Annotated in this window: 46 protein-coding genes, 1 riboswitch and 1 other annotated feature; of the genes, 34 read left to right on the top strand and 12 right to left on the bottom strand. The window is 39.8% G+C overall.

Translation table 11 applies throughout. The features are described from left to right. Positions 1 to 369: 369 nt before the first annotated feature. The 3 genes from uvsE to A33I_RS08390 all read left to right on the top strand — a co-directional run bounded on the left by uvsE (position 370) and on the right by A33I_RS08390 (position 3,190). Positions 370 to 1,248, top strand: a complete 879-nt coding sequence (gene uvsE, locus A33I_RS08400) for a UV DNA damage repair endonuclease UvsE (protein WP_022628025.1) — start codon at positions 370 to 372, stop codon at positions 1,246 to 1,248. 70 nt (positions 1,249 to 1,318) lie between these two features. Continuing rightward, entirely contained in the window at positions 1,319 to 1,849 is a 531-nt protein-coding gene (gene msrA, locus A33I_RS08395) for a peptide-methionine (S)-S-oxide reductase MsrA (protein ID WP_022628024.1), read from the top strand. A 171-nt stretch (positions 1,850 to 2,020) separates the two neighbouring features. Next, a complete protein-coding gene (locus A33I_RS08390; protein WP_022628023.1) occupies positions 2,021 to 3,190 on the top strand; it encodes an alpha/beta hydrolase in 1,170 nt (389 codons plus the stop codon). Between the two features lie 27 nt (positions 3,191 to 3,217). Here the strand turns inward: A33I_RS08390 and A33I_RS08385 are convergent, their stop codons facing one another. Further along, positions 3,218 to 3,457 (bottom strand): hypothetical protein, encoded by a 240-nt coding sequence (locus A33I_RS08385; RefSeq protein ID WP_022628022.1) that lies wholly within the window; start codon positions 3,455 to 3,457, stop codon positions 3,218 to 3,220. Between the two features lie 161 nt (positions 3,458 to 3,618). Here A33I_RS08385 and A33I_RS08380 point away from each other — a divergent pair, with 161 nt between their 5' ends. The 4 genes from A33I_RS08380 (at position 3,619) to A33I_RS08365 (ending at position 6,136) form a co-directional block, all read left to right on the top strand. Beyond that, entirely contained in the window at positions 3,619 to 4,203 is a 585-nt protein-coding gene (locus A33I_RS08380; protein WP_022628021.1) for a TetR/AcrR family transcriptional regulator, read from the top strand. A 70-nt stretch (positions 4,204 to 4,273) separates the two neighbouring features. Further along, entirely contained in the window at positions 4,274 to 5,170 is an 897-nt protein-coding gene (locus tag A33I_RS08375) for a cation diffusion facilitator family transporter (protein ID WP_022628020.1), read from the top strand. Between the two features lie 118 nt (positions 5,171 to 5,288). Next, on the top strand, positions 5,289 to 5,636 hold the full coding sequence (locus A33I_RS08370; protein ID WP_022628019.1) for a DUF5665 domain-containing protein: 348 nt from the start codon (positions 5,289 to 5,291) through the stop codon (positions 5,634 to 5,636). Between the two features lie 29 nt (positions 5,637 to 5,665). After that, on the top strand, positions 5,666 to 6,136 hold the full coding sequence (locus A33I_RS08365; RefSeq protein ID WP_022628018.1) for a DUF948 domain-containing protein: 471 nt from the start codon (positions 5,666 to 5,668) through the stop codon (positions 6,134 to 6,136). Between the two features lie 190 nt (positions 6,137 to 6,326). On the opposite strand, the gene A33I_RS08360 is transcribed toward A33I_RS08365, so the two are convergent. Continuing rightward, entirely contained in the window at positions 6,327 to 7,559 is a 1,233-nt protein-coding gene (locus A33I_RS08360) for an aminopeptidase (protein ID WP_022628017.1), read from the bottom strand. A 177-nt stretch (positions 7,560 to 7,736) separates the two neighbouring features. After that, positions 7,737 to 7,780: riboswitch (PreQ1 riboswitch) on the top strand. Between the two features lie 193 nt (positions 7,781 to 7,973). Here A33I_RS08360 and queC point away from each other — a divergent pair. From queC to A33I_RS08330, 6 genes are all read left to right on the top strand, one after another. Further along, positions 7,974 to 8,642 (top strand): 7-cyano-7-deazaguanine synthase QueC, encoded by a 669-nt coding sequence (queC, locus tag A33I_RS08355; protein ID WP_012959204.1) that lies wholly within the window; start codon positions 7,974 to 7,976, stop codon positions 8,640 to 8,642. Next, positions 8,639 to 9,064, top strand: coding sequence for a 6-carboxytetrahydropterin synthase QueD (gene queD / locus A33I_RS08350; RefSeq protein ID WP_022628016.1), 426 nt, complete (start codon positions 8,639 to 8,641; stop codon positions 9,062 to 9,064). Before queC ends, queD begins: the two co-directional genes overlap by 4 nt. After that, complete coding sequence (queE, locus tag A33I_RS08345) at positions 9,061 to 9,771, top strand: 7-carboxy-7-deazaguanine synthase QueE (RefSeq protein WP_022628015.1); 711 nt, start codon at positions 9,061 to 9,063, stop codon at positions 9,769 to 9,771. Before queD ends, queE begins: the two co-directional genes overlap by 4 nt. Positions 9,772 to 9,784: 13 nt before the next feature. Beyond that, positions 9,785 to 10,282 carry a preQ(1) synthase gene (queF, locus tag A33I_RS08340; protein WP_022628014.1) on the top strand — a complete coding sequence of 166 codons (498 nt, stop codon included), beginning with the start codon at positions 9,785 to 9,787 and terminating at the stop codon, positions 10,280 to 10,282. Between the two features lie 74 nt (positions 10,283 to 10,356). Next, positions 10,357 to 10,734, top strand: a complete 378-nt coding sequence (locus tag A33I_RS08335) for a PH domain-containing protein (RefSeq protein ID WP_012959200.1) — start codon at positions 10,357 to 10,359, stop codon at positions 10,732 to 10,734. A gap of 175 nt (positions 10,735 to 10,909) precedes the next feature. Next, positions 10,910 to 12,082, top strand: coding sequence for an MFS transporter (locus tag A33I_RS08330; RefSeq protein WP_022628013.1), 1,173 nt, complete (start codon positions 10,910 to 10,912; stop codon positions 12,080 to 12,082). A 47-nt stretch (positions 12,083 to 12,129) separates the two neighbouring features. Here the strand turns inward: A33I_RS08330 and A33I_RS08325 are convergent, their stop codons facing one another. Further along, positions 12,130 to 12,642 (bottom strand): MntP/YtaF family protein, encoded by a 513-nt coding sequence (locus A33I_RS08325; protein ID WP_022628012.1) that lies wholly within the window; start codon positions 12,640 to 12,642, stop codon positions 12,130 to 12,132. A gap of 117 nt (positions 12,643 to 12,759) precedes the next feature. Here A33I_RS08325 and A33I_RS08320 point away from each other — a divergent pair, with 117 nt between their 5' ends. Further along, a complete protein-coding gene (locus tag A33I_RS08320; RefSeq protein WP_022628011.1) occupies positions 12,760 to 13,482 on the top strand; it encodes a YusW family protein in 723 nt (240 codons plus the stop codon). Positions 13,483 to 13,530: 48 nt separating this feature from the next. Here A33I_RS08320 and A33I_RS08315 read toward each other — a convergent pair whose 3' ends face one another. After that, positions 13,531 to 14,148 (bottom strand): lytic transglycosylase domain-containing protein, encoded by a 618-nt coding sequence (locus tag A33I_RS08315; protein WP_022628010.1) that lies wholly within the window; start codon positions 14,146 to 14,148, stop codon positions 13,531 to 13,533. Positions 14,149 to 14,413: 265 nt separating this feature from the next. On the opposite strand from A33I_RS08315, the gene A33I_RS08310 reads away from it, so the two are divergent. Then, a complete protein-coding gene (locus A33I_RS08310) occupies positions 14,414 to 15,730 on the top strand; it encodes an FAD-dependent oxidoreductase (protein ID WP_022628009.1) in 1,317 nt (438 codons plus the stop codon). Positions 15,731 to 15,735: 5 nt separating this feature from the next. Continuing rightward, positions 15,736 to 16,719 carry a class I SAM-dependent methyltransferase gene (locus tag A33I_RS08305; RefSeq protein WP_012959192.1) on the top strand — a complete coding sequence of 328 codons (984 nt, stop codon included), beginning with the start codon at positions 15,736 to 15,738 and terminating at the stop codon, positions 16,717 to 16,719. A 9-nt stretch (positions 16,720 to 16,728) separates the two neighbouring features. Here the strand turns inward: A33I_RS08305 and A33I_RS08300 are convergent, their stop codons facing one another. Beyond that, positions 16,729 to 16,953, bottom strand: a complete 225-nt coding sequence (locus A33I_RS08300; protein WP_022628008.1) for a hypothetical protein — start codon at positions 16,951 to 16,953, stop codon at positions 16,729 to 16,731. A 332-nt stretch (positions 16,954 to 17,285) separates the two neighbouring features. On the opposite strand from A33I_RS08300, the gene A33I_RS08295 reads away from it, so the two are divergent. Both A33I_RS08295 and A33I_RS08290 read left to right on the top strand, forming a co-directional pair. Continuing rightward, positions 17,286 to 17,927, top strand: a complete 642-nt coding sequence (locus tag A33I_RS08295; RefSeq protein WP_022628007.1) for a nitroreductase family protein — start codon at positions 17,286 to 17,288, stop codon at positions 17,925 to 17,927. 106 nt (positions 17,928 to 18,033) lie between these two features. Beyond that, the gene (locus A33I_RS08290; RefSeq protein WP_022628006.1) at positions 18,034 to 18,318 is read left to right on the top strand and encodes a hypothetical protein; all 285 of its coding nucleotides are present in this window, start codon (positions 18,034 to 18,036) and stop codon (positions 18,316 to 18,318) included. A gap of 60 nt (positions 18,319 to 18,378) precedes the next feature. Here A33I_RS08290 and A33I_RS08285 read toward each other — a convergent pair whose 3' ends face one another. Then, entirely contained in the window at positions 18,379 to 19,626 is a 1,248-nt protein-coding gene (locus A33I_RS08285; protein ID WP_022628005.1) for a YeeE/YedE family protein, read from the bottom strand. Between the two features lie 111 nt (positions 19,627 to 19,737). Beyond that, positions 19,738 to 20,325, bottom strand: coding sequence for a hypothetical protein (locus A33I_RS08280; protein ID WP_022628004.1), 588 nt, complete (start codon positions 20,323 to 20,325; stop codon positions 19,738 to 19,740). 312 nt (positions 20,326 to 20,637) lie between these two features. Here A33I_RS08280 and A33I_RS08275 point away from each other — a divergent pair, with 312 nt between their 5' ends. From A33I_RS08275 to A33I_RS08260, 3 genes are all read left to right on the top strand, one after another. Further along, complete coding sequence (locus tag A33I_RS08275; protein ID WP_022628003.1) at positions 20,638 to 23,484, top strand: 2-oxoglutarate dehydrogenase E1 component; 2,847 nt, start codon at positions 20,638 to 20,640, stop codon at positions 23,482 to 23,484. A 16-nt stretch (positions 23,485 to 23,500) separates the two neighbouring features. Beyond that, positions 23,501 to 24,760, top strand: a complete 1,260-nt coding sequence (odhB, locus tag A33I_RS08270) for a 2-oxoglutarate dehydrogenase complex dihydrolipoyllysine-residue succinyltransferase (protein ID WP_022628002.1) — start codon at positions 23,501 to 23,503, stop codon at positions 24,758 to 24,760. Positions 24,761 to 24,900: 140 nt separating this feature from the next. Further along, positions 24,901 to 26,228 (top strand): IS3 family transposase gene (locus tag A33I_RS08260; protein ID WP_152976457.1). Its coding sequence is split into 2 segments (ribosomal slippage): positions 24,901 to 25,279 and positions 25,279 to 26,228, totalling 1,329 coding nucleotides; the frame shifts between segments, so codons are not numbered across the junction. 63 nt (positions 26,229 to 26,291) lie between these two features. Here the strand turns inward: A33I_RS08260 and A33I_RS08255 are convergent. After that, positions 26,292 to 27,806: a BCCT family transporter gene (locus tag A33I_RS08255; protein ID WP_022627999.1), complete on the bottom strand. Its 1,515-nt coding sequence runs from the start codon at positions 27,804 to 27,806 to the stop codon at positions 26,292 to 26,294. A gap of 248 nt (positions 27,807 to 28,054) precedes the next feature. On the opposite strand from A33I_RS08255, the gene A33I_RS08250 reads away from it, so the two are divergent. From A33I_RS08250 to A33I_RS08240, 3 genes are all read left to right on the top strand, one after another. Next, complete coding sequence (locus A33I_RS08250; RefSeq protein ID WP_022627998.1) at positions 28,055 to 28,255, top strand: DUF6501 family protein; 201 nt, start codon at positions 28,055 to 28,057, stop codon at positions 28,253 to 28,255. A gap of 122 nt (positions 28,256 to 28,377) precedes the next feature. Beyond that, complete coding sequence (locus A33I_RS08245; protein ID WP_022627997.1) at positions 28,378 to 28,998, top strand: DedA family protein; 621 nt, start codon at positions 28,378 to 28,380, stop codon at positions 28,996 to 28,998. 88 nt (positions 28,999 to 29,086) lie between these two features. After that, positions 29,087 to 29,269 carry a DUF3970 family protein gene (locus tag A33I_RS08240; RefSeq protein ID WP_022627996.1) on the top strand — a complete coding sequence of 61 codons (183 nt, stop codon included), beginning with the start codon at positions 29,087 to 29,089 and terminating at the stop codon, positions 29,267 to 29,269. Between the two features lie 16 nt (positions 29,270 to 29,285). On the opposite strand, the gene A33I_RS08235 is transcribed toward A33I_RS08240, so the two are convergent. Beyond that, entirely contained in the window at positions 29,286 to 30,200 is a 915-nt protein-coding gene (locus tag A33I_RS08235; RefSeq protein ID WP_022627995.1) for a DMT family transporter, read from the bottom strand. A 155-nt stretch (positions 30,201 to 30,355) separates the two neighbouring features. After that, positions 30,356 to 30,608 (top strand) — a binding site (T-box leader). A 112-nt stretch (positions 30,609 to 30,720) separates the two neighbouring features. Between A33I_RS08235 and trpS the strand changes: the two genes are divergently transcribed. Continuing rightward, positions 30,721 to 31,719, top strand: coding sequence for a tryptophan--tRNA ligase (gene trpS / locus A33I_RS08230; protein ID WP_022627994.1), 999 nt, complete (start codon positions 30,721 to 30,723; stop codon positions 31,717 to 31,719). Between the two features lie 74 nt (positions 31,720 to 31,793). Here trpS and A33I_RS08225 read toward each other — a convergent pair whose 3' ends face one another. After that, positions 31,794 to 33,383 carry an ABC-F family ATP-binding cassette domain-containing protein gene (locus A33I_RS08225; RefSeq protein ID WP_012959178.1) on the bottom strand — a complete coding sequence of 530 codons (1,590 nt, stop codon included), beginning with the start codon at positions 33,381 to 33,383 and terminating at the stop codon, positions 31,794 to 31,796. A 117-nt stretch (positions 33,384 to 33,500) separates the two neighbouring features. Further along, complete coding sequence (locus A33I_RS08220; RefSeq protein WP_012959177.1) at positions 33,501 to 33,767, bottom strand: hypothetical protein; 267 nt, start codon at positions 33,765 to 33,767, stop codon at positions 33,501 to 33,503. A gap of 89 nt (positions 33,768 to 33,856) precedes the next feature. Here A33I_RS08220 and recQ point away from each other — a divergent pair, with 89 nt between their 5' ends. The 4 genes from recQ to A33I_RS08200 all read left to right on the top strand — a co-directional run bounded on the left by recQ (position 33,857) and on the right by A33I_RS08200 (position 37,980). Then, complete coding sequence (recQ, locus tag A33I_RS08215) at positions 33,857 to 35,983, top strand: DNA helicase RecQ (protein WP_022627993.1); 2,127 nt, start codon at positions 33,857 to 33,859, stop codon at positions 35,981 to 35,983. A 152-nt stretch (positions 35,984 to 36,135) separates the two neighbouring features. Next, the gene (locus A33I_RS08210; protein WP_022627992.1) at positions 36,136 to 36,990 is read left to right on the top strand and encodes a DegV family protein; all 855 of its coding nucleotides are present in this window, start codon (positions 36,136 to 36,138) and stop codon (positions 36,988 to 36,990) included. A 17-nt stretch (positions 36,991 to 37,007) separates the two neighbouring features. Next, positions 37,008 to 37,337, top strand: coding sequence for a bacillithiol system redox-active protein YtxJ (gene ytxJ, locus A33I_RS08205; protein WP_022627991.1), 330 nt, complete (start codon positions 37,008 to 37,010; stop codon positions 37,335 to 37,337). 307 nt (positions 37,338 to 37,644) lie between these two features. Further along, a complete protein-coding gene (locus A33I_RS08200) occupies positions 37,645 to 37,980 on the top strand; it encodes an SCP2 sterol-binding domain-containing protein (protein ID WP_022627990.1) in 336 nt (111 codons plus the stop codon). A gap of 47 nt (positions 37,981 to 38,027) precedes the next feature. Here A33I_RS08200 and A33I_RS08195 read toward each other — a convergent pair whose 3' ends face one another. After that, a complete protein-coding gene (locus A33I_RS08195) occupies positions 38,028 to 39,566 on the bottom strand; it encodes a hypothetical protein (protein WP_022627989.1) in 1,539 nt (512 codons plus the stop codon). A 216-nt stretch (positions 39,567 to 39,782) separates the two neighbouring features. Between A33I_RS08195 and A33I_RS08190 the strand changes: the two genes are divergently transcribed. The 5 genes from A33I_RS08190 to A33I_RS08170 all read left to right on the top strand — a co-directional run bounded on the left by A33I_RS08190 (position 39,783) and on the right by A33I_RS08170 (position 43,972). Continuing rightward, complete coding sequence (locus A33I_RS08190; RefSeq protein WP_022627988.1) at positions 39,783 to 40,712, top strand: hypothetical protein; 930 nt, start codon at positions 39,783 to 39,785, stop codon at positions 40,710 to 40,712. An 8-nt stretch (positions 40,713 to 40,720) separates the two neighbouring features. After that, a complete protein-coding gene (locus tag A33I_RS08185) occupies positions 40,721 to 42,109 on the top strand; it encodes a hypothetical protein (RefSeq protein WP_022627987.1) in 1,389 nt (462 codons plus the stop codon). A 56-nt stretch (positions 42,110 to 42,165) separates the two neighbouring features. Beyond that, the gene (locus A33I_RS08180; protein WP_022627986.1) at positions 42,166 to 42,648 is read left to right on the top strand and encodes a divergent PAP2 family protein; all 483 of its coding nucleotides are present in this window, start codon (positions 42,166 to 42,168) and stop codon (positions 42,646 to 42,648) included. 99 nt (positions 42,649 to 42,747) lie between these two features. Next, the gene (locus A33I_RS08175) at positions 42,748 to 43,449 is read left to right on the top strand and encodes a hypothetical protein (protein WP_022627985.1); all 702 of its coding nucleotides are present in this window, start codon (positions 42,748 to 42,750) and stop codon (positions 43,447 to 43,449) included. Between the two features lie 199 nt (positions 43,450 to 43,648). After that, on the top strand, positions 43,649 to 43,972 hold the full coding sequence (locus A33I_RS08170; RefSeq protein WP_012959166.1) for a toprim domain-containing protein: 324 nt from the start codon (positions 43,649 to 43,651) through the stop codon (positions 43,970 to 43,972). Positions 43,973 to 44,507: the final 535 nt, after the last annotated feature.

Below are 44,507 nucleotides of genomic sequence, written 5' to 3'. Positions count from 1 at the left end.
CGACTCCTGCGGGATGTGCGTGGCCAGGGGAGACCCCACAGGGCGAAAGCCCGAGGAGGCTCCCGGACCGCCCGCGGAAAGCGAGTGCCTGTAGCGGAATTCAACAACTACTGCAGGAGGGCCTTTCTTCAGTATACTCATGAGCATTATGGTAAAGGGCTGACGAGGAGGCTTCTGGACCGCCCGCGGAAAACGAGTGTCTGCAGCGGAGATAAACAATTATGGCAGGTGGGATTTTTCCTTATGTGCGTGACCAGAGGCAAAGCTATGAGCATGCTCCCGGGCCACCTGTGCTATATCAGAAATCAACAACTACTGTAGAAGCTACTTTTTCAGTAGTCTCTAAAAAGGACATGAGAAGGTGATTAGATGAAAATGGGATATGCCTGCCAAAACTTAACATTACCTACTACATTTCGTACGTGCCGGCTTATAACGATGGAAAAAGAAGGTATGGAGAAAATTAAAGAATTAACCTTATCGAACGTTGAAATGTTAAAGAAAGTCATTACATGGAATATTGAACAAAATATTTACTTCTTTAGAGTAAGCAGTGATATGATTCCCTTTGCCACTCATCCCAAAATGACTTGGCGATGGCAAGAAGATACGGACCTGCGGGAGAAATTAGGTGAAATTCATCAATTAAAGCTAGCACATGATCTTCGTCTTTCTATGCATCCTGGACAATATACAGTCTTAAATTCACCTAAAGACCATGTCGTACATAATGCGATAAAAGATTTAGAGTATCACGCAGACTTTCTGCATTTTATCGGAGGAAGTGATATGATTTTGCATACTGGAGGTGCATACGGAGATAAGGAAAAGGCAAAAAAGACGTTTATTAAAGCCTATCATAACTTATCTGACAACGTTCGTACGTATCTTAGGTTAGAAAATGATGATAAGACCTTTCATACGGCCGATGTATTATCTATATCGAAAGAGTGCGGGGTACCCATTTGCTTTGATATTCATCATGAGCTGTGCTTTGAGCGCACTATGCCAGAACTAGAAAGGCTGATTGAAGAAGTCATTCAGACATGGGAGCATATATCACTCGTTCCAAAAATGCACTTAAGTTCAGGTAAGAGAAGCATAAAGGACCCAGCTCATGCAGACTTTATCAGACCGGAAGACTTTCAGAGGTTAATCGTTCTTACTGAACCGTATGAAGTGGACATTATGCTAGAAGCAAAAGCCAAAGAAAAAGCTCTGCTGCAATTTATGGGAAGAGGTAAGTGAGCATGAATAAGGCTGTAGTTATCGTCTGTGTGCTATACTACTAAAACAAAACATAAAGAGAGGTGCAGCTATGTCAAATAAAAGAGAGAAAGCCATGTTTGCTGGGGGATGTTTTTGGTGTATGGTACAGCCTTTTGACGAACAACCAGGAATTGGAGATGTATTATCAGGGTATAGCGGTGGAGAAATTAATCACCCTACATATGAACAAGTGAAATCAGGTGAATCAGGGCATTATGAAGTGGTTCAGATTACATATGACCCCGAACAATTTTCTTATGAAAAGCTGCTATCTTTATACTGGCCGCAAATTGATCCAACTGATGACGGAGGGCAGTTTCAAGATCGAGGTTCTCAATACCGTACAGCTATTTTTTACTATACCGAAAAGCAGCGCGAATTGGCACTGAAATCAAAAAAAGAAATCGAAGAAAGCGGCAGATTTAATAAACCCATTGTAACTGAGATACTCCCTGCAAAGGAATTTTATTTAGCTGAAGAAAAGCATCAAAAGTTTTATAAAACACATAAAGAAGAATATAAACAGGATCGCAAGCAATCTGGTCGGGATGAATTTATAGAAGCAAACTGGAAGATATAATGAGACGACCCTCGCTTTTAAAGCGGGGGGTTTTTTTTAAAATGTGTAATTGTGGTTTAAATATGTAAAATTCTATAATAAATATATAAAATTATATAACAAAATGACCTTTTTCTGATATAATAAAACAAAAGAATTAAAAAAGTCAGACAAAAGGGGGCGTGCCTTCTCGTGTTATCTATCCTTAAAAAATGTAAATATGGAGTGTTGATCTCCGTTTTAACGATAAATATGTTAGCCCTTATTGTAGTTCTCTCTGTTCACGCTTGGACTTATACGGAAGCGGGAAAAGTTCCTCCAAAAACCGCTGTTTTGCTGCATGCTGTACATCATAATTTAGTTCCTGCAGATATGAAACCGCCGAAATTTTTTGTGCAAGGCGGCAGTCCTTCATTTACTAGAGAAAACATTTCTATTCCAGTTGCAGACGGAAGTGAAATTCCAGCCAGAATGTATCGTCCGATTAAAGGAGAGGGTCATCCGATTATTCTCTATTATCACGGCGGTGCTTTTATGAAAGGCTATGGAGATATTAATACTCATGACAATATTGTCCGCTCACTTGCTGCTAGGACAAAAAGTATTGTCATTGCGGTGGGCTACAGAGTTGCGCCAGAACATCCTTTTCCTGCAGCAATTGAAGACAGCTATGATGCCTTTGTGTGGGCTGTTAGTGAGGCGGAAAACTTAGGAGGAGACCCTTCTAAAGTAGCTGTTGTAGGAGATAGTGCGGGCGGGAATTTAGCTACCGTTGTTTCGCTGATGGCTAGAGACCGCAATGGGCCTGATATTGCTGCGCAGGCACTTCTTTATCCGTTAACGACCTTTCAAGATGTTGAATTTGACTCAAGGGGAGTATATGACAGCGGGTATTATCTATTATCTAGAAACGTTATGTTAAGAGCTAGAGATACGTATACTCCTGAAAAGGAGATGTGGAAGCTTCCTTACACATCCCCGCTTGAGGCAGATGATTTATATAAAATGCCCCCAGCTTTAGTGATTACGGCTGAGTTTGACCCGCTTCGTGATGAAGGAGAAGCTTATGCGAAGCGGTTAGCTGAACATGGTGTCTCTGTTCGAACTCTAAGATACAACGGTGTAATGCATGGGTTTATTTCTTTTTATGAAGTCATGTACCGAGGGAATCATGGACTGAATCAGACGGCTGCCTTTCTTAACCAAGTTTTTGAGGAAGCTCCTCAATATGAACCCTATCACTTGCATGTGTACGAGGGTGTAGAACAAACAAATCAGTTCCGAGAAGAAGCAGAGGCGTATGCCATTGGAAGCTTTCTTTTAGGGAGGCAGGCACTATCAATGATGCCATTCACACAATAAAAAGGCGAAGCATAGGCTTCGCCTTTTTTACCTTTGAGCACGCTTAATGAACATTCTTTCGTCTTCAATCAGACCGCACGTACCACATTGTACTTTTAGTTCCGGTCCGCGGTAAGGAGTATGAAAAGGGTCTAACTTATCGTTTGAGTATTGTTCAACGAGTGAGCCATCTTGAGGATTTAATTTTACTGGGGTCGCTACTTGCTCTATCAAATTAAAACGAGAGCGATTTGTTTTACAGCTTGGGCATAGATAGGGTGAACTCATTAAAAAGCCTCCTCTTCAATTTTCTTATCGTTTATTATGTGTCAGAAGGTGGAGTCCTATTACTTTTTTGCTTTTTATGTAGAAGAGTGGTTCTATTGAAAAAAGTAAGTGAATAAGATACAATAAAAGTGAATGACAGTCAGTCGGTTTTGGAGGCGTTAATGAATAACAAAAAGGAAACAAAGTATGAACTTATATTAAATGCTGCATTTGAACAAATGAAAGAGAAGGGATTTGAGAAAGCTTCTATATCACAAATTGTAAAAAATGCGGGAGTGGCTCAAGGAACATTTTATTTATATTTTGATTCAAAGGGAGCCATTGTACCTGCCATCGCAGAACGAATTCTAAATGAACAATTAGAAGCTATTCAACAAGAAGTAAAGAAAGATGATTCGATCTTTCAAATTGTGCAAGTGTTGATTGATCAAACCTACCAAGTAACTGAGGAGCATAAAGAAGTGATTAAGTTTTGTTACTCAGGGATTGCTTATTATCACTCGTTTCAAAGATGGGAAGATATTTACCGGCCTTACTATGAATGGCTAGAGTCGAAATTAAACATAGCGATGGAAGCTGGCCGCATTCCAATGGGACGTTCGATCACTCATTTGGCGAGTTTTATTATCGGGTTGATTGAACAATCTGCAGAAACGTACTTTTTCACCGATGCAGAAAAGAGTGCAGAAGAATTAACTTTGTACAAAAAAGAATTATATGATTTTATCGAACGAGCAATAAGCTGATGCATTCATTGGCTTTTTGCGGACTAAAAATGACTGACGTTCAGTCATAAATGATTAATGAGGTGCTAACATGAGTGAAAAACGCGTATTAATGATATCGGTATATGGTGCGCTGCTTTTTGCTGTTATTGGAGTAGTTTGGGGCTTAATCATCAACTCACAGATGATTTTATTTGACGGGGCTTATTCTTTTATAAGTGTTGTCTTATCTCTGATGTCTTTACTCGGTGCAGCATACATTAAAAAGCAAGATGAAAAACGTTTCCCATTTGGAAAAGAAGTGCTTGAGCCGATTATTATTATTGTTAAATACAGTATCATTTTAGTGTTGTGTATAGTGGCACTCGCATCATCAGGATATGACCTATTTACAGGGGGGAGAGCGGTAGATCCCGGGTATGCGCTCGTGTACTCTATTCTTTCAACCGTCGGCTGTGCTGTTGTCTTGTATTTCTTGTCACAAAAAAAGAAAACAAGTCAATCAGGATTTATTGAAGCTGAACAAAAGCAGTGGTTAATGGATACATTGTTAAGTGGGGCTGTCCTTGTAGGTTTCTTAGGGGCAACAATTGTATCATATACTCAATATTCGGCATATGTGGTTTATATTGATCCGCTGATGGTTCTTTTAGTGTCCCTATATTGCTTGAAGCTTCCATATGTGATGATTAGAGATAACATTCGAGAAGTGTTAGAAATGTCCCCTGCACAACCTTTGCAAACTCACATATTAAAACTAGTGGAAGAGACGGAAACGAAATATCGTTTCGTAGAATCAGTTACCCGCACATCGAAAGTAGGGGAAAAGTTATATATTGAGATTGACTTTATTTTGGACCCATCTTCAAAAGCTCAAACTGTACGAGAGCATGATGAGATTAGAGAAGAAATTAATCGGAAAATGAAAGATATTCATTATACCAAGTGGTTGACCGTTTCATTTACACAAGATCGTAAATGGGCTTAAGATGAACTCCCTGCCATTAAACTTAGGCAGGGAGTTTTGGTTTATGAGCAGAAATAGCTGGGTATGTATTTAATAAGCCTAATATTGAACGAATAAGCGCAAGAGGGGAGGATATCGAATGGGGTTACGCAAAGAACAGGAACAACGAAAGCTGCCTCCTAAGCATCGGTCCGATGAAAAGCGTCATGATGAAAATGAACGCTTTGAAAAATTATTAGATAAACTCGAAGACATGACAACAAATGGTCGTTTAAAGGATATGGCCTATCACTTCACCGACAAAAAAGAAGTGATAAAAACCAATCTTTTAGCAGGGATTGCTAGAGGTGTCGGGTTGACAATAGGAACCGCTGTTTTTATTGGGTTATTTATTTTCATTTTAACTCAAATGATCTCACTTCCTATTGTAGGAGAATGGGTAGCTGAATTTTTAGAGATGGTCGATCAGTATCGTGAGCAGCCATAAAGGATAAACTAAATGACGAGGTGATACATATGGATTGGTTAGGAATTGGAGTGTTAATTTTAGCTATTGGTTTTGCAGTATTAGTCGTATTACTAATCCCGGTACTTAAAAAACTTACAGAAACATTGGATAATACGGCAAAAACGATTTCACAAGCAGAAAAAAGCTTGGATGATATTACAAGTGAAACAAAATTAGTCTTGTACAATGCGAACGAAACGTTAATGGATGTTAACCATAAAGTAAGCAAGCTTGATCCGCTGTTTGATGTAGTAGAAGATGCAGGCCAAGCAACGCATCATCTGACTGAAACATTAGCTGATTATACCGGTGCTAAAATGGATGAAGTAAAGACTGGAGCTGAAGTCGGCAGACAGAAGAACCTAAAAGGATTTGTACGCGGCGTCGCCCTTATGTATTACTTAAGAAAAGCAAATAAGAAAAGAAAAGGACAAGCCGCTGAGGCTAAGGTAAAGGTAACAGTTAAAGAAGATATCTAGAAAAAAGCTGATGAGATCATCTCATCAGCTTTTGTTATTTAGAAATTAAAAGCTTCCTCCTCACCATGCTAGTTGATTTCCGCTATAAGGCACTCGCTTTCTGCTTAATCAACGGGGCATGGAGGAAGTTGAGTTTTCTAAGAGCAATAAGCTGGATTCCCTAGCCTACTTGCTTCTTTAAGAGTATTATTTAAAACGCCCAGTTTCCACCGCGGAAGACTGGTTCGCGTGTTCCGTCTTTTTTAATGCCGTCAATATTCATATCACTCGAACCGATCATAAAATCAACGTGAGTATTGCTCGTGTTTAAACCGTTTTTCTCAAGTTCTTCCTTAGACATCTCTTTTCCGCCTTCAATACAGAATGCGTAAGCACTGCCGATTGCTAAGTGATTTGATGCGTTTTCATCAAATAACGTATTGTAGAATAAAATATTCGTATCAGAAATAGGTGACTTATGAGGGACAAGAGCCACTTCACCAATATAGCGGGCACCCTCATCAGAGTCTAGCAAACGCTGCAATGTTGCTTCCCCTTGTTCTGCTTTGAAGTCGACCACTTTACCATCTTTAAATGTAAGAGAAAAGTTATCAATAATCGTTCCGCCGTAGTTAAGCGGCTTTGTACTTGATACCGTACCATTGACGCCTGTTTTCTTAGCTGAAGTAAACACTTCTTCAGTCGGCATATTGGCAACAAAATCTACACCATCTTTATTTGTGCTTCCTCCGCTTACCCATAGGTGCGATTCAGGAAGTTCGATCGTTAGGTCTGTTCCTTCAGCAGTATAGTGAAGCGCTTCATAATGCTTCTCATTTAACGCGACCATTTTTTCGTCTAAATTAGCAAGATGTGATTTCCAATCAGCTACCGGGTCTTCGTTGTGAATACGAGTAGCTGCAAAGATGGCATCCCAAAGCTTCTGAACGGCTTCTTCACCTTCTGCATCTGGAAATACTTTTTCTGCCCATTCAACAGAAGGTACAGCTACAATTGACCAGCTGATTTTATCAGCCATTACATATGAGCGGAACCCTGCCATCGCTTTACCGCTTGCTTTAGCAGCATTCGATACACGCTCAGGATCCGCCTCTTTCAGTAGGTCAGGGTTAGAACCAGTGATGCTTAAGAAAGCTGCACCGCTCTCCGCAAGTTCTTCATACCCTTTTGCAAGCCATTCAGGGAACTCGTTAAATGCCTCATCAGGAGCTAGCTCATATTTAGTCTTTGTAATCTGTTCATCATCCCAAATGACTTGTACATGCTTAGCGCCAGCTTCATACGCTTTTTTTGCGACAAGTCGTACATAATCAACAGCTGTTAGCGGTGTACGAACAATTAACGTTTGATTTGGCTGGATATTAATGCCGACTTTAACAGCAAGTTCAGCATACTTCTCTAAATTGTCTTGAAAAGTTGTCATAGAGTCATCCTCATTTCTTTTATGTATTATTATTTTATTCTTCACTATTTTACCAACATTATGACTCAAAGGAAAGAAACGGTACTTAAGTTAAAAGAATAAGCACTATTTTGGTTTTTATGGTACGATAGTAAACGCAAAAAAGTAAAAAGTAGAATAAAGAAGATTCACGATTACGTGAAAGAGGTTCGCAAACTCCCTCTATAAAAAACTATAAATGAAAACAGCATCAATTCGATGTCGTTTTCTTTCGTTCATCATCTATAGAATGACCCTAAATCGGGTACTTTATGAACATGAGAACGGACCGTATTCTCTTTGTGAGACATACGGTTATTAGCAGTCGCAGTTTAATGCTGCGAGGAGTTTAACGAATGCTCGTTCTTCTTCAACTGTGAAGGGGGAACTAGAGTCATGAAACAAGATAAAGCAGTCGTTGTATTCAGCGGCGGCCAAGACAGTACAACGTGCCTGTTTTGGGCATTGAAAGAATTTAAGGAAGTAGCTACTGTGACGTTTGATTATGGGCAAAGGCACTCCAAAGAGATTGAATGTGCAAGAAAAATCGCTGACGAATTAGGTGTTTCCTTTCATGTGCTAGATATGGGGCTCTTGAACCAGTTGTCACCTAATGCCCTGACTAGAGCTGATATTGAAGTAGAAGCAGGCGATGATGGTGAGCTGCCATCTACTTTTGTCGAAGGGCGTAACCTGTTATTTTTATCATTTGCAGCGATTTACGGTAAGCAAATCGGTGCTAAACATATTATTACAGGAGTATGTGAGACGGATTTCAGCGGCTATCCAGACTGCCGAGATATTTTTGTGAAATCATTAAATGTAACTTTGAACTTATCAATGGATGATCAGTTTGTGATTCACACCCCGTTGATGTGGTTAAATAAAGAACAAACATGGAAGCTTGCTGATGATCTAGGGGCTCTTTCATTTGTCAGAGAGAAAACACTTACTTGCTATAATGGCATCATTGGTGATGGCTGCGGGGAATGTCCGGCATGTGTGCTGCGTAAAAAAGGCTTAGATGATTACTTGGCATCGACTGAGGCGGGTGAAGAGTCATGATTCAGCAGTTCTATCCTCAAGTCCCGCATTCTTATCGGTTTGAATTAAATAAAGATATGCATCTCGCTGCAGCTCATTTTATTAATAACGAATCAGCAGGGGCATGCCAAAACATGCACGGACATACGTATTTTATTAATGTAACAATTGCTGGAGATGAGCTTGATTCAACAGGCTTTCTTATCAACTTTAAAGACATTAAAACGTTAGTTCATAAAAGGTATGATCACTCCTTATTAAATGATCATAAAGAGTATGAAGATCTTGACCCTACGACCGAAGTAGTTGCTATGCAGATATGGCAAACGATTCAATCTCACCTAGACACACTTTCAAATCAGCCGAAATGTATTCAAGTACTCGTGCGAGAAACTCCGACAAGCTATGTCGTCTATCGTCCGAAACCAGAGGAACTAGCATGAAAAAGATCCCGGTAATGGAGATTTTCGGACCGACCATTCAAGGTGAGGGGATGGTTATCGGTCAAAAAACAATGTTTGTCAGAACGGGCGGCTGTGATTACCGTTGTTCGTGGTGCGATTCTGCGTTTACATGGGATGGTACCGGTAAAAGTAATCTAATGACCGCAGAGGACATTATTAAGCAATTAAAAGAAATTGGCGGAGACAGATTTTCTCATGTAACTATTTCTGGGGGGAATCCGGCTATTCATCAAGGAATTGGAAAGCTCGTGTCATCGTTGAAGAGCTTGGGAATTAAAACTGCGGTTGAAACGCAAGGATCTCTTTGGCAGGAGTGGATGATGGAGGTTAGTGATGTAACGATCTCCCCGAAACCGCCTAGTTCAAAAATGGAAACAGACTATGATAAGCTCGACTACTATATCGACCGGCTTAAAGATCAGCATGTCAGTTTGAAAGTTGTTGTTTTTAACGAAGGAGACCTGGAGTATGCCAAGCATATCCATGAGAGGTACCCGGAAATTCCGATGTATCTTCAAGTTGGAAATGATGAAGTAGAGTCTGTTGAAAATGATTCATTAATCTCTCATTTATTAGATCGTTATGAGTGGTTAATTGATCAAGCTGTAGCATCAGAAACATTAAATGACGTTAAAGTATTACCGCAGCTCCATACGTTGGTATGGGGAAATAAACGAGGCGTCTAAGGAGGATTTGAATATGGGTGGACGTAAAGATGAAGATCTGCAAGGTGTAACACTGCTTGGAAATCAAGGGACAACGTATGATTTTGAATACAATCCGAAGATTCTAGAAGTGTTTGATAACCAGCATCCAAATAGAGATTATTTTGTTAAATTTAATTGTCCGGAATTTACTTCTCTTTGTCCTAAGACAGGGCAGCCAGATTTTGCAACGATTTATATCAGCTATATTCCTGGTGAAAAGATGGTAGAAAGTAAATCGTTAAAGCTTTATTTATTCAGCTTCAGAAATCATGGAGATTTTCATGAAGACTGCATGAATATTATTATGAACGATTTAATCGAATTAATGGATCCACGCTATATTGAAGTTTGGGGTAAATTTACTCCGCGCGGCGGTATTTCAATTGACCCTTATACAAACTACGGCAAGCCAGGAACAAAGTATGAGAAAATAGCTGAATACCGTTTAATGAATCATGACTTATACCCGGAGACGATTGATAACCGTTAAAGGAATTGCGCAAACCTTGTTGAATACATCTATTGAATAGGATGGGTAGTCACAATTTGCAGGAGGGATCAATTATGGGCTTACTTGACGGTTTAATGGGCAATGCATCAGAAATTAACCTTGCCGAAGTAGAGAAAGAGTTAGAAGTGATTCTCATTGATGGAGAAAAAATCGAGAGAGGCTATAAACTCATTCGAGACCTGTTTATTTTTACAAATGCCAGATTGATCTTAGTTGATAAACAAGGTGTTACAGGGAAAAAGATTGAGTATCACTCCATTCCTTATAAAAGCATCACTCACTTCAGCGTAGAGACGGCAGGTACGTTTGATCTTGATGCAGAACTGAAAATCTGGGTCTCAAGTACGGCAGAGCCGATCAAGAAACAATTTAAAAAAGATAAAAGCATTTTTGATGTTCAAAAAGCGATAGCCACATACGTAATGAACTAATACATCCGCAATTTTAGCGGATGTTCTTTTTTGTAAGACTCGAAATGAGCGTTTTTACTGCTGAAATCAATTATGAGGTTATATAATAGATTAGTGGCTGTTAATTACGTACATACATTGTGCTAAATCGTACAGCATGAAACAGCTAGTTTAAATGGTAGAAAGAAGGAAAAGAATGAATAAACATCTTATCAAAGCCGCCATTCTCTCTATTTCGATACTGACCGTTATGGCTGGCGCTGCCGTCTCGCCTGCACTTGCAGATATTCAAGCGGCTTTTCCAAATTCAAGTGAAACGACGATTAAACTCATCCTTACTTTACCATCGTTATTTATTATTCCGTTCACATTTATTTCGAGTTACTTAACAAAAAAGATAGCCAAGAAAACCATTGTATTGATTGGGATTAGCTTTTATGTGGTTGGCGGAGCAGGCGGGGGGCTTGCGGCTTCAATTGAGTGGCTGCTTGTCTGCCGTGCTGTCTTAGGGATTGGAGTTGGCTTTTTAATGCCAATTTCAACGTCGCTCGTTTCTGATTTCTTTGACGGTAGGGAAAGAACAGCTGTGATGGGCCAGGTAAGTGCTTCTAATAACCTGGGTGGCATTATCTTATTTCTATCTTCAGGGATGCTTGCAGCGATAAGCTGGCGTGTGACGTTTAGTGTATATTTGGTTGCTTTGCTCGTTGCATTAATTGTTGTATGGTTTCTTCCAAAACGCAGTCCTGAAACGATTCCAATCGGCACCTCCCTAGCCCCTTTACCTAAGAAGGTCTATCTTTTAGGGGGAGGTCTGTTCTTTTTAATACTAGCTTTCTATTCAATCCCTGCGAACATGGCATTATTTATCCATGAGGAAGGTATCGGGTCTTCACAAATGGCAGGAATCATCATTGCCATAGCTACAGCAACCGGGTTAGTTGCCGGTATAGTGTTAAATAAAGTAAACCAATTATTGAACGCATATGTGATCCCGAGCCAGCTCTTTTTAATGGCTGCAGGCTTCCTGTTAGTTGGTTTCTCAAATCATCTCGTATTTTTAGCTGCTGGTGTGGCGTGTATGGGGTTTGGCTTTGGCATCATCATGCCGATCGTGTTTGACCGAGTAACAAGAGAGGTGCCTAGAATCCAAGTTGTTCAGGCGATGGCTCTCGTAACGAGTCTCTTATTTCTTGGTCAATTCGCTTCACCCATCGTACTAGACGGGATTGGAATGATGGCAAACCAATCCTCCATTCGTTTTATCTATCAATTTGTCGGTACAGCGATGCTTATTGTATCACTTGCTTATTTATTTATTGCGTATAGAGTCAAAGATCATTCTCATCTAAAAGAGGAACGATCTTAAACATCAAAGTAGCGGCTTGCATTCTACCAGCCGCTATTTTTTATCGATTAAAACAACAGCTTCATCACTCCTAAACAAATAAACAAGAGGCCGGGAAGCGATGCGATGTATTTCAAGATAAATGGATTTTTCGTTTCGTGCCCTCTTATAATTCCTAATATAAGCGCAAGAAAAAGAATCGTTCCTGCGAGCGGTGCAAACCAAAATGGTCTCTCTGCAAATCCAGCCTGTATACCATAACCGACACTGTCAACATTGATTAATAATGCGATGATGACGAAATACGATTGCCGGTATAGAGGAAGTTCATTAAACAGGTTATAAACCCCTACACCAATCATTAAAATCGCTGCAAGTGTTTGAATCATGGAGGATGGGATGACCTCTCCAAGCAGGCGGCCGACACCCATTGAAAGAAAAATGACAATAGCTGAGAAGATAGAGATAAAAACTAGAACGATTAACGGGATTTTAATTCGTTTAAGCCCGAACATAAACCCGATCACAAATCCATCTATACTGACTAATAAGGCAAGCAACACTAGGAAGAGAAAGCCCATTTTTACAACTCCTTGGACATGGTATATGACAGCTTATGACTCATGCCTCTAGAATAAGACTTTAAACTATGATAAAGTGGCTACGGAATATGTAACCAATACAATGAGGTGAATTAGTTGAAGCATTCATACATAGCCATTTTATTTATCTCTTTATTTGTCCTTGCTGGGTGTAACCAAGGCGCAGGAAATGATTCTGTTGATTCTATTGAGTCAGACTCTGTAAATACAGATACTTCCGATGAGGTTACTTTTGAAACAGAGGATGCAGTAGCAGTAAGCGAGATTGCTAGAGGAGATGAGCAAGGTGAATCAGCTGAGCAAGATGAGTTTGATGACCAGCAAGTGATTGAAGAAAGTGATCTAGAACAATGGGAAGAACCTCAACATCATGAGGTTGAAACCACTGAAGCAGAGGAATCACCACAAGAAAGTACGTCAACAACTAAAGATTTAGTAGAAACACCGGATGAAAAAAGTGAAGAGGCAGAAAGTATGAGCGTTTTAGCATTAGGTGTAAAGGAATTTGAACTTGATGTGGAATTTGAAGATGGCGGAGAGGTAGAAATCGAATATGAAGTGAAAAAAGATAAACCTAAAGCTAAAGTCAAAATGAAGCAAAAAGGCAAGGGGAAAAGTAAGCACGAAATAAAAGGGAATGATGCTGTACAATATACGGAAGCTTTACTTGCTGAGTTATATATTGAAAATGAATCACTAACTGATGCCGTAGTAGAGAAGCTGTTAGCCAAACTTGAAGTAGAGACATCAAACGTTAAAAAAGTTGAAATAGAAATCGAGTTTGAGAACAAATCCAAATTGAAATATAAGCGCGACTGAATACATATGTGACTGGATTAAAATAAGCATGGAGCAAACGCTCCATGCTTATTTTTTGCCATAGGCAAATGGCAATGATACTAACTCGTAATGCTGTTTGTAAGAATTGAAGTAGCCCATTACTTGATTAACATACTCTTGACTTTGATTATAAGCAAATAATGCCTCTTCATACTCGCCATCACTTGCGCCGTGATCAGCTAAATATCTTGCAGCAGAATAAGCTGCATCATACATATCAAAAGGATCTGCTATCCCGTTTCCAGTCGCATCGACGCCATATCCCCGATGTTCTTCAATCAAGGCTACATCTGTAATGTCTATTTCATCCTCAATCTGCCCAAGATCTCCTCCGGGGTAACTCCAGCCGACCCATGTTCTAGGCATGAACTGAAAATGACCAACTGCCCCCACAGGGCTGATAAGGGGATCCATCGTAGAAAATATAGTTTCCACTCGATGTACAGAAGCTAAAAGTTCCCACGGGACATCATATTCATCTGCTGCATCTTGATAAATAGGGACATATTCTTCTGGAATATGATGTTGTCCGATCAGCGTCTTATAGGTAAGCTGTCTTACTTGATCATTCTTCTCAAAGGACCATACACCAATGATTAAAATGATGAATGACATAAAAAATAAAAACGTAAAGAATTTCTTCACATGCAGCCATCCTTTTTTAAGAAAATCGTATCATGTATCAGCTGCTAAGGATCTGTAATATGAGCTGATGTAATTAACTTGTAATCTAATAATAAAACCGAAGATTTATAGCTTTATTTATTATAAACAAAAACAATCAGCCAGAAAACAATTTTCGACAACTTTTCACAAAGAAGGTTGAAGCTTGCTGTGTTCTTGTTTCAAGTACGATAAGGATGGGAATAAAGGGTGATACAAGTGGTGAATGACAGGTGGTGATTGGAACATGTCGACAAAGACAAAGACAGAGGTATTTATTGCAGGTGGAGGAGTTGCAGGACTCACTCTTGCCCTAAAGCTTGCTAAACATCAAATTGACGTCACTGTAGTTGAGAAGCAACAGGGCATGGGGAATGTGTATAAAGGTGAGCTGCTTCAGCCAAAAACCTTATCAATCTTTGAAGAGCTTGAGATCTCCACACAAATCAATAAAGAAATTAATCCTCTTCAAAAAATCGTAACTAAAGAAGTGGATGAGAAGAATCGACAACTACTTGAAGTGGTGATGGATTATTCAAGACTGCCGATCGAGAATAACACGGCAGCCATGATTCCACATAACACATTAAAAGAAATTCTCTTAAATGAGGCAAATCGTTATCCGCATTTTCATCTGCTTCAACCCGCGGCATTCCTTAGGAAAGAAGGCACGAATGAAGTCGTCATAAAAAGAGAAGGCCTGGAGTCGGTGATTGAGGCAAATATAATTATTGGGGCTGAAGGCAGAGGCTCTAAAGTGAGAAAATCTGTTGATATACCGTTAAAACAATCCACATACACCCACCAGTTTCTAACCGTGACCTTTCCCTCGCCTCCTTCTTTAGTCGATGGAGAGATGATTGGCAATCATGAGCGTTTTCTTGGGCTTTTTCCGCTCCCAGGCGGGGAAGTTCGGTCTGTTTTATTAATCAGGGGCGATGAATATAAACAAATGAAAAAACAAGGGTTAGAAGCATTTTATGAAGCTTATATTCAACTGAAACCTGAGCTTGAAGGCTATGTGAATCAAATAAAATCTTGGAAAGATATTCAACTGATGGTACCGATCAGGCACACTGTCACACATTACACTGAAGGCAATGTGGTTATTATTGGTGATGCAGCACACAGCGTTCATCCAATGGCTGGTGAAGGCATGAATTTAGCGATTCAAGATGCCTATGTGTTAGGAGATCTTATTTCTTGGATGTATGAAGTGCGGCGACCATCAGATTATGAGTTATTAAAATGGTTCGAAGACGTTCGTGGTGAGAGAGTGGAGTATTTGTCATGGCTCTCGCATCAATCTGCACTGATCTATAATTTGCGCGGACATATTCCACAAAAGCTGCGAGTGTTAGCAATCAAACGGCTAGCTCTCAACAAGCGTCTTCATGATAAACAAATGATGAATATTGCTGGAATTGGATTGTGGAAGTTTGGGCTTACAGATGGTTTATCAGCATTTGGCTTTGGGAAAAGAGAGTTATCAGAGAAAGTGCTAAATAAACATATGTTCAATAAAAAAGATGATTTTCCCTGGAGATATAAAAAGAAGAGGTGAAGAGCATGCAGCTGACAGAATACAAAAAGCTATGGAATGCTAGAAAGTGGATGAAACGAAACGAACCATTTTTACCGACTTGGCATGCACACCTTGGCTACAGTCTAGACTTATTTAACCATTTTAAAAAAGGGGCGACTGTTGAAGAAGTAGCAATAAATAATGAACTAAATCAAGACCTGCTGCAGCGCTGGGTTGATGTAGGCATTGTTTTAGGGCATTTAAAGCAAAAGCGCAAAGGGATAATAAAGCCAAAAAGGTCGCTTGTAAAATATGTATCTAAGGATAGTGACTCCTCAGTTGGGATTTTAATTAAAGAGATGATGGAGTTACATATCCCTACGATGTTGTCATATAGGGATTTGATGCAAGGGAAAGAAGTGAATTTTTTTGAAACGGATTATGGAGATACGGTTGCGCAGACTTCAGCACTGCTTGAAACCATCGCTTTCCCTAAAGTGTTAGAGGTAGTAAAGAAAGAAAAAATAAAATCAGTATTTGATGTAGGGTGTGCATATGGGGGATATTTGAAGCGTCTTCATGTGAAAAAGCCTAAGTTAAGATTAAAGGGGCTTGAAGCGGACGAAGGTGTAGCAAAGAAGGCAAAAGAGGAGACTGAAAACAGTAATATCGACATTGTTGCAGGCGATATCAAGCAATATGAATCAGATGAAGAGTTTGATCTTGTGATGATGAATAATCTGCTCTATTACTTTTCAAAAGAGGATCGTGCAGAGCTGTTTAAAAAGTCTAGTGAAATTGCTGGGAGAAAAGGGACGTTGATTGTGATTTCCCCGCTTGTTCAATCAAAGCACGGACAAGCGTTTGCCTCAGCATTTAACAGCTTTATGTCCGCGCATGAAAACATGTATCCCGTTCCATCTGAGCGTGAGTTAAAACAATATGCAAAAGCAGCAGGATTTAAATTCAAAAAAACAACACCTGTAGTGAAAGAAGGCGGATGGTATATGATGGTGTTTAAAAAGTAAACTCTTCAATTAATGCAATTCTTGTTTGATTGCGTTCAGCAGTGCTTGATACTCTTTCGGCTCCCTAAATTGAGAAGGATTCCAATTCTTTTTGATCCAAGCTACAAGTTCCATCGGTTCATTAAACACTCTGCCGCTCGTGTCAAAGGTCTTCAATGTATAGATGTGATTATCAGGGTCTACAGTGACTGTACAAGGGTCTGCACACTCTAAACTTTGCAGGCTGTATTCCATAGTGATCATCTCCTAAAGTAAGAAGGTAATAGTGGTAGATAGGTCTAGTGTAACCATATTGCAAATAAAATAAGCCACTCACTTCATAAATCCTTAGCAAAAGTGCAGGAGTATGAATGTACCGCGGGATGAGTAATCTAATAAATAAGCAATGATTCAGCCGTTACATTGTTAAAGGAAGCAGCATATAATACGTTTTGACAGCCTGTATTACACGCGTGAACGATACAGGTCATTAGACTCAACTGCAAAAAAGGGTATGCATATCATTTTACGTTCAACCTTAGTTTCGCTAAAATAAAAGTATTATGGCAAGAAAAGGAGAGTTTTACATGCATGGTACTACACAACAAGAGGATCTAGGATTATTTCAAACGATAGAAGAGCGACACTCAGTAAGAAAATATGAGGCTGATTACAAGATGCCAGAAGAGGATCTAACGGCTATCTTAGAAGCGGCGGCACTGGCTCCTTCTTCTTGGAATTTACAGCACTGGCGCTTCCTTGTCATTGAGGACCCGAAGAAAAAAGAGGAATTACTGCCTATCGCCTATAACCAAAAGCAAGTGGTTGAAAGCTGTGTAACAATTGCAGTATTAGGAGATGTAGAAGCTAATAAAGAAGCTGAAAATGTATACGGTGAAGCAGTAGAAAAAGGCTTCATGACTGAACAAATTAAAGATACGTTAGTCAGTCAAATTAATCGAGCATACGAAAAAGACCCAGCCTATCCGCGTGAACTAGCTTTAACAAACGCATCTCTAGCTGCCATGCAATTAATGCTTGCAGCCAAAGCAAAAGGATATGATACATGCCCTATGGGTGGATTTAATGAAGAAGCGTTCATTAAAGCATTTAATATTCCAGATCGTTTCACTCCGGTTATGCTGATTACGCTTGGGAAAGCAGCAATCCCAGCTCACCGATCTTCAAGAAAACCTCTGGAGGAATTAACAATTAAAAATTCTTTTTAAGATCTTCTGGGTGCTGCAGCTTTCTGCAGCACCCTATTCTGTGGTATATAAACTTTAAAACTGACATGTTCGTAAAGAAAGAATGTAAGATTGGAGAATGGTAATCATGATTGATTTGACGTTTGAAACGTATACGGAAGCAGCGTTTTCATCAATGACCCTTGTAGAGACTTATGAGATGCAAAACTGGCTTCATCATGTCATCAAGTTTGAGGGGAGTGGAATTCCGGAAAATCTTATAGACCCTGAAGCTCTTATTATTACAAATCATGAAGGGAACATCCTTCAAATAGTGCTGCGAGAAGAAGGCTGTGACTCTCCGCTCTTTCAATTTACTGAAAATGAAAAAAGTCAGCTGGAAAAGTGGTTTAATGAAAATTGGACGAAATAAAAAAGGGAAGACAGCTTGTCTGTCTTCCCCTTTTTTATAATTAAGATATAATGAGCGTGATTAACAACTTGAATCAGTGGGTTTTGGAACAGAAAGGCCAAACAGGGGGCGCAGGTAAAGAGCAACGTATGTGCCGGCTAAAGCCATAACAGCCCAAACCCATCCATGTAAACTGAAAGATGCCACACCGCTGAAGTAGGCTCCAATGTTACAGCCAAATGCAAGGCGTGCACCGTATCCCATCATAATTCCTCCTATAAGAGAAGCGAACATTACTTTAGGAGGAATTTTCTTTAGTACAAACACACCGCCAGCTGCTGCAGCAATAAAGGCGCCAGCCATAATTCCGAAATTCATGACACTTGTTGAATCAAGAAAGACCGATTGGTTTAACTCTTGTGCACGCTCACCGGACCAATAGCCCCAGCTTGCCACATCAATACCGATAAATTGAGCAGCTTTTGATCCCCATAATGCAAAAGCACTTGTGATTCCCCATGGCTGACCTCTGACTAAAAGTGTTACCGCATTTAGTACGGCGAGTACTACACCTGCGATAAGGAGCGGCCAAGAACCGCGGAAAATCCGTTTCATACCTTGTGCGGATGGTACTAATGCCATTTTGGGTGGGTTTTTCTTACGTTGAATATAATACGTTAGAAAAATGATGCCCGCAAAAATTACTAATTGTAAAAGCCAAGCACCGCCATATCCAAGTCCTGTATCTGTAGCTAATGAAATAGCAGGAAGCGTTGGTGTTTCGTTCATCCAGAAATCAAAATGAGCAGCCCCGATAACGGAACCTACAATAAAGCCAAATAGCGTAATAAACATCGAAGAGCGTCCGCCTCCAACCGAGTAGAGAGTACCAGAGGCACAGCCGCCTCCCAGCTGCATGCCGATTCCAAAGATAAAGGCACCGACTAATAGACTCGTACCGACTGGTGATACAAACCCAGTTGGATCATGCCCATAAAAACTTGCTCCATAAGCTAATATCGGAGCGAATAAGGTAGAGGCTACAGCAAGCATCAGCATGTGAGCTCTTAGCCCTTCGCCATTACCCACAGACATCAGTCTGCGAAAAGCAGACGTGAAACCAAAGCGAGCATGAAATAAAGTATATCCGAGTAATAAACCGATCCAAAGCTGGATCAGCAGGTTAGCATCTGCAATCGTAAAAGTTGCAATACTTAACAAAATAGCTGCTGTGATTCCCGCTGCCAAAAAGATGGTCTGCACGGGCGGGAGTGCAGGGTGTTCAAGTGAGCGTGAATTTAGCGGCTCCGCTTTTGTTTGTAAATTCATTTATAAACACCTCTAATTCTTAGTTGTTTAATAGGATATGAACATGATAAAGGATTGTTACACATGCGTCAACAATAAAAGCCTATCCATTTTATTGAATAGGCTTTGGTGCTAGTTGGTTGAAATGGATGTCAAGTAAGTAAAGATTTCCTGTGAATGATCTTTAAGTGTGTATCCTTTCGCAGTTAAGGCAGCTTGGTGCTTTTTATTGAATAACCAAGATTCTACGTGAATGTCCTTCACATGACTAGCTAATTCTTCTTGTTCAGAGGTTGTCAAAGATTCTTCAACAGTGGTGCAAATAAAAGAGCGGCACACAGCATTTTTAAATGAGGGAGGCAAAGTGCAGCCTTTGCCGTCTTCAAAATAACGGCAGACAGAATAAGATGTTTTTAAGTCGTCAAATTCTAACGATGATAATGATGTGTGTTTAGAAACTTCGAAAAACGCTGGGTGGACAAAAGCATGTACACAAATTGTGTAGTCAAAAATCACAGCATGCTCGTCCTTTAGCAGGTTGAAGTAGAAAGCAGGATTGGATTGGGCCATTTTTTCCAATTCAAATAAGGTAAAAACGGGACTATAGGAGCAGCATCCAACTTGTGGAAGATCTGCAATCGGCCTCCTGAAATGAGGGTCACTGCAAGAAAAACAGGCATCTGTAAGCAGCTGGCGGTTCTTTTTGTCAAAATTTATCATCTGAAAACGTCCTTTTATAAAAAATATTGAAAAAAAGCAATAAATCTTTCGAAATAACTAGATTTTCTGAATAAAAAGTTTTACACTTTTTAGTGAAGGAAAGCAGTATAGCGAATTGATACTTCCCAATACATTTAACTATATTCGTTCCGAGTTTATCCGACAAGAGTAAACAAATCTATGAATGTTGCAGATAACCTTTGAGCAAATGTGACAATCATGTTAAAATGGGAATGAAAGCGTTATAATTTCCAGTCTCTCACTAGAGTCAACTAGTGTCCGACTTAAAAGTTACTAGGAGGTTTTTGTCACATGTCCAGCAAGGAGCACAAACCGGAAGAGCCATGGCAAGGATTTCATGGTCCGAACCTTGGCGTCGCAATTGAGTTGTATGAAGAATTCACTAAAGACCCAGAAGCTGTAGAGGAAGACCTACGCGAATTATTTGAACAATGGGGTCCACCGCCTTCTTCTACTCAAACTGAACCTGTTCAAGCGACAAATGCCCCTTCAGCAAACCAAGCTGCAGGAGCGGACATGATGAGGAAGTTTGTCGGAGCAACAAAGCTTGCCGACATGATTAGAACGAAGGGCCATTTAGCAGCCGACGTTCACCCGATTCATAAGGATAAGAAGAATGAAGAGTTAATTGAACTTTCTCGCTACGGTTTAACCGAAGCAGATCTGAAACAAGTACCAGTTGATTTAATTTGTCCAGATGCCCCTTCACATGTTAAGGACGGTTTGGATGCAATCAAACACTTAAAAAATGTTTATACAAAGACAATTGCATTCGAATTTGGTCATGTACATGATGAGGAAGAGCGTCAATGGTTAAATAAGATGGTGGAATCCGGTATCTATTTGCCGAATCTATCAAAACAACAAAAAGTTGCATTACTTAAGCGTTTAACACAAGTTGAAGGATTTGAGAAATTTATTCATCGTACGTTCGTTGGGCAAAAGCGCTTCTCTATCGAAGGTCTTGATATTATGGTGCCGATGCTTGATGAGGTTGTTCGTGAATCTGTCCATGAAGGAACAGAGCATGTCATGATTGGTATGGCGCACCGCGGACGTTTGAATGTATTAGCGCACACTCTAAGCAAGCCTTACAAAATGATCTTCTCTGAATTTTTACATGCTCCTAACAAAGATTTAGTGCCTTCAGAAGGATCAACTGGCATTAACTACGGTTGGACAGGAGATGTGAAGTATCACTTAGGTGCTGATCGTCAAATTAAAGAAGAGAATACAGTAGAAGCAACGGTTTCTCTTGCAAACAACCCGTCTCACCTTGAGTTTGTGAGCCCGATTGTAGAAGGTTATGCACGTGCAGCTCAAGAAGTACGTACGAAAAAAGGTGATCCAGAGCAAACGGTTTCAAAAGCATATTCAATCTTAATCCACGGAGACGCTGCTTTCCCAGGACAAGGGATTGTTACTGAAACTCTAAACCTCTCTCGTCTAACAGGTTATCAAACGGGTGGATCACTTCATATTATTGCTAACAATAATATTGGGTTCACTACAGAAACGTATGATTCACGTTCTACTACATATGCAAGTGACCCAGCTAAAGGGTTTGAAATTCCGATCGTTCATGTCAATGCTGACGATCCTGAAGCCTGTCTTGCTGCTATGCATCTTGCATTTCAATATCGAAAGCGTTTCAAAAAGGATTTCTTGATTGACTTAATCGGATATCGTCGCTTCGGTCACAATGAAATGGATGAGCCTGCTGTTACTCAACCAGGACTTTATCAAAAAATCAGAGCGCACAAAACGGTACGTGTGCTGTATGCAGACCAATTAGTCGCTAGCGGTGAAATTGAGTCAGGATACGGTGAAGAGCTAGATAAAGAAGCTCAAGAGTACCTTCAATCACAATATGATGCGGTTGCAGGCAATAAGTCTAATAAAGCAAAAGAAATCGTTACACCTGATTTCATTGTAAGCGGACTTCCAAAAGTAAAGACTTCAGTTGAATTTAATACACTAAAGTCTATCAATGAACAATTGCTGACGTGGCCGGAACAATTTAAACCAAATGAAAAGCTTGAGAAAATTCTTAAGCGTCGTCTTCAATCGTTTGAAGGGGAAGGTAAAATTGACTGGGCATTAGCGGAAACACTTGCATTTGCTTCAATTTTACATGATGGTACACCAATTCGTCTTTCAGGTCAGGATTCAGAACGTGGTACATTTGCACATCGTCACTTAGTACTGCATGACCGTGAAACGAACGAAACACATACGCCGCTTAAAGAATTTGATGATGCGAACGCGTCGTTCTCTGTTCATAACAGCCCGCTTTCTGAAATGGCTGTAGTCGGATTTGAGTATGGCTACAACGTATTTGCACCTGAGACTCTAGTTCTTTGGGAAGCTCAATTTGGAGATTTCGCTAACGGTGCTCAAGTAATGTTTGATCAATGGGTATCTGCAGGGCGTGCTAAGTGGGGCCAAAAATCAGGACTTGTATGTCTTCTGCCACACGGATATGAAGGGCAAGGACCTGAGCACTCAAGCGGCCGTGTTGAACGTTTCTTAGTACTCGCGGCTGAAAATAACTGGACAATTGCTAACTGTACATCAGCAGCGCAATATTTCCACATTTTACGTCGTCAAGCGGCTATCCTTGAAAAAGATTCGGTTCGTCCGTTAATTATTATGACACCAAAAAGTCTGCTTCGTAATCAAGTTGTTGCTTCCACGCATGCTGAATTTACTGAAGGAGAATTCAAGCCTGTGTTTGAACAAGCTGGCTTAGGTGAAGCTGCAGATAAAGTAGAACGTATTGTCCTTTGCAGCGGTAAAGTAGCGATTGACCTTGCAGACCGTGTGAAGAAATCTGACGAAAACTGGGATTGGCTTCACATTGCACGTGTTGAAGAGCTGTATCCGTTCCCAAAAAAGCAAATTCGCGAATTATTTGCTAGATACTCAAACTTAAAAGAGATTGTTTGGGTTCAAGAGGAGCCTAAGAATATGGGTGCTTGGCCATTTATCGAGTCACGCATCCGTGAGATTACACCTAGCGAGGCATCGGTTTCATACATTGGACGTACTCATCGTTCAAGTCCTGCTGAAGGTGACCCGGTTGCACATAAGAAAGAACAAGATCGTATCATCACAGAATCATTGACTCGCAAATAATAAGGAGGCCATCGCCGTGATTGAAATTAAAGTACCAGAACTAGCTGAATCGATTACTGAAGGAACGATTGCACAATGGTTAAAACAAGTTGGTGAGCAAGTAAACCAAGGGGAATATATTGCTGAACTTGAAACGGATAAGGTTAACGTAGAAATTACTGCAGAACACTCTGGTGTGATTAAAGAGTTTAAAAAAGAGCCAGGTGATACAGTTGAAGTAGGAGAAGTTATCGCTGTGATCGATGAATCAGGAGATGCTTCTGCATCAACTGAAGCACCAGCTGCTAAGGAAGAGCCTAAAGAAGAGCCAAAGGCAGAAGCTCCTAAAGCAGAAGCTGCCGAAGAAACTCAAGAAGAGACGTCATCTACAGATCGTCCTCTAGCTTCACCTGCTGCTCGTAAGCTTGCTCGTGAAAAAGGAATTGACTTAAAAGAAGTGGCAACAAATGATCCGACAGGACGAATCCGCAAACAAGATGTGGAATCTCATCAGTCACAACCAAAGGCCGCGCCCGAAGCAAAATCGGAAGCACCTGCTAAGAAGCCGCAAGCAGCAGCTGCAGACCAGCCAGGCAAGCCTGTAGAGCGCATTAAAATGTCACGCCGCCGCCAGACGATTGCAAAACGTCTTGTTGAATCTCAACAAACAGCTGCGATGCTGACTACGTTTAATGAAGTGGATATGTCGGCTGTTATGGATTTACGTAAACGCCGTAAAGATGGCTTCCTTGAGAAAAATGGTGTGAAACTTGGTTTTATGTCATTCTTCACAAAAGCAGTTATTGGTGCTCTTAAAGAGTTCCCATTACTAAACGCTGAAATTCAAGGCGATGAAATCCTAATGAAGAAGTACTACGACATCGGTGTTGCAGTATCTACTGATGAGGGCCTAGTTGTCCCTGTCGTACGTGATGCAGATCGTCTAGGATTCGCTGGTATCGAGCGTGAGATCGGTTCACTTGGTAAGAAAGCTCGTGACAATAAGCTTGCGATTTCTGACTTACAAGGCGGAACGTTCACAATTACAAACGGTGGTGTCTTCGGTTCATTATGGTCTACACCAATCCTTAATGCACCACAAGTTGGTATCCTTGGCATGCATAAGGTACAATGGCGTCCGGTTGCGATTGATCAAGAAAACTTTGAAAATCGCCCAATGATGTACATTGCTTTATCTTATGATCACCGTATCGTTGATGGTAAAGAAGCAGTTAGCTTCCTTGTAAAAGTGAAGGAACTTCTTGAAGATCCAGAACAGCTTTTACTTGAAGGATAATACAAAAAGCAGCCTATCTCATTGAACTATACCCCGAATAATGGACACTGATAAAAAAGTGCCCTTATTCGGGGTTTTTGTGTTTCATGACCTCGTATGTCCATTTAATTTAAATAACGAATAAGAGCGAGGTCATAAACATGTCTAAGATTATTTTTACTGAGTCACAAAGGAAAGAGTTAGAATCTAACCCTAATATCATTAAGGTTTCGGATCGTTCTATTACCTATTCTCCTGAATTTAAAATGATAGCTGTAGAAGAGAACGCTAAAGGAAAAGGCCCTCAACAGATCTTTATTGAACATGGATTTGACCTGTCTATTATTGGCTCTAAAAAGCCAAAGCATTGTGTAAATCGCTGGCGGAGCATCTTCGAGCGATATGGAGAAGAAGGATTCTATACAGAACGCAGAGGAAAAGGTGCAATAGGGCGTCCATCACCTAATGACCTGTCTCCTGACGACAAATTAAAAAAAGCAGAAGCGCGTATTGCGTATTTAGAGGCAGAGTTACAGCTTTTAAAAAAGCTAGACGTACTCGAAAGGCAGGCGAAGAAGAAAAAGTAACGACATCAGTGAAATTTCAATTGATTGAACAAGTGATAAGAGAAAATGGATTTCCTCAATTAATTCAGTATTTCTGTAAGTTGGCGGATGTGAGTCGTTCAGGTTATTATAATTGGTTGAAAGCGGAAGACGCCCGTCAAAAAAGAGCACAAAAAGATGAGGCGGATTATGAAATCATTAAGAAAGTGTACACTCAACGTAAAGGCAAAGTGGGAGCCTTGCCAATCAAAATGATTTTAGAAAATGATGAGAACATTGTGATGAATCATAAGCGCATTCGACGGATTATGAAAAAGTACAACTTGGTGTGTAAGATTCGTAGAGCGAATCCCTATAAACAAATGGCCAAAGCGACACAAGAGCATAAAACGTGTGAGAATAAGCTAAAACGTCAATTCGATCAACAAGAACCACACAAAGTCCTCTTAACGGATATCACTTATATCTATTATGCGAAAGGGCAGAAAGCCTATCTATCAGCAATTAAAGATGGAGCAACACGAGAGATTTTAGCCTATTACCTTTCTACCTCACTGAAGATGGATATCGTATATACGACGCTTGACCAGTTAATGAAACGCGAGGACTTTACTCCTCACCCAGAGTGTCTTATCCATTCTGACCAGGGTATACATTATACTCATCCTGAATTCCAAAAGAAAGTAAGAGACCTAGGCATGGACCAGTCAATGTCTCGTCGAGGCAACTGTTGGGATAACGCGCCAATGGAGTCTTTCTTTGGACATATGAAAGATACAATCGACTTTAAAACGTGTGCTTCTGTTCTTGAAGTTAGGCTAGCGATTGAAGAATATATAGAGTTTTACAATCAGGAGAGATATCAGTGGTCCTTACAAAAAATGACCCCGGTACAATACCGAGGTCATCTATTAGCAGCCTAGCACTTTTTATTAAACTGTCCATTTTTAAGGTTACAGTTCACATTGATAGGCTGCTTTATTTTGCTATAGAATTCCTTGATCTTTAGCCATTTTCTTCGCCACTTTAGGGGCAAGCCACAACGTTGGGAGCATGATCAATGAGACAGGGACTGCAGTAAAGACAATAAAGGATTGAAGTGCATTGATACTGCCTTCTCCTAAATATAATAGCACTGCAGCTACAGCACCCATTGAAAGAGCCCAAAATAATCGAATCGATTTAGCTGGTGTACTGCTTCCTGTTACTGTCATTGAAATCGTATAGGACATCGAATCTGTTGTGGTCGCAACAAACACAATGGTTACTAATAAAAACGCAGCAGCGATCCAAAAACCAAACGGCAATTGAGTGACAATAGCAATCATGGAAGCGGGCAGCCCGGCTTCATAAAGCGGTTCGCTGACTGAACCAGGATTTTGGAGTTCAAAGAAGATCCCAGAACCTCCTACAACAGTGAACCAAAAGTTCGTCACAAGAGGGGCAATAACAATTACGGCAATAAATAGTTCTCTAATCGTACGGCCGTGAGAGATGCGGCTGATAAAAATAGCCATCATTGGACCATACCCGATAAACCATCCCCAAAAGAAGATCGTCCAAAATGATAACCAGCCTGTATCCGCTCGATATAAACTCAGTTCAAAATAATCACGTAAGTAAACACCGTATGTTCCAACAAATGAATCAATAATAAAGCCAGCTGGTCCTACTAATAATACAATGACGACGAGGACGAGAGTAAAGATTATATTAAATCGGCTCAGCCATTGAATTCCCTGATGAATCCCGGTTACTGCAGAGATCCCTGCAATCGCAACTAATCCAAAAATAATCAATAACTGAGTAAGAAATGTATTTGGAATGCCAAATAAGGAATCTAACCCATATGCTGCTTGTAATCCAAGAAAACCAATCGGACCAATGGTACCAGCAGCGACGGCAATAATGGAGAATGAATCTACCGCAATACCTAATACATTGTTTTTATTCATGATGTTTTTACCTGCTAGAGGGTAAAGCAATGTTCGAGGTTTAAAAGGCAATCCCTTAGAATAGCCATACATAAGTACCACTACACCTAATGTACCTAAAATCGCCCAAGCGGAAAATCCCCAATCAAGAAAAGACTGAGCAAGAGCTGGAACGATTGTTTCCTGCTGACCAGGCGGAATATCACCATACATAGGGGGCGTCTCTAGAAAATGATAGATCGGCTCAGCAGCAGCCCAAAATACTCCTCCGCCTGCGAGTAACGTACACATGATCATGGATACCCATTTAAATGTACTTGTTTCTGGTTTTTCACTTCTACCGAGACGAACAGCTCCATACTTTGAGAATAGTAACCCGAGTGCAATCAAGAACGTTAGAAGCATAAATACTTGCCAAAAGGCACCGAAATAGGCTGCAGACCAATTGAATGTTGCATCTACATAATTGGCAACCCCTTCAGCTGATATAAATGAAGCTAGTACAAATAAGATCAAAGCCCCGCCGCTAATGATAAAGACCGGCCAATCAATCGTTTGTTTATTCAAAAATAAAACCTCCTATTTAACTATCCGAAATAAAAATAACTTTACTACCCTACCATATAAATAAAGCTGGGTAAAACGTATGAGAAATAGGCAAAATACTTAAATTTTAAGCACTGTCATACCGACCTTATATATAGCTTTCTAACAAAGCACAAAAGCTATTCTCTCAAGGCCATGTTTTTTGAAATCATTTGCTTCAACTAACAATTCTATTTATAATGAAATAAGCAGAAAAAGGAGGGGATATTATGCTTCACAAAACGTGGATGGATAAAGAAACGATTCGTACGGTTGAATGTGTACATACTGATGCAAAGAAATACATGGTCGATCGCGCTTTAACGAAAGGCAAAACATACGAGCTTAAAAATGAAACCGACGAATTTTATTTTGTTATTGATAACACTGGTAAAATGGGTGGTTATTACAAAGAGTATTTTAAGAATTAAGACAGTGGATCACTGTCTTTTTTATTTTCGATTGAGAAAGACGTATTGATTGCTTCAACATTGTCATTCTACTAAACTAGATATATAATCAGCCAATCGATGGGGGAATAGGAGAGGGGGCCATGATGGTTGCATTTACTGAAATGATCTCTTTTATCCAAAGTCATGGTTATATGGCCTTGTTTCTGATTTTTTCAATCGGATTATTCTTTTTTCCAGTTCCAAATGAAATCCTCCTAATGAGTGGAGGCTTAATCGCTACCACTGCTTATGTAGATCCTATCCCGGCAATGTTTGTCGTTTATGCAAGCATTTTAGTCCACGGGACATCTCTTTATATCGTTGGTCATTTCTTAGGTACTAAATCCATTCCTATTAAAGAAGAACGGTCGATTTGGTATAGGCGGGCATTAAAGGGAAAAGAGCTGCTTGATCGTTATGGATTAAAGGCAGCATCGTTTAGTTACTTTTTTCCTTTTATCAGGCATGCGGTGCCATTTAGTGTAGGGTTGTCAGCTATTGCCTATCAACGCTTTGCGGCGATCGGATTTAGTTCCGCTTTCGTTTGGATGAATCTTTATTATTGGATTGGATTTCATTACGGACGCTCAATTAAAGACTGGTCATCTTTTGTGCAGCAGTTACTTTATACATTAATAGGAATTGCGGTCTTATTTGGAATTTATACCTTTATTAAATATAAAAGAGAACGTCATAGAAAGCAGCAGCCTAATGATCAATGAAAATGCCTGAAGGTTTATCAGGTATTTTTTTGTTGCCAATTTTCATCTTTTGATCTATGATAGCGTACGTACGAAAGGGGAATGCAACATGAGAGTGAGAGTCAGCGGGAGAGATCAAAAAGAATTAGTTGATTTTATGAAAGACCTTGAGAAGCTTCAGAACTTTGAGATTACGTACGCCTCTGAATTAAGAGATTCAACGCGCACGAACAATCCGAAGTATAGAAACAGTAAAGAGATTATGCAGTATGTTGATATAAAACGCAAATGATAAGAAAACAGACACCCTACATGGCATGCTTGGGTGTCTGTTTTTTGATAGAGCGTGCTTTATCCTGCTTTGAAACTAAAAAGATAGAGAAGAGAACAAGAGCTACTCCGAACCATTGAATCAGCGATAATTGGTCTTTGAAAATGAGAAATCCAATGCCGATTGCTACCACAGGTTCAATTGTAGATAAAATAGAAGCCCTGCTAGATTCGATCTCTGCTAAGCCACGTGTATAAAGCAAGTAAGCTAAAACAGTGGGAAAAAAGGCCAGCCCGAGTCCATAACCGACTACATCTATCTGCGTGAATAAATGAGCTTTGTTCCATAAACCTGATGTAGGAATCATAAACATAGCTGCACAAATAAACGAATACGTAGTAATGGTCATTGAAGAATATCGTTTCGAACTCACTTTAGCAAATATGCTGTATAAAGCATAAAAGAACCCAGATCCAATACCAACTAGCAGTATATACGGAGTAATAACTGTGTTGAAGCTTGGGAGAAGACCAACGACAAACGCACAGCCTATAATTGTCAGCACTAGGGCTGATACTTTATTTGGTGTTAACCATTCTTTAAAAAATATCCGCGATAACAGCGTCACAAAAAATGGGCCCGTATATAAAAGGACAACTGCCAGCGATAGATTTGATTGATCAATGACGGTAAAGAAGCACCAATTAAAGAATACGATACTGATAATACCAGTACCAATAAATAAAGGCAGATCGCGAATGTGAATCCTTAACATTTTTCTATTTGTCAAGACTAAATAGCTGACAAGTAAGATCGCAGAAAAAATCGCTCGTATAGCGACTATTTCCCAAGCTGTAAAGCCATACGAATAAAGGGGCTGCACAAATAACCCGATGATTCCCCAAAGAGCTGCGCCTAAGACAGCATAAAGATAGGCTTCTTTAACGCTCATCCATCATCCCTCCACACATCCATTCCTATTATCATATCACGACTTATATGGCTTGTAAGCAGGGTGTAATGTATTTTGTAAAAATTAGTAAAAAAGATTGCAGAAATATCAATAGTAGCATATACTTTCTTAAAAGATGATACTGTACGTACATAAAAAAAGCGATGAGAAAGAGGAGTACATACATATTGCCTTCTTAAGAGAGCTCGTGGCAGGTGGAAACGAGTGCTGGCTGTGTATGGAATGGACTTTTGAGCTGTAGGCTGAACATAACAAGTAGGCTGTATCGTGTTGGTCCCGACGTTATCAGGGGACGCAATTTCATAAAAATGAGACGGTTTAAGCGGGTTTATTAAGTTATGCATATAAACCAATAAAGGTGGTACCACGGGCTCTCCCGTCCTTGTATAGGATGTGGAGGGCTTTTTTTATTTATTAAAGGGGGTGATCGTCATGGATTCTGATTGGTGGTGGCAAAGACTTTTTCCGACATGAATAAAACAAATAAGGAGAGATAGTGATGACTCAAAAACAAACTTTAGTATCAGGGATCAGACCAACAGGCGATCTCCACCTTGGAAATTATATTGGAGCGATGAAGGAAATTCATAGGGTGCAAAAAGAATATGAGGCTTACTTTTTTATAGTTGATTTGCATGCGTTAACGACACATCCTAAGCCCGAATTAATAAAACCAAGGACACGTGATGCAGTGAGAAGTTATTTAGGAGCCGGCCTTGACCCAAATCAGGCAACGATTTACGCCCAATCATCATTGGCAGCTGAGATAAGTGAATTACATCTTTATTTGAGTATGGTGATGCCTATTGGTGAGCTGTTAAGATGTCCCACATTTAAAGAAAAAGCAAAACAGCATGCTGATCACGTTAGTTATGGGTTAGTAGGGTATCCGGTCTTAATGGCAGCTGATATGTTTATTCACGGAGCTCATAAGGTGCCTGTTGGAGCAGATCAGGTTGTGCACATCGAGATTGCAAGAGATATCGCACGCAAATTTAATTCTATGTATGGGGAAATATTGACTTTGCCAAACGGAATGGTTGAAAAAGAGGCGAGGGTACCCTCGTTGGGCGGAAAGGGAAAAATGAGTAAATCATTAGGGGCGAAAACCTATATTTCTCTGCAAGATTCAAAAGAAACAATCCAAAATAAAGTGAAGAGAGCTTATTCTGATCCAACACGTACCCATCTAAGCGATCCCGGCCACCCGACAGTAGATGGCTGTAATGTATATCATCTCCATTCCTATTTTTCCAATGAAAAAGTGAGGAAAAATATAGAGAACGGATGCAGTGCTGCAAATTTAGGATGTGTACGGTGTAAGCAAATGCTTAGTGAATCTATCATTGAACTGACAGAACCGATGCAAAAACGCGCTCTGGCCTACAGTGATATCGATGTGGATGACATTTTACGAAAAGGGGCTAAAAAAGCGCAAAAATCAGCGCAGGAAACGATTGCTAAAGTGAGGAAGGCAATCGGGCTGATCCAATTATAATTTCACATACTGAATTTAAAACGAGATAATTCAATATAAAAAAGCCGCTAGTGAATAACTAGCGGCTTAACTTATTACTTTTTGTATTCAAGGAATTCATTGTACGTCATTTGCTTATCAATTAAACCATCTTCCGTAAGTTCAATAATACGGTTAGCAATGGATTCATTAAATTGATGGTCATGACTCGAGAAGATCATGGAGCCTTTGAAGGCAATTAAGCCATTATTTACAGCTGTAATTGATTCAAGATCTAAGTGGTTTGTAGGCTCATCTAACAGCAGTACATTTGCACCGCTTAACATCATTTTAGACAGCATACAACGAACTTTTTCTCCCCCTGAAAGCACGCTTGCTTTTTTCAATACTTCCTCACCAGAGAACAACATTCTACCAAGGAACCCGCGTAAGAATGTTTCACTATCGTCTTCCGGAGAGTATTGGCGCAGCCAGTTGACAAGGTTTAAGTCACAGCCTTCGAAGTATTCGGAGTTGTCTTTAGGGAAGTAAGCTTGAGACGTGGTTACTCCCCATTTATACGAACCGCTGTCAGGCTCCATTTCACCAGCTAAAATTTTGAATAAAACGGTTTTCGCAATTTCATTTGTACCAACTAAAGCGATCTTATCGTCTTTATTCATTGAAAAGCTGACGTTGTTTAGAACTTTTTCGCCATCAATTGTTTTTGTTAATCCTTCAACACGAAGCAAATCATTCCCGATTTCACGTTCCGGTTGGAAGTGTACATATGGATATTTACGGGAAGAAGGTTTAATATCATCTAAAGAGATCTTATCAAGCAGCTTTTTACGAGACGTTGCTTGTTTCGATTTAGAAGCATTCGCGCTGAATCTAGCTACGAAGTTTTGAAGCTCTTTAATCTTTTCTTCTTTTTTCTTATTTTGGTCTTGAGCCATTTTAAGAGCTAACTGACTGGACTCATACCAGAAATCGTAGTTACCAACATAAATTTGAATCTTGCCAAAATCAAGGTCTGCGATGTGTGTACACACTTTGTTTAAGAAGTGACGGTCATGCGAAACAACAATGACAGTATTCTCAAAGTTAATTAAGAACTCTTCTAGCCACTGAATCGCTTGCAAGTCAAGATGGTTAGTAGGCTCATCTAGTAAAAGGACATCAGGCTCACCAAATAGAGTTTGAGCAAGTAACACTTTTACTTTCTCACTACCTGTTAAATCAGCCATTTTCTTTGAGTGAAGATCTTCTTGAATTCCTAATCCTTTTAAAAGGATCGCAGCTTCAGACTCTGCTTCCCAACCATTTAACTCTGCAAATTCACCTTCAAGCTCAGCTGCTTTGATGCCATCTTCATCAGAAAAATCTTCCTTCATGTAAATAGCATCTTTCTCCTGCATCACTTGGTAAAGGCGTGCATGTCCCATAATAACTGTTTGAAGCACTTCATACTCTTCGTATTCGAAGTGGTTCTGCTTTAACACAGCGAGACGCTGACCAGGTTTCATATGCACGTCGCCTTGTTGTGGTTCAATCTCACCAGATAAAATTTTCAAGAACGTTGATTTTCCTGCGCCGTTCGCACCAATTAAGCCGTAACAGTTACCAGGTGTAAATTTAATATTAACTTCTTCAAATAGTTTACGGTCCCCATATTGTAGACCAACATTTGTTACTGTAATCATGTAGCTATATGCCTCCAATGTCTGTAATCGTATGAATTATACCATTCCTAACAACAAGAGGATAGCCAAAGAGCTGTTTTCTCAAAAAAACATCATAAAATGCGATTCGAAAAGTGATTACAATAAGTAATAAAAAGCATATACAGCAAGGCCTGCACCAGCTGCGAGCATCACCACAGCAAGAAATTTCATTGATTTTAAAGAGTAATTTACAATGATTGCCCCAAGTAAAACAGCAAAGTATAATGAGAAGTCAAGCGGGAAACGTTCGACTGAATGAAGAAATGTATCTCTTGTTGCAATCATAATCAAGACAGGAGCTAAATAAATCAAGGCAACAATAATCAATCCGATGGTATTCTTTTGTTTTAACGTAAAGTTCATCAGGAACACACCTTTCTAACGTATGGTTATTACGTATAATGTGCCCATAATATTCATTTTTATCATCCATTTGAAAAGGGGAGAGGCTGTTGAGTATAGAAAAAATGCATGAGGCAGAACAGATTCTAAAAACGTATTATGGCTATGATTCCTTTAGGTACGGTCAACAAAAAATCATTGAACAGGTATTAGCCCAAAAAGATACGCTTGGGATTATGCCTACAGGCGGGGGCAAATCGCTTTGTTATCAAATTCCAGCCCTCACTCTTGAAGGAGTAACATTGGTGATCTCACCATTAATATCATTAATGAAAGATCAAGTAGATGCCCTTCATCAGCTTGATATAGCAGCTACGTATTTAAATAGTACATTAACAAGAGAAGAGGAAGAAGAACGGATCAGCCTTATTCAGACAGGTGAGTATAAACTGGTGTATGTTGCGCCCGAACGATTAGTGCAGCCACACTTCCAACAACTGCTAGCTTCAATTCCGCTTTCATTAGTAGCTATTGATGAAGCCCATTGTTTGTCTCAATGGGGGCATGATTTTAGACCGAGCTATTTAGGGATTTCAGCGTGGCTCAACAACTTAAATCAAAGGCCGCCAGTCTTAGCTTTAACTGCTACAGCCACTAAGGCAGTACAAAAAGACATCCAAAATCATCTAGACATCCAAAACGAGAATACGGTTGTCACCGGTTTTAATCGTGAGAATTTAACGTTAAAGGTATTAAAGGGAATAGATAAATGGCGTTATGTGAAACAGTATGTACATACCCATAAAAGCGAAGCCGGGATTATTTATGCAAATACACGTAAAGAAGTGGAACAGCTGTATCATAAGTTACAAGAGGACGATATTCAGGCAGCAATGTATCACGGTGGACTGAATGAACATGAAAGAGCACGACATCAAGAAGCTTTTTTGCATGATCAAGTAAGTGTGATGGTAGCGACCAATGCGTTTGGGATGGGGATTGATAAAAGTAATGTCAGGTACGTTGTCCACTACAATATGCCGCGTACAATTGAATCGTATTACCAGGAGGCCGGACGTGCCGGACGTGACGGAGAAGATAGTGAATGTGTACTCTTGTTCAGCCCTCAAGATATTCGTGTTCAATCCTTTTTAATTGAACAATCTGAGCTGACAGAAGAGCGTAAAGCTCAAGAGTATGAGAAGCTCCAACAAATGACGTCTTATATTCATACGGAAGGCTGCTTAATGACGTACATCTTAAGTTATTTTGGAGATGAGTCTAAAGCGGATTGCGGCAGGTGCTCATCATGTGTCCGTGAAGGAGAAAAAGTGGACCGAACGAAAGAGGCACAAATGGTTTTCTCTTGTATAAAACGAATGAGGGAACGCTTCGGAAAAATGATGGTGGCTCAAGTATTAGCTGGCTCTGAAAATCAAAAAATAAAACAGCTGCAGCTTCATACTCTTCCGACCTATGGCATTATGAGCGGGTCTACGGCAAAGTATGTGGCAGAGTTTATCGACTATTTAACAGCTGAGAACTATATTAAACCGACTGGTTCACAGTATCCAACACTTCAGCTGACTGATTTAGCTCTGCCTGTTCTAAAAGGGGAAAAGCAAGTTCACCAATTTGTTGCTTTACAAAAAGAAGAGGCAGAAGAAAATGATGAAGTATTTGAAGCCTTACGGGATTGCAGAAAAAATCTTGCAGCAAAAGAAAATATCCCTCCTTATATGGTGTTCTCTGATAAAACGCTCAAACAGATGAGTCAATATATTCCATTAACTAAAGAGGAATTATCCATGATACAGGGAGTGGGTGAACAAAAACTTGAGCGGTATGGTGAGACTTTCTTGGATGTACTCAGTTCGTTTAAGGATCAAAAAACAACAATGATTAATGAAACAGTAACTAGATCAAGCTCAAGTTCTAAAGGCACGAAAGCAACAAAGGGAAGCCACCTTATCACAATAAAAATGTTTCAAGATGGGCAGAAGGTAGAGGATATTGCAAAAGAGCGAGGTCTGAGCGAACAAACGGTATTAAACCACATTCTTAAATCAAAAGATGAGGGCATCGAGCTAAAGCTGCCCACTTATGTGGAAGAAGAGGTTCGAAAGGAAATTGAAAAGGCTGCTGATCAAATTGGAACAGATAGGCTTCGCCCGTTAAAAGAAGCACTTGGAGATCATATAACGTATCAAGAGATCCGCTTTACAATAGAGAAGTGATTTAATAAAGGATTCACTTAATTGATCATAGATAATTCATGGTTAAGAGCCGATAAGGTGTCAGAAATGTGGTATGATAGGGACTAGAGAGAAGATTTTTGCCCATTTCGGGAATGGGACAAGCGAACGGGAAGATAAAGGAGAATGTGAATATGACGACGATTAAAATTGTTACGGATTCAACTTGTGATTTACCTGCAGAGCTAGCTGCAAAGCATGGAATAGAGGTTGTTCCCTTATCGATAACATTTGGAGAAGAGACGTTTTTAGACGGGGTAGATATAACAGCTTCTGAATTTATGGATAAACTGAGAGCGAGTGAGGAATTACCAAAAAGTTCACAGCCGGCAGTTGGGGTATTTGAAGAAACCTATAACCGTTTAGCAGCAAGTGGTGATGATGTGAAGATCATCTCGATTCATATAACAGAAGGTATGAGTGGAACGATGAATGCAGCACAAACTGCAGCAGACATGAGTAATGCTGATGTAACCGTTGTTAATTCACGATTTATTTCTCAGGCTTTAGCCTTTCAAGTAGTTAAAGCGGCTGAACTTGCAAAGGAAGGAAAGTCTGTAGAGGAGATTATTAAAGCAATTGATAAGGTACGTAAGGGTACATCATTATTTATAATGGTTGATACATTAGAGTACTTAAAAAAAGGCGGAAGAATTGGACGTGGGAAGGCATTACTCGGCTCATTACTTAAAATTAAACCGATTGCTTCTTTAGCTGACGGAGTGTATACCCCTGTTACAAAAGTACGTACACATATGCAGATGATTCAGACACTAACGAAGACATTTGCTGATGAAACAAAAGGAAGAGTCGTAAAAAAAGTGGGTATTGCTCATGCAGATGCAGAAGCACTTGCTGCAAAATTAAAGCAATCTGTTGAATCAGTTAATGAGTCAGTGGATGTCACCATTTACCCAACTTCACCGATTATCAGCACTCACACCGGCCCTGGTGCGATTGCGTTAATGTATTATTCTGAATCAAACTAAAAAGAGGAGTGATGAGCATGAAAGAAATAACAACAGATCAAGAATGGCATGACTTATTTGAGCAATCAGATAAAGGACCTGTTCTATTATTGAAACATAGTACAACTTGTCCGATTAGTGCAGAGGCATATGATGAATTTCAATCATTTATAAATTCGAACGAGAATGCTCACACGTATGCGATGGTTAAAGTCATCGAGTCACGACCTGTATCTAATCTGATTTCAGAAGAACTAGGTGTGAAGCATGAATCTCCACAACTATTTATTTTAGACAAGAAACAAGTTAAATGGGTTGATTCACATTTCTCGATTACAAAAAAGAAAATTGAAAAAGCACTTGCTTAAATAAAGAGTTTCTCAACAATCTAAAAGCCGCTTCATTTTTGAAGCGGCTTCTTTACTTTCTTTCGAGCCATTTGAATGTAAGTGAATATTAAACAACTTGCCCCGCCAAATGAACAGATGTATTGTAAAATCCTCATGAACTCCATTAAAACCGCCTCCTACTTATAGAATGCACGAGCAAGAGGCGAATTATGCAAAAATGTGTAAAATATTGCAGAGGAATTTATAACTTTTTTTATTTGAGGGAGGAGTTCGGCAATCATTGTCGAATCTTTGTCTGAGTAACAAATAAAAGGGGGAACTCAAAATGAACGCTAAAGAGCAGCTAAGAGCATTAGTAGAAAAAATGAACCGTGAACCAGCACATATTGCTGAAGAGAAAGACCGCGTATTTCAATTTGATTTAAAGGAGTCAGGAAGCATTCAAGTGCAATTTAAAGATGGAAAAGCATATATGATAGAAGAGGCCACAGAAGAGCCTAATGTCACCCTTAAAATGAATGATGAGTCATTCATAAAGATGTTGAATGATGATTTAAATACGACGATGGCCTTTATGAGCGGTAAATTAAAAGTAGACGGCAGTATGGGGCTAGCGATGAAACTGCAGCAACTAGTAAAAGAATATAAAGAAGTATCCTAATAAAAAAACAGGTCATCCACTAATGGACGACCTGTTTTTAATTTTATTTATAGAGCAAAAATAGCGAAACTGATACCGATCAAACCGATGATTGCCATGATATAAACCGGCAGTTTAGGCATCTCTCCGTTATTTTCCATTGCTTTACCGAACATAAAGAACACGACAGGGTGAACGAGAAACGGCATAGAGAAGATGAATGGAATAAGGAGTGAAGATTCAACCCCAAACATTTCACCTTGAATCGCTGCAAATAAACCAAAGTGAGAAATAGCTGAAGTTTGCGCCATTGCTCCGTATTCAAATGACATTGAACTCATACTTAGAAGAGCAAGACCACCGAATACTGCACAGATCTGCCATCCAAATGAGAATTGCATTAACGCTTTTACTTCTTTACGATCCTCACCATTTGCATTGCGTAAATTATTGAGTGCCATCGCTGTTAAAACAACACCAATTGTTACGATAATGGCTGTTGGAATGAACCATAGTGAGCCTTGTTCTGCACTAATCGCAAGAACAGAGAATACGAAAATATGTCCGAAAAACGGAATATTAATCATAATTGGTGCACGTTGAGCCGCCACCTTACCAAAGTCTCCTGCTGTACAAGCGCCTGTCAGACCTGAGTGGGACAATGAACCTGCCATTCCTGGTGCTAGGTTACGTGTATGAGCTGTTTTAGCAATAAACATCACAAGGGCAATACCGCCAAACATCCAGAACAATTGACCAAAGAAGCCATAGAATAGAACGGCATTCATACCTTCAATGGCAAATGCATCCCCGATTCTTGAACCTCCGACCATGAAGTTCGCTGCAAGGACAACAGGAATACCAGCAAACAGTAAAGCACGAACGGTCGGACCAAATGTCCAGTTGTAGAAAATAGCTCCGATCGCTGCTGAAATCATCATAGCAAAGAAAATTTGCGGCAGGGCAATGATCGGCTGTACTTCTTGGGCAATCGCATATGAAATAAATAAAACGATGATAATAAGAGCGGTCTCAAGAAGCCCTTTACGAATGTAGACATGTTTATTGCCAACTTGTGCTTTGTTATCGACTAAAATAACAGAGGCAATCAAACCGATAAACGCAATAAGCGGGTAAAAGCCAGCTACTGTATCAAGCGACCCTGGCTGCAAGAACATTCTCATGAATCCTTCAATCCCAATTAATAAGAAGAACGAACGAAGGATGAAAATGAAATGAGTACGGCCTGTACCTAGTACCACTTCTTCATTCATAGGGACGACAATATCCTTGACTTCCATCTCTTTGTTTCCAAGAATCTTACGTAATTCTTGACCACCTACAAAGAAGGAAACGATCAAAGCGATAATCGTCGTACGCGCCATAAAATCAACAAGCGGGAGTTCTGGAAGACCAGGTGTTGCAATATTGACCTCAACTAACAAGAATCCTAAAAGCAAACCGAAAATAACGATAATTAAAATCGGTGAAAACCTAGATCCTGCAACAACCATCCTTGAGATAATCACCATCGGAACGATAAAAAACAATAATAACCAAAACTGGTTTAAAACTTGTACCTGTGAAAGCTGATGAACGATTTCCATTGACATACTCCTAACTATTATACAAATGTGCTATCAAATACTATCTCATTAAAGCATTTACTGCAACACGTGAAAGCGTCTACAGAGTAAAGTTGTAATAATAAGTGTTTTCAAAAAATAATTACTCACTAAAAATATTTACATCTATTTAAAAAAACGGAAATTGAAACATTTTTTGATATGATATCGTAGAGAGGATGAGGGGGGAATATTCAAATGAATCAGAAAGTATTAGAGACATGTAAAGAAAACATTCGTCAAAAGGAAAAATGGGAGGATCATCTAAAGCGGGCAAAAGAGTATTTGAGGGAAGAACAAGCGAAAATCATACAATTGAAAAATCAATTAAAGAAAGAACAGCTAGATGTTGAGCGATTAGAAGGATTATCGTTTTCTAATCTATTTTATTCGATCACCGGTAAGAAGCTTGAAAAGATGGAAAAGGAGCAGCAAGAAGCGGCAGCTGCCCAGCTAAAGTATGAAGAAGCTAAGGAGACCGCAGCAGACCTTGAGAGGGAAATAGAAGAGATCAAGCAAAAATTGACCCATCTCGGCGACCCTATTAAAAAATATGAGCAGCTCATGCAAGAGAAAGAAAAGCAGCTTCACTCAAGTAATAGTAATTTAACAGTTAAAATTGATGAATTAAGTGAAGAAGAAGCGAACAAAAAGTTGATTCTAAACGAATTAAAAGAAGCAATCAGCGCAGGTAATCAGGCCAGTTCTGCCTTATCGATTGCAATCTCCGCTTTAAACAGTGCAAAGGGCTGGTCAACATGGGATTTGTTTGGAGGCGGAATGGTATCAACCGCAATTAAGCATAGCAAGATCAATGATGCTAAAGGCGATATTCATCATGCTCAGCGAAAGCTTCGCCATTTTGAAGAAGAAATGAAAGACGTACAAAAGTTTGCCTCATATTCCATTCATATTGGTGACATACTTACGTTCGCTGATTACTTCTTTGACGGCTTTATCGTTGATTGGATGGTCCATGGGAAAATCAATGATTCACTCAAACAAACCGAAAAGATGAAATATAAGGTAGATGAAGCAATAGGCTCCTTGATTGAGTTTCAAACAGAAATCCAAACAAAAAAAGAGCAAATCAAACAGCGGCGCATCCGTTTGATAGAAGAGGCATAGACAGAGATATGAATAAACATAAATGGATCATTATCCTCGTTCTATTAGCCGGACTGACCTTGTTTGCTTATATCCAATCACTTGGTTACGAAACAGCTAGTACAGAGGACAGAGACAATAATGAAGAAGCCAGAGCCCAAATTTATTCTTATTTAAATGAAGTGGATGAAGAAGGTTTAGTTGAGGCCATGGAGAAAGCTGCACCTGGTATTACGAAGGCAAGAGAGTTGGGGTTAACGAGGACCTATGATACAAAGTGGGAGTTAGGTGATACGAATGATACGCTTCGCATAGAAGAGGTGTGGGTTCGTAAAAGTCATCATTCATTCCTCTTTTACAGTGTGGATTTAGCAGATGACACAGAACGCATACATGATTTCCCTAAACTAACAAGCCGGATTGAGTTCGATGATTATGATTTTGAATATTATAATGAAGTGTACTCAGACAATGAGTTTACGGGATTCAACCATGTTTATAAAGACGGACGGTATTATGGTGTGGCCATGTTTTACCTGCCGTATTTTTCACCGGATATCGAAATTGTGGAGCTTGATGAGATCAAATTAACGCCAACCACGGTCCATTCGGGAGGAAACATTTATCAAATCGAATCAATTACGTTGGATGTGGATTATCAATATGATGACATTCCATATAATGAAATCAATGATTCAGCAGTAATGGATATAGGGGATCTATCTGTTAAAGTTGATTCCATCAGAGCTCATCCTGAATCACTTGATGTGCAGTTTAAGTTTATGGAGCACTCAGACTTAATGCTTGATTCACTTTGGGGCTACTTAACAGGAGCTGGAGATTTAAACAGTTCAGTAGGAATGAAGAAAGATGATTATACTTATTTAATCAGTTATGATACTTATAGCGAACCTGTTAATGATCTTACATTTACCTTGGATTGGGTCCGTTTAATAAGTAATGAGAGCTTAGAGGTGACACTGCCAACAAATAAAGAATTATTTGAAAGTGTCAAGGATAAGGAAATTTACAGAGGGGAATATGGGACCATTTTAATTAAGCAAGTATCTTCTAATCAGGATCAGCATTACAACATTGATTTCCGTTTTATTTCGAATGAAGGCGCCCCTTACCATTATGATTTATCGTATGTATCAATTGATTACGGAGATACACAATGGTCAGAAAATGAGGAGTTTGAACGGGCTAATATCCTTAGCTTCAGCTCAGGTAATGAAAAATTAGATCCTCAGTACCTTTATATGGGCAGCGGCTCATCGGAACATTCTTTTGATCTTTTGCTTGATCAAAGAGAAGTGGAAGAACTAGATGAGATCACCTTGTCATTTGAAAATATCGGTATCAAAGTTGATCTGAAGGATTCATTCACCATCCCTCAAGATATCTTTAATTATTAATTTGCATAAGAATAAAATCACTTCACTCATCAAACGCTAAGCGTGAGGTGAAGAAGATGAATCGGCCAATGCTGACTGCGCTGTTAACAATTGGGCTTGCGCAAAGCCTTAAAGTTCCTATTAAAAAAATGCAAACAGACCAGTGGGAGTGGAATACTTTGTTTGAAACGGGAGGTATGCCAAGCTCTCACTCTGCAGGAGTCACAGCCCTTGCCACATATGTAGCACTAGAGCGCGGGGTATCATCCGTAGATTTTGCTCTTTCCACTGTATTTGGCTTAATTGTGATGTATGATGCACAAGGAATTAGACGCCAAACAGGTGAATTAACGATTAAAGTGAATGAAATGAATGCAGACCTTGAACGAATGGCTGGGGACTCTCATGCGAAACAAAGTGAGAAACGCTCAGTGAAATTAAGAGAACGTTTAGGTCACCAACCTGAAGAAGTTGTTGGAGGCGCTCTTTTAGGGCTGATTACAGGTGGAATTAGCTATGCATTGACGGGCAGGAGAAAAAAGAAATCATTTATATTTTAATGGAGGAATTGCCGAAAGTGGGCAATTCTTTTTTTTGAGATGAAACGTATACTCACTAACAGGCGTCTTATTGATAAAGAATATAAGGGGTGCACAAAAATGAAAAAGTTTTTCGGGGTATTAATTATCTCCTTTTTAGTCATGCTCACAGCTTGTAATCAGACGGTAGAAGATCCACAAGAAGAGCAGCCTGTTGAGGAAAATGAAGAGGGTGGAGTGGAAGAGGAAGTGATTGATGAGGAAGAAACAGACGGTGAGCAGGGAGAAAACGGGGAACATGAAGACGGTAACGACGTGGAATCGCCAGGGGAAGCGGAAAATGGAGAAGGGGAAATTGAATTAGCAGACGAAAAAGAATTGACGTTTGAAATAGAAGGGCAGACAGAAACGCGTGTTGCTCAGTTTAACCGCAGCGAACTTGAATATGGGATCTATGTGCTAGAAGGGTATACGCTTCATAGTGAAGAGCCAGGCAGAGATGTCCTTGTTTTCAACAATGATGGAGACTTTTTTACACGTATTATCCCACATAAAAATGAAGGTTCTGCAGAGGAATTAAAGGGTGCTATTGAAGAGCATGCCCAAGGAGAGATTGAAAACCTTCAAGACCTGCCAATGAGCGGTCTGCAATATGCCTTAAAGGAATCAGTTGAGATTAGTGGAGAGCAAACGACGATCTATCATTTGGCGAAAGAGATAGAAGGGGAGTTGTTTCAATTGACCGTCTTTCTACCGGCTAAAGAGGCACAGGAAGGCGTTGCTCCTAGTATGCTGGCTATGCTTGAAACAGTACATCCATAAGTCAGTGACATTCCATTCTGATTTCAGTCAGGATGGTTCTTTTTTTAGGGTAGATAGAGGTGAATAAAGACAGTAGAAGGAAGACTATGGTAGTGTAAAATGAGATAAATTCCGTGTTGCGAAGGGTAATATAAGTAGTATATAGATAATACGCTCATATCAATAAGATATAACACAAGCCCTGAGGAGTGTGAGAAGCATGGAGGAGAAAATTTTGATCGTTGAAGGGACGAATGACCGCAAACGAGTGAAGAAAGTATTAAATGAATCCATTGATATCGTTTGTACGTATGGGACCCTGAGCGATGAAAAGCTTGAACAATTAATACTGCCTTTTGAAGACCAAGATGTATACATTTTAGTTGATGCAGATGAGGCGGGCGAAAAATTAAGAAAACAGTTAAAAAGAGAGCTCCCGAATGCAACTCACCTTTATACTCAAAGGGGATATGGACAGGTTGAAACGACTCCGCTCGATTATTTGAGCCAGGTGCTCAGGGGATATTTTGAAGTGAAGCATTAGAGAAGTAAAGGCCATTGGAAAGCGTCCCACTTCTAATAATTATTAATTTAATGGTACAGGCAATCGCATTCTGTCGGCGGTTATAGAGCTTCCTCTTCGCTTTACTCTTTTGGGATACCTACTAGCCACACATATAAGGAAAAAGTCTCCCTTGCCATAGTTGTTGATTTCCGCTGCAGGGACTCGCTTTCCGCGGGCGGTCCGGAAGCCTCCTCGTCGCTCCACTCCTGTGGGGTCTTCCATGGCCACGCACATCCCGCTGGAGTCTCGCACCTTCCGCTCCAATCAACGGAGGAGGGACGTTGTAAAGTGCTCCAATTATAAGTAACTGTTCAGTGATTTAAGCAAACGATGGCTCGGACTTATAATTTGAACTGAAACATAACTAAATCGCTCTACTTAATAATTACACAAAGCCAGAAACCTAGCGGATGAAATATACGAGACTTCTGCGGGGCCTAGAGGAGGCCACTGATAAACCCATGGTTTTTTTAGTGGCCTGAGGAAATGATTAAAAAAATAAAAAAAAGGGCAG

Source organism: Alkalihalophilus marmarensis DSM 21297 (genome assembly GCF_000474275.2).
GTDB classification, from domain to species: domain Bacteria; phylum Bacillota; class Bacilli; order Bacillales; family Bacillaceae_D; genus Alkalihalophilus; species Alkalihalophilus marmarensis.
This window is presented reverse-complemented; position numbering and strand designations above follow the sequence as displayed.

What these genes read in the sequence shown, in the direction of transcription:
- uvsE (WP_022628025.1), top strand. Translation starts at nt 370, where the DNA reads ATGAAAATGGGATATGCCTGCCAAAACTTAACATTACCTACTACATTT.
- msrA (WP_022628024.1), top strand. Translation starts at nt 1,319, where the DNA reads ATGTCAAATAAAAGAGAGAAAGCCATGTTTGCTGGGGGATGTTTTTGG.
- A33I_RS08385 (WP_022628022.1), bottom strand. Translation starts at nt 3,457, where the DNA reads ATGAGTTCACCCTATCTATGCCCAAGCTGTAAAACAAATCGCTCTCGT.
- A33I_RS08380 (WP_022628021.1), top strand. Translation starts at nt 3,619, where the DNA reads ATGAATAACAAAAAGGAAACAAAGTATGAACTTATATTAAATGCTGCA.
- A33I_RS08375 (WP_022628020.1), top strand. Translation starts at nt 4,274, where the DNA reads ATGAGTGAAAAACGCGTATTAATGATATCGGTATATGGTGCGCTGCTT.
- A33I_RS08370 (WP_022628019.1), top strand. Translation starts at nt 5,289, where the DNA reads ATGGGGTTACGCAAAGAACAGGAACAACGAAAGCTGCCTCCTAAGCAT.
- A33I_RS08365 (WP_022628018.1), top strand. Translation starts at nt 5,666, where the DNA reads ATGGATTGGTTAGGAATTGGAGTGTTAATTTTAGCTATTGGTTTTGCA.
- A33I_RS08360 (WP_022628017.1), bottom strand. Translation starts at nt 7,559, where the DNA reads ATGACAACTTTTCAAGACAATTTAGAGAAGTATGCTGAACTTGCTGTT.
- queC (WP_012959204.1), top strand. Translation starts at nt 7,974, where the DNA reads ATGAAACAAGATAAAGCAGTCGTTGTATTCAGCGGCGGCCAAGACAGT.
- queD (WP_022628016.1), top strand. Translation starts at nt 8,639, where the DNA reads ATGATTCAGCAGTTCTATCCTCAAGTCCCGCATTCTTATCGGTTTGAA.
- queE (WP_022628015.1), top strand. Translation starts at nt 9,061, where the DNA reads ATGAAAAAGATCCCGGTAATGGAGATTTTCGGACCGACCATTCAAGGT.
- queF (WP_022628014.1), top strand. Translation starts at nt 9,785, where the DNA reads ATGGGTGGACGTAAAGATGAAGATCTGCAAGGTGTAACACTGCTTGGA.
- A33I_RS08335 (WP_012959200.1), top strand. Translation starts at nt 10,357, where the DNA reads ATGGGCTTACTTGACGGTTTAATGGGCAATGCATCAGAAATTAACCTT.
- A33I_RS08330 (WP_022628013.1), top strand. Translation starts at nt 10,910, where the DNA reads ATGAATAAACATCTTATCAAAGCCGCCATTCTCTCTATTTCGATACTG.
- A33I_RS08325 (WP_022628012.1), bottom strand. Translation starts at nt 12,642, where the DNA reads ATGGGCTTTCTCTTCCTAGTGTTGCTTGCCTTATTAGTCAGTATAGAT.
- A33I_RS08310 (WP_022628009.1), top strand. Translation starts at nt 14,414, where the DNA reads ATGTCGACAAAGACAAAGACAGAGGTATTTATTGCAGGTGGAGGAGTT.
- A33I_RS08305 (WP_012959192.1), top strand. Translation starts at nt 15,736, where the DNA reads ATGCAGCTGACAGAATACAAAAAGCTATGGAATGCTAGAAAGTGGATG.
- A33I_RS08300 (WP_022628008.1), bottom strand. Translation starts at nt 16,953, where the DNA reads ATGGAATACAGCCTGCAAAGTTTAGAGTGTGCAGACCCTTGTACAGTC.
- A33I_RS08295 (WP_022628007.1), top strand. Translation starts at nt 17,286, where the DNA reads ATGCATGGTACTACACAACAAGAGGATCTAGGATTATTTCAAACGATA.
- A33I_RS08290 (WP_022628006.1), top strand. Translation starts at nt 18,034, where the DNA reads ATGATTGATTTGACGTTTGAAACGTATACGGAAGCAGCGTTTTCATCA.
- A33I_RS08285 (WP_022628005.1), bottom strand. Translation starts at nt 19,626, where the DNA reads ATGAATTTACAAACAAAAGCGGAGCCGCTAAATTCACGCTCACTTGAA.
- A33I_RS08280 (WP_022628004.1), bottom strand. Translation starts at nt 20,325, where the DNA reads ATGATAAATTTTGACAAAAAGAACCGCCAGCTGCTTACAGATGCCTGT.
- A33I_RS08275 (WP_022628003.1), top strand. Translation starts at nt 20,638, where the DNA reads ATGTCCAGCAAGGAGCACAAACCGGAAGAGCCATGGCAAGGATTTCAT.
- A33I_RS08250 (WP_022627998.1), top strand. Translation starts at nt 28,055, where the DNA reads ATGCTTCACAAAACGTGGATGGATAAAGAAACGATTCGTACGGTTGAA.
- A33I_RS08245 (WP_022627997.1), top strand. Translation starts at nt 28,378, where the DNA reads ATGATGGTTGCATTTACTGAAATGATCTCTTTTATCCAAAGTCATGGT.
- A33I_RS08240 (WP_022627996.1), top strand. Translation starts at nt 29,087, where the DNA reads ATGAGAGTGAGAGTCAGCGGGAGAGATCAAAAAGAATTAGTTGATTTT.
- A33I_RS08235 (WP_022627995.1), bottom strand. Translation starts at nt 30,200, where the DNA reads ATGAGCGTTAAAGAAGCCTATCTTTATGCTGTCTTAGGCGCAGCTCTT.
- trpS (WP_022627994.1), top strand. Translation starts at nt 30,721, where the DNA reads ATGACTCAAAAACAAACTTTAGTATCAGGGATCAGACCAACAGGCGAT.
- A33I_RS08225 (WP_012959178.1), bottom strand. Translation starts at nt 33,383, where the DNA reads ATGATTACAGTAACAAATGTTGGTCTACAATATGGGGACCGTAAACTA.
- A33I_RS08220 (WP_012959177.1), bottom strand. Translation starts at nt 33,767, where the DNA reads ATGAACTTTACGTTAAAACAAAAGAATACCATCGGATTGATTATTGTT.
- A33I_RS08210 (WP_022627992.1), top strand. Translation starts at nt 36,136, where the DNA reads ATGACGACGATTAAAATTGTTACGGATTCAACTTGTGATTTACCTGCA.
- ytxJ (WP_022627991.1), top strand. Translation starts at nt 37,008, where the DNA reads ATGAAAGAAATAACAACAGATCAAGAATGGCATGACTTATTTGAGCAA.
- A33I_RS08200 (WP_022627990.1), top strand. Translation starts at nt 37,645, where the DNA reads ATGAACGCTAAAGAGCAGCTAAGAGCATTAGTAGAAAAAATGAACCGT.
- A33I_RS08195 (WP_022627989.1), bottom strand. Translation starts at nt 39,566, where the DNA reads ATGGAAATCGTTCATCAGCTTTCACAGGTACAAGTTTTAAACCAGTTT.
- A33I_RS08190 (WP_022627988.1), top strand. Translation starts at nt 39,783, where the DNA reads ATGAATCAGAAAGTATTAGAGACATGTAAAGAAAACATTCGTCAAAAG.
- A33I_RS08185 (WP_022627987.1), top strand. Translation starts at nt 40,721, where the DNA reads ATGAATAAACATAAATGGATCATTATCCTCGTTCTATTAGCCGGACTG.
- A33I_RS08180 (WP_022627986.1), top strand. Translation starts at nt 42,166, where the DNA reads ATGAATCGGCCAATGCTGACTGCGCTGTTAACAATTGGGCTTGCGCAA.
- A33I_RS08175 (WP_022627985.1), top strand. Translation starts at nt 42,748, where the DNA reads ATGAAAAAGTTTTTCGGGGTATTAATTATCTCCTTTTTAGTCATGCTC.
- A33I_RS08170 (WP_012959166.1), top strand. Translation starts at nt 43,649, where the DNA reads ATGGAGGAGAAAATTTTGATCGTTGAAGGGACGAATGACCGCAAACGA.